Annotated in this window: 54 protein-coding genes (1 of these 54 running past the window's edge); 40 read left to right on the top strand and 14 right to left on the bottom strand. The window is 59.1% G+C overall.

Annotation, left to right across the window (positions count from 1 at the left end):
- Positions 1-420 carry the 3' end of a filamentous hemagglutinin N-terminal domain-containing protein gene (locus tag ABLU50_RS13655; protein ID WP_087832432.1) on the top strand. It extends 1,374 nt beyond the left edge of the window, so 420 of the gene's 1,794 nt are visible here — the last part of the coding sequence; its start codon lies beyond the left edge, outside the window; its stop codon occupies positions 418-420.
- A gap of 77 nt (positions 421-497) precedes the next feature.
- On the opposite strand, the gene ABLU50_RS13650 is transcribed toward ABLU50_RS13655, so the two are convergent.
- On the bottom strand, positions 498-980 hold the full coding sequence (locus ABLU50_RS13650; protein ID WP_004885892.1) for a zinc ribbon-containing protein: 483 nt from the start codon (positions 978-980) through the stop codon (positions 498-500).
- A gap of 226 nt (positions 981-1,206) precedes the next feature.
- Here ABLU50_RS13650 and leuS point away from each other — a divergent pair, with 226 nt between their 5' ends.
- The 15 genes from leuS (at position 1,207) to lipA (ending at position 16,677) form a co-directional block, all read left to right on the top strand.
- Positions 1,207-3,789, top strand: coding sequence for a leucine--tRNA ligase (leuS, locus tag ABLU50_RS13645; RefSeq protein WP_017899092.1), 2,583 nt, complete (start codon positions 1,207-1,209; stop codon positions 3,787-3,789).
- Positions 3,790-3,803: 14 nt separating this feature from the next.
- Entirely contained in the window at positions 3,804-4,394 is a 591-nt protein-coding gene (lptE, locus tag ABLU50_RS13640; protein WP_004885890.1) for an LPS assembly lipoprotein LptE, read from the top strand.
- Positions 4,394-5,425 (top strand): DNA polymerase III subunit delta, encoded by a 1,032-nt coding sequence (gene holA / locus ABLU50_RS13635; protein ID WP_004885888.1) that lies wholly within the window; start codon positions 4,394-4,396, stop codon positions 5,423-5,425. Before lptE ends, holA begins: the two co-directional genes overlap by 1 nt.
- Positions 5,418-6,068 (top strand): nicotinate-nucleotide adenylyltransferase, encoded by a 651-nt coding sequence (nadD, locus tag ABLU50_RS13630; protein ID WP_023319968.1) that lies wholly within the window; start codon positions 5,418-5,420, stop codon positions 6,066-6,068. The genes holA and nadD overlap by 8 nt, the downstream gene beginning before the upstream one ends.
- A 72-nt stretch (positions 6,069-6,140) precedes the next feature.
- Positions 6,141-6,770, top strand: a complete 630-nt coding sequence (locus ABLU50_RS13625) for an adenosylcobalamin/alpha-ribazole phosphatase (RefSeq protein ID WP_004885883.1) — start codon at positions 6,141-6,143, stop codon at positions 6,768-6,770.
- A gap of 223 nt (positions 6,771-6,993) precedes the next feature.
- Positions 6,994-7,311, top strand: a complete 318-nt coding sequence (rsfS, locus tag ABLU50_RS13620; protein ID WP_002894623.1) for a ribosome silencing factor — start codon at positions 6,994-6,996, stop codon at positions 7,309-7,311.
- Between the two features lie 3 nt (positions 7,312-7,314).
- Complete coding sequence (gene rlmH, locus ABLU50_RS13615) at positions 7,315-7,782, top strand: 23S rRNA (pseudouridine(1915)-N(3))-methyltransferase RlmH (protein ID WP_002894620.1); 468 nt, start codon at positions 7,315-7,317, stop codon at positions 7,780-7,782.
- 27 nt (positions 7,783-7,809) lie between these two features.
- The gene (gene mrdA / locus ABLU50_RS13610; protein ID WP_004885880.1) at positions 7,810-9,711 is read left to right on the top strand and encodes a peptidoglycan DD-transpeptidase MrdA; all 1,902 of its coding nucleotides are present in this window, start codon (positions 7,810-7,812) and stop codon (positions 9,709-9,711) included.
- On the top strand, positions 9,711-10,823 hold the full coding sequence (mrdB, locus tag ABLU50_RS13605) for a peptidoglycan glycosyltransferase MrdB (protein ID WP_004885876.1): 1,113 nt from the start codon (positions 9,711-9,713) through the stop codon (positions 10,821-10,823). Before mrdA ends, mrdB begins: the two co-directional genes overlap by 1 nt.
- A gap of 11 nt (positions 10,824-10,834) precedes the next feature.
- Positions 10,835-11,977, top strand: a complete 1,143-nt coding sequence (gene rlpA / locus ABLU50_RS13600) for an endolytic peptidoglycan transglycosylase RlpA (RefSeq protein WP_087832431.1) — start codon at positions 10,835-10,837, stop codon at positions 11,975-11,977.
- Positions 11,978-12,116: 139 nt separating this feature from the next.
- The gene (dacA, locus tag ABLU50_RS13595) at positions 12,117-13,316 is read left to right on the top strand and encodes a D-alanyl-D-alanine carboxypeptidase DacA (protein ID WP_002894539.1); all 1,200 of its coding nucleotides are present in this window, start codon (positions 12,117-12,119) and stop codon (positions 13,314-13,316) included.
- A gap of 112 nt (positions 13,317-13,428) precedes the next feature.
- Positions 13,429-13,692: a DUF493 family protein YbeD gene (ybeD, locus tag ABLU50_RS13590; RefSeq protein WP_002894474.1), complete on the top strand. Its 264-nt coding sequence runs from the start codon at positions 13,429-13,431 to the stop codon at positions 13,690-13,692.
- 104 nt (positions 13,693-13,796) lie between these two features.
- Positions 13,797-14,441, top strand: a complete 645-nt coding sequence (gene lipB / locus ABLU50_RS13585; RefSeq protein ID WP_004885871.1) for a lipoyl(octanoyl) transferase LipB — start codon at positions 13,797-13,799, stop codon at positions 14,439-14,441.
- Positions 14,442-14,571: 130 nt separating this feature from the next.
- On the top strand, positions 14,572-15,531 hold the full coding sequence (locus ABLU50_RS13580; protein WP_087832429.1) for a YbeF family transcriptional regulator: 960 nt from the start codon (positions 14,572-14,574) through the stop codon (positions 15,529-15,531).
- Positions 15,532-15,711: 180 nt separating this feature from the next.
- Entirely contained in the window at positions 15,712-16,677 is a 966-nt protein-coding gene (gene lipA / locus ABLU50_RS13575; RefSeq protein ID WP_004885864.1) for a lipoyl synthase, read from the top strand.
- 180 nt (positions 16,678-16,857) lie between these two features.
- Here the strand turns inward: lipA and tatE are convergent, their stop codons facing one another.
- Together tatE and ABLU50_RS13565 are read right to left on the bottom strand one after the other, a co-directional pair.
- Positions 16,858-17,064 (bottom strand): twin-arginine translocase subunit TatE, encoded by a 207-nt coding sequence (tatE, locus tag ABLU50_RS13570; RefSeq protein WP_004885862.1) that lies wholly within the window; start codon positions 17,062-17,064, stop codon positions 16,858-16,860.
- 242 nt (positions 17,065-17,306) lie between these two features.
- A complete protein-coding gene (locus ABLU50_RS13565) occupies positions 17,307-18,095 on the bottom strand; it encodes a deaminated glutathione amidase (protein WP_032455719.1) in 789 nt (262 codons plus the stop codon).
- An 89-nt stretch (positions 18,096-18,184) separates the two neighbouring features.
- On the opposite strand from ABLU50_RS13565, the gene crcB reads away from it, so the two are divergent.
- Positions 18,185-18,568, top strand: a complete 384-nt coding sequence (crcB, locus tag ABLU50_RS13560) for a fluoride efflux transporter CrcB (protein ID WP_002894459.1) — start codon at positions 18,185-18,187, stop codon at positions 18,566-18,568.
- A 67-nt stretch (positions 18,569-18,635) separates the two neighbouring features.
- Here the strand turns inward: crcB and cspE are convergent, their stop codons facing one another.
- Both cspE and pagP read right to left on the bottom strand, forming a co-directional pair.
- Entirely contained in the window at positions 18,636-18,845 is a 210-nt protein-coding gene (cspE, locus tag ABLU50_RS13555) for a transcription antiterminator/RNA stability regulator CspE (protein ID WP_002439184.1), read from the bottom strand.
- A 194-nt stretch (positions 18,846-19,039) separates the two neighbouring features.
- Entirely contained in the window at positions 19,040-19,558 is a 519-nt protein-coding gene (pagP, locus tag ABLU50_RS13550; RefSeq protein WP_004885852.1) for a lipid IV(A) palmitoyltransferase PagP, read from the bottom strand.
- 337 nt (positions 19,559-19,895) lie between these two features.
- Between pagP and dcuC the strand changes: the two genes are divergently transcribed.
- From dcuC to uspG, 4 genes are all read left to right on the top strand, one after another.
- Positions 19,896-21,269: an anaerobic C4-dicarboxylate transporter DcuC gene (gene dcuC / locus ABLU50_RS13545; RefSeq protein ID WP_043521644.1), complete on the top strand. Its 1,374-nt coding sequence runs from the start codon at positions 19,896-19,898 to the stop codon at positions 21,267-21,269.
- A gap of 92 nt (positions 21,270-21,361) precedes the next feature.
- A complete protein-coding gene (gene rna, locus ABLU50_RS13540) occupies positions 21,362-22,159 on the top strand; it encodes a ribonuclease I (protein WP_057213975.1) in 798 nt (265 codons plus the stop codon).
- A 178-nt stretch (positions 22,160-22,337) separates the two neighbouring features.
- A complete protein-coding gene (rnk, locus tag ABLU50_RS13535; protein ID WP_004885849.1) occupies positions 22,338-22,748 on the top strand; it encodes a nucleoside diphosphate kinase regulator in 411 nt (136 codons plus the stop codon).
- Positions 22,749-22,936: 188 nt separating this feature from the next.
- Positions 22,937-23,365 carry a universal stress protein UspG gene (uspG, locus tag ABLU50_RS13530; RefSeq protein ID WP_002894401.1) on the top strand — a complete coding sequence of 143 codons (429 nt, stop codon included), beginning with the start codon at positions 22,937-22,939 and terminating at the stop codon, positions 23,363-23,365.
- Positions 23,366-23,442: 77 nt separating this feature from the next.
- Here the strand turns inward: uspG and ahpF are convergent, their stop codons facing one another.
- Positions 23,443-25,008 (bottom strand): alkyl hydroperoxide reductase subunit F, encoded by a 1,566-nt coding sequence (ahpF, locus tag ABLU50_RS13525; protein ID WP_017899084.1) that lies wholly within the window; start codon positions 25,006-25,008, stop codon positions 23,443-23,445.
- A gap of 242 nt (positions 25,009-25,250) precedes the next feature.
- Positions 25,251-25,814, bottom strand: coding sequence for an alkyl hydroperoxide reductase subunit C (ahpC, locus tag ABLU50_RS13520; protein WP_002894394.1), 564 nt, complete (start codon positions 25,812-25,814; stop codon positions 25,251-25,253).
- Positions 25,815-26,224: 410 nt separating this feature from the next.
- Here ahpC and dsbG point away from each other — a divergent pair, with 410 nt between their 5' ends.
- From dsbG to ABLU50_RS13500, 4 genes are all read left to right on the top strand, one after another.
- Positions 26,225-26,974, top strand: coding sequence for a thiol:disulfide interchange protein DsbG (gene dsbG / locus ABLU50_RS13515; protein WP_004885845.1), 750 nt, complete (start codon positions 26,225-26,227; stop codon positions 26,972-26,974).
- 179 nt (positions 26,975-27,153) lie between these two features.
- A complete protein-coding gene (locus ABLU50_RS13510) occupies positions 27,154-28,086 on the top strand; it encodes a LysR family transcriptional regulator (RefSeq protein WP_053810647.1) in 933 nt (310 codons plus the stop codon).
- Between the two features lie 113 nt (positions 28,087-28,199).
- Complete coding sequence (locus ABLU50_RS13505; RefSeq protein ID WP_064150471.1) at positions 28,200-29,423, top strand: DUF3440 domain-containing protein; 1,224 nt, start codon at positions 28,200-28,202, stop codon at positions 29,421-29,423.
- A complete protein-coding gene (locus ABLU50_RS13500; RefSeq protein WP_004885834.1) occupies positions 29,408-30,034 on the top strand; it encodes a ParB/RepB/Spo0J family partition protein in 627 nt (208 codons plus the stop codon). The genes ABLU50_RS13505 and ABLU50_RS13500 overlap by 16 nt, the downstream gene beginning before the upstream one ends.
- On the opposite strand, the gene ABLU50_RS13495 is transcribed toward ABLU50_RS13500, so the two are convergent.
- A complete protein-coding gene (locus tag ABLU50_RS13495) occupies positions 30,035-31,180 on the bottom strand; it encodes a pyridoxal phosphate-dependent aminotransferase (protein WP_176391529.1) in 1,146 nt (381 codons plus the stop codon).
- Between the two features lie 141 nt (positions 31,181-31,321).
- On the opposite strand from ABLU50_RS13495, the gene mtnC reads away from it, so the two are divergent.
- A complete protein-coding gene (gene mtnC / locus ABLU50_RS13490; RefSeq protein WP_004885828.1) occupies positions 31,322-32,011 on the top strand; it encodes an acireductone synthase in 690 nt (229 codons plus the stop codon).
- Positions 32,008-32,550, top strand: coding sequence for a 1,2-dihydroxy-3-keto-5-methylthiopentene dioxygenase (locus ABLU50_RS13485; protein ID WP_004885825.1), 543 nt, complete (start codon positions 32,008-32,010; stop codon positions 32,548-32,550). The genes mtnC and ABLU50_RS13485 overlap by 4 nt, the downstream gene beginning before the upstream one ends.
- Before the next feature lie 126 nt (positions 32,551-32,676).
- On the opposite strand, the gene ABLU50_RS13480 is transcribed toward ABLU50_RS13485, so the two are convergent.
- Entirely contained in the window at positions 32,677-34,986 is a 2,310-nt protein-coding gene (locus ABLU50_RS13480) for a molybdopterin-dependent oxidoreductase (protein ID WP_348864788.1), read from the bottom strand.
- A gap of 408 nt (positions 34,987-35,394) precedes the next feature.
- On the opposite strand from ABLU50_RS13480, the gene ABLU50_RS13475 reads away from it, so the two are divergent.
- Genes ABLU50_RS13475 through ABLU50_RS13455 form a run of 5 tightly spaced genes read left to right on the top strand, consistent with a single transcriptional unit; the run spans position 35,395 to position 40,862 of the window.
- Entirely contained in the window at positions 35,395-36,375 is a 981-nt protein-coding gene (locus ABLU50_RS13475) for a sugar ABC transporter substrate-binding protein (RefSeq protein ID WP_008805613.1), read from the top strand.
- A 44-nt stretch (positions 36,376-36,419) separates the two neighbouring features.
- Positions 36,420-37,922: a sugar ABC transporter ATP-binding protein gene (locus tag ABLU50_RS13470; protein ID WP_176391528.1), complete on the top strand. Its 1,503-nt coding sequence runs from the start codon at positions 36,420-36,422 to the stop codon at positions 37,920-37,922.
- Positions 37,919-38,908 carry an ABC transporter permease gene (locus ABLU50_RS13465; RefSeq protein WP_087832425.1) on the top strand — a complete coding sequence of 330 codons (990 nt, stop codon included), beginning with the start codon at positions 37,919-37,921 and terminating at the stop codon, positions 38,906-38,908. The genes ABLU50_RS13470 and ABLU50_RS13465 overlap by 4 nt, the downstream gene beginning before the upstream one ends.
- Entirely contained in the window at positions 38,905-39,909 is a 1,005-nt protein-coding gene (locus ABLU50_RS13460; RefSeq protein ID WP_087832424.1) for an ABC transporter permease, read from the top strand. The genes ABLU50_RS13465 and ABLU50_RS13460 overlap by 4 nt, the downstream gene beginning before the upstream one ends.
- A gap of 11 nt (positions 39,910-39,920) precedes the next feature.
- On the top strand, positions 39,921-40,862 hold the full coding sequence (locus tag ABLU50_RS13455) for a sugar kinase (RefSeq protein WP_023288809.1): 942 nt from the start codon (positions 39,921-39,923) through the stop codon (positions 40,860-40,862).
- Positions 40,863-40,904: 42 nt separating this feature from the next.
- On the opposite strand, the gene ABLU50_RS13450 is transcribed toward ABLU50_RS13455, so the two are convergent.
- Genes ABLU50_RS13450 through ABLU50_RS13440 form a run of 3 tightly spaced genes read right to left on the bottom strand, consistent with a single transcriptional unit; the run spans position 40,905 to position 44,047 of the window.
- Positions 40,905-41,933 (bottom strand): 2-hydroxyacid dehydrogenase, encoded by a 1,029-nt coding sequence (locus ABLU50_RS13450; RefSeq protein ID WP_087832423.1) that lies wholly within the window; start codon positions 41,931-41,933, stop codon positions 40,905-40,907.
- On the bottom strand, positions 41,930-43,426 hold the full coding sequence (locus ABLU50_RS13445; RefSeq protein ID WP_323083833.1) for an FGGY-family carbohydrate kinase: 1,497 nt from the start codon (positions 43,424-43,426) through the stop codon (positions 41,930-41,932). Before ABLU50_RS13445 ends, ABLU50_RS13450 begins: the two co-directional genes overlap by 4 nt.
- A 12-nt stretch (positions 43,427-43,438) precedes the next feature.
- Complete coding sequence (locus ABLU50_RS13440) at positions 43,439-44,047, bottom strand: methylthioribulose 1-phosphate dehydratase (protein WP_008805607.1); 609 nt, start codon at positions 44,045-44,047, stop codon at positions 43,439-43,441.
- 451 nt (positions 44,048-44,498) lie between these two features.
- Here ABLU50_RS13440 and codB point away from each other — a divergent pair, with 451 nt between their 5' ends.
- The 7 genes from codB (at position 44,499) to ABLU50_RS13405 (ending at position 53,019) form a co-directional block, all read left to right on the top strand.
- Positions 44,499-45,761: a cytosine permease gene (codB, locus tag ABLU50_RS13435; RefSeq protein ID WP_017899073.1), complete on the top strand. Its 1,263-nt coding sequence runs from the start codon at positions 44,499-44,501 to the stop codon at positions 45,759-45,761.
- Positions 45,758-46,993: a PucR family transcriptional regulator ligand-binding domain-containing protein gene (locus tag ABLU50_RS13430; RefSeq protein ID WP_004885804.1), complete on the top strand. Its 1,236-nt coding sequence runs from the start codon at positions 45,758-45,760 to the stop codon at positions 46,991-46,993. The genes codB and ABLU50_RS13430 overlap by 4 nt, the downstream gene beginning before the upstream one ends.
- A complete protein-coding gene (gene codA, locus ABLU50_RS13425) occupies positions 46,990-48,228 on the top strand; it encodes a cytosine deaminase (RefSeq protein ID WP_049115729.1) in 1,239 nt (412 codons plus the stop codon). Before ABLU50_RS13430 ends, codA begins: the two co-directional genes overlap by 4 nt.
- A gap of 145 nt (positions 48,229-48,373) precedes the next feature.
- Positions 48,374-49,324, top strand: a complete 951-nt coding sequence (locus tag ABLU50_RS13420) for a LacI family DNA-binding transcriptional regulator (RefSeq protein WP_176391527.1) — start codon at positions 48,374-48,376, stop codon at positions 49,322-49,324.
- 121 nt (positions 49,325-49,445) lie between these two features.
- On the top strand, positions 49,446-50,255 hold the full coding sequence (locus ABLU50_RS13415; protein ID WP_043521680.1) for an inositol monophosphatase: 810 nt from the start codon (positions 49,446-49,448) through the stop codon (positions 50,253-50,255).
- Positions 50,256-50,365: 110 nt separating this feature from the next.
- Entirely contained in the window at positions 50,366-51,724 is a 1,359-nt protein-coding gene (locus ABLU50_RS13410; protein WP_087832422.1) for an MFS transporter, read from the top strand.
- Positions 51,725-51,750: 26 nt separating this feature from the next.
- Complete coding sequence (locus ABLU50_RS13405; RefSeq protein WP_004885793.1) at positions 51,751-53,019, top strand: histidine phosphatase family protein; 1,269 nt, start codon at positions 51,751-51,753, stop codon at positions 53,017-53,019.
- Positions 53,020-53,074: 55 nt separating this feature from the next.
- Here ABLU50_RS13405 and mtnA read toward each other — a convergent pair whose 3' ends face one another.
- Positions 53,075-54,103, bottom strand: coding sequence for an S-methyl-5-thioribose-1-phosphate isomerase (gene mtnA / locus ABLU50_RS13400; protein ID WP_087832421.1), 1,029 nt, complete (start codon positions 54,101-54,103; stop codon positions 53,075-53,077).
- A gap of 101 nt (positions 54,104-54,204) precedes the next feature.
- Here mtnA and mtnK point away from each other — a divergent pair, with 101 nt between their 5' ends.
- Positions 54,205-55,404: an S-methyl-5-thioribose kinase gene (mtnK, locus tag ABLU50_RS13395; protein WP_004151657.1), complete on the top strand. Its 1,200-nt coding sequence runs from the start codon at positions 54,205-54,207 to the stop codon at positions 55,402-55,404.
- Between the two features lie 606 nt (positions 55,405-56,010).
- Here the strand turns inward: mtnK and ABLU50_RS13390 are convergent.
- Complete coding sequence (locus ABLU50_RS13390) at positions 56,011-57,162, bottom strand: LVIVD repeat-containing protein (protein WP_348864794.1); 1,152 nt, start codon at positions 57,160-57,162, stop codon at positions 56,011-56,013.
- Positions 57,163-57,245: the final 83 nt, after the last annotated feature.

Genomic DNA, 57,245 nt, shown 5'->3' with positions numbered 1-57,245 from the left:
GCAGAGAGTAATAGTTTTAATAATAAAGGCGGTACGATTCGTGGCGATAAAGCAGTCATGAACTTTACTCATAGTGGAATGCAAAACAGCGGAGAAATCATTGGCGGAACTGTCAGTATCAATACTAAATCTGATTTCCTTAATGAATGGCTGATTCAATCTTTTGGTGACATGACCATTGATACCAACAAAAAAGGTAATATTATCAATCGCGAACTCATCCACGCTGACGGAACCATGACGTTAAATGCCAAACAGGTTGTTAATGGCGGATATAAGTGCGGATTCCTGGGTATGATGACCTGTGAAAAAGGAACGCTCAGCGGCAATAAATTGATCGTCAACGCTTCGCATAACTACGCGAGTGAAATAGGTGGAAATCAGTACTTCAAGTCAACTGAAATTAACACGCTCAAATAATTGATAAAACACTAAAATTACAGCTACTGCTGGTGTCAACAGCGCCAGCAGTAGATCCCGAGTTTAGCGTTTACTCTTTATGGCTCAAAGGGCCGCCTTTGGAACTGGTCGTGACCACATTTTGGGCAACGCGGCAGTACGTCAGGCGTATACACCGGAAGATGATAATGGCATTTTTCACACACCAGGTTACCCAACCCCACCACTTCGCCGCTGTGATAGACACCGTGATGGTTGAGATCCTGAAACACCTCGCGCCACTCAAGCTGGGTTTTATCGGTAATATCCGCCAGTTCCTGCCAGAGACTCTCTTTGATCACCCGCATAAAGACGCTATCAGTCAGCTCATCCTGACTCTCTTCATAACTGAGGGCGAACTCTTCCAGATCGCGTCGAACAGCGCGGATCACATTGTTGATTTCGCTCTGCGTTAACTCGCCGGACTGGCTAATCTTGACCCTGGCCTGCTCCACCAGCGCATCAATATCACGTTCTCCATTGCGTAACCGCTCGCTGAGCGTCGACACCAGCTCTCGGTAGAACTGAGCAACCTTGTTCATCTTTTCGCCTCCGGTGTGGTTAACTTCTTCTTATGATAGCCGTTATCTGCGGATAGCTCTGCCAGCCAAGCCACAGAGTCGCGAAATATTCTCCACCGCTTTCCTCTCTGTAAATGTGTGAAAGGCTGTTTTGACGTTGGCGTTTGGGCTATGCTATGCCGATCTGAAATAACACATCCATTGGCTACATTTTGTAGCTGTATTGAAAACAGGACCACTGGCTGCCATGCAAGAGCAATACCGCCCGGAAGAGATAGAATCGAAAGTCCAGCTTCACTGGGACGAAAATCGTACATTTGAAGTAACTGAAGACGAGAGCAAAGAGAAGTATTACTGCCTGTCGATGCTTCCTTATCCTTCTGGTCGACTACACATGGGTCACGTGCGTAACTACACCATCGGCGACGTGATTGCCCGCTATCAGCGCATGCTGGGTAAAAACGTCCTGCAGCCAATTGGCTGGGATGCGTTCGGTCTGCCGGCGGAAGGGGCGGCGGTAAAAAACAACACCGCGCCAGCGCCGTGGACCTACGACAACATCGCCTACATGAAAAACCAGCTCAAAATGCTGGGCTTCGGCTATGACTGGAGCCGCGAGCTGGCAACCTGCACCCCGGAATACTACCGCTGGGAGCAGAAGTTCTTCACTGAGCTGTATAAAAAAGGCCTGGTGTACAAAAAAACCTCCGCAGTGAACTGGTGCCCGAACGACCAGACCGTGCTGGCCAACGAGCAGGTTATCGACGGCTGCTGCTGGCGCTGCGACACCAAAGTCGAGCGTAAAGAGATCCCGCAGTGGTTTATTAAAATCACCGCCTACGCCGATGAGCTGCTGAACGATCTGGATAAGCTGGACCACTGGCCGGACACCGTGAAGACCATGCAGCGCAACTGGATCGGCCGTTCTGAAGGGGTGGAAATCTCCTTTGACGTCAACAACTACGCCGACAAGCTGACCGTCTATACCACCCGCCCGGACACCTTTATGGGCTGTACCTACCTGGCGGTCGCTGCGGGTCACCCGCTGGCGCAGCAGGCTGCGGCGAACAATCCGGCGCTGGCCACCTTCATCGACGAATGCCGCAACACCAAAGTGGCGGAAGCCGACATGGCGACGATGGAGAAAAAAGGCGTCGATACCGGCTTTAAAGCTATCCACCCGCTGACCGGTGAAGAAATTCCGGTATGGGCGGCTAACTTTGTGCTGATGGAGTACGGCACCGGCGCGGTGATGGCAGTTCCGGGCCACGACCAGCGCGACTACGAGTTCGCCAGCAAATATGGGCTGAACATCAAGCCGGTGATCCTCGCCGCCGACGGCTCCGAGCCGGATCTTTCCCAGCAGGCGCTGACCGAGAAAGGCGTCCTGTTTAACTCCGGCGAATTCAGCGGGCTCGATTATGAAGCGGGCTTCAACGCTATTGCCGACAAACTGGCTGCCATGGGCGTAGGTGAGCGTAAAATTAACTACCGCCTGCGTGACTGGGGCGTATCCCGTCAGCGCTACTGGGGCGCGCCGATCCCGATGGTTACCCTGGAAGACGGCACCGTGCTGCCGACCCCGGAAGATCAGCTGCCGGTGATCCTGCCGGAAGACGTAGTCATGGACGGTATCACCAGCCCGATCAAAGCCGATCCTGAATGGGCCAAAACCACGGTTAACGGCCAGCCGGCGCTGCGCGAAACCGACACCTTTGACACCTTTATGGAATCCTCCTGGTACTATGCGCGCTACACCTGCCCGCAGTATCAGGAAGGGATGCTGGATTCGCAAGCGGCCAACTACTGGCTGCCGGTCGATATCTACATCGGCGGCATCGAACACGCGATCATGCACCTGCTCTACTTCCGCTTCTTCCACAAGCTGATGCGCGACGCGGGGATGGTCAACTCCGATGAGCCGGCGAAACAGCTGCTGTGCCAGGGCATGGTGCTGGCTGACGCCTTCTACTACGTAGGCGAAAACGGCGAACGTAACTGGGTCTCCCCGGTTGACGCCATCGTCGAACGTGACGAAAAAGGCCGCATCGTGAAAGCGAAAGACGCGGCGGGTCACGAGCTGGTGTACACCGGCATGAGCAAGATGTCCAAGTCGAAAAACAACGGCATCGATCCGCAGGTCATGGTTGAGCGCTACGGCGCGGATACTGTCCGTCTGTTCATGATGTTCGCATCCCCGGCGGATATGACCCTCGAGTGGCAGGAATCTGGCGTCGAAGGGGCGAACCGCTTCCTGAAACGCGTCTGGAAGCTGGTCTACGAACACACCACCAAAGGGGACGTTGCGGCCCTGAACGTGGCGGCGCTGAGTGAAGATCAGAAAGCGCTGCGTCGCGATATCCACAAAACTATCGCCAAAGTGACCGATGACATCGGCCGTCGTCAGACCTTCAACACCGCCATCGCGGCGATCATGGAGCTGATGAACAAGCTGGCGAAAGCGCCGCAAGAAGATGAGCAGGATCGCGCCCTGATGCAGGAAGCCCTGCTGGCGGTAGTGCGTATGCTCAACCCGTTCACCCCGCACGTCAGCTTCACCCTGTGGCGTGAGCTGAACGGCGAAGGTGATATCGACAACGCGCCGTGGCCGGTGGCGGATGAAAGCGCGATGGTGGAAGACAGCACCCTCGTCGTCGTCCAGGTCAACGGCAAAGTTCGTGGTAAAATTACCGTTGCGGTAGACGCAACTGAAGAGCAGGTCCGCGAGCGCGCCGGCCAGGAGCATCTGGTGGCGAAGTATCTCGACGGCAAAACCGTGCGTAAAGTGATTTACGTCCCGGGTAAACTGCTCAATCTGGTCGTTGGCTAAGCGCGGGAGGAAGCGTGCGATATCTGGTAACAATGTTGTTATCTCTGGCGGTGCTTGCCACCGCCGGCTGTGGCTGGCATCTGCGTAGCACTACCAAGGTGCCCACCACCATGAAAACCATGATTTTCCAGTCGAGCGATCCGAATGGCCCATTAAGCCGCGCGGTGCGCAATCAGCTGCGTCTTAACGGCGTGGAACTGATCGACGCCAGCACGCTGCGTAAAGATGTCCCTTCTCTGCGCCTCGATGGTTCGTCGATTCAGAAAGATACGGCCTCGGTGTTCCAGGACGGTCGTACGGCGGAATATCAGATGGTCATGACCGTCCATGCCAGCGTTCTGATCCCGGGTCACGATATCTATCCGATAACCACTAAGGTCTATCGTTCGTTCTTTGATAACCCGCAGGCGGCGTTAGCCAAAGACGCCGAGCAGGATATGATTATCCAGGAAATGTACGATAAAGCGGCGGAACAGCTGATTCGTAAACTACCAAGCGTTCAGGTAGCGGATGTTGAAGCCACCCAGCAGGAAGAAAAACCGGTCGCGGGCAGCACCGCGCCGGCGTCCTCGGGTAACCGCGTCTCCACCACGCTGGGTCAATGATGATTCGGTTGTACCCGGAACAGCTCCGCGCGCAGCTCACTGAAGGGCTGCGCGCGGCCTATCTGCTGCTTGGCAACGATCCTTTGCTATTGCAGGAAAGCCAGGACGCTATTCGCGAAGCCGCTGCCGCACAAGGCTTTACCGAACACCATACCTTTTCTATCGACAACAGCACCGACTGGCAGGCGCTTTTCGCCTTAAGCCAGGCGATGAGCCTGTTTGCCAGCCGGCAAACCCTGTTGCTAATCCTGCCAGAGAATGGCCCCAACGCGGCGATCAACGAACAGCTGGCGACGCTGGTCGGTCTGCTGCACGACGACCTGCTGCTGATAGTTCGCGGTAGTAAGTTGACCAAAGCCCAGGAGAATGCCGCGTGGCTCACCGCGCTGGCGCAGCGCGCCGTCCAGGTCAGCTGCCAGACGCCGGAATACGCGCAGCTGCCGCGCTGGCTTGCCGCCCGGGCCAAACAGCATCAGCTGCAGCTCGACGACGCGGCCAGCCAGCTGCTGTGCTACTGTTACGAAGGCAATCTGCTGGCGCTGGCGCAGGCGCTGGAGCGTCTGGCGCTACTCTGGCCGGACGGTAAGCTGACGCTGCCCCGCGTTGAGCAGGCGGTGAACGATGCCGCGCACTTTACCCCTTACCATTGGGTCGATGCCCTACTGGCAGGCAAAAGTAAGCGCGTGCTGCACGTCCTGCAGCAGCTCCGTCTTGAAGGCTGCGAGCCGGCGATCCTGCTGCGTACGCTACAGCGGGAGCTGCTGCTGCTGGTGACCCTCAAGCGCCAGTCGGCACAGACGCCGCTGCGTTCGCTGTTTGATAAACATCGGGTCTGGCAAAACCGCCGTCAGCTGCTCAGCGACGCCCTCGCCCGACTGAGCGGCGAACAGCTTCGCCAGGCGGTGACTCTTCTGACCCGCGCGGAACTGACCTTTAAACAGGATTACGGGTACGACGTCTGGCCCGAACTGGAAAGTCTTTCGTTGTTGCTCTGCCACAAAGCCCTGGCGGACGTTTTTATTGATGGTTGATATGACTCACTTACAGGCAATCTATGGCGGCACCTTCGATCCGGTGCATTATGGTCACCTCAAGCCGGTCGAGATCCTGGCGAATCAGATTGGCCTGAGCAAGGTCATCATCATGCCTAATAACGTCCCGCCGCACCGTCCCCAGCCGGAAGCCACCAGCGCCCAGCGCGTGCACATGCTGAAGCTGGCGATTGCTGATAAGCCGCTGTTCACGCTCGATGAACGCGAACTGCAGCGCGATACCCCCTCCTGGACGGCGCAAACGCTGCAGGAGTGGCGCCAGGAGCAGGGGCCGCACAAGCCGCTGGCGTTTATCATTGGCCAGGATTCGCTGCTCACCTTTCCCACCTGGCACCGCTATGAAACCATCCTCGACAATGTCCACCTGATTGTCTGCCGCCGGCCGGGTTACCCACTGACCATGGCCCATGAGGCCGATCAGCGCTGGCTGGATCGCCATTTAACCCACGATGTGGAATCTCTGCATCGCCGCCCTTCCGGCGTGATCTACCTGGCTGAGACACCGTGGTTCGATATTTCGGCGACGATCATTCGCCAGCGCCTCGAGCGCGGCGAGTCCTGCGCCGAGATGCTGCCGGCCGCGGTGCTGGACTACATCCGCGAGCAGGGTCTCTATTGCTGACCCCGCGCTGGGCCTGGCGCGAAAAAAGCGCTATCGTAACGCCACCTCTCCATCGCCCGTCAGAGCCTGTTCATGAAATTATGGTTAGTTCGCCATGGCGAAACCGAAGCCAACGTTGCCGGATTATACAGCGGCCATGCCCCAACGCCCCTGACGCCGCGAGGCGTCGCTCAGGCGCGAGCGCTCGGCGAACGGCTGCGCGCGGTGCCTTTCGATAAAGTCTTCTGTAGCGAGCTGGCGCGGACCGGGACAACGGCCGATCTGCTGCTTGGCGATCGCGCTATCCCGCGCGAATGCCATGCCGCGCTCAATGAGATGTTTTTCGGCGACTGGGAGATGCGTCATCATCGCGACCTTCAACGAGAAGATGCGCAAAACTATGCCGCGTGGTGTGCTGACTGGCAGCACGCGGCCCCTACTAACGGCGAAAGCTTTCAGCGTTTTGCCCGCCGCGTCAGCGAGTTTATCCCCACGCTGACCGACTGCCGCCATCTTGACCATCTGCTGATCGTCGGCCATCAGGGCGTTCTGAGCCTGCTGACCGCCCTGCTGTTGCAGATGCCCGCCGCGGCGATGTGGCACTTTCCGATAGCCCATGGCGCCTGGAGCCTGCTCGAAATCCGCCACGATTTCACCACCCTGCGGGTATTAAATAGCCAGGCCGTCTGGCAGTCGGAAGAAGAATTCCCGCCGAACCATTGACAGGCCAGAGCAGGCTGCTATTCTCCGCTGCCAGGCAGCATCCGCCAAAGCCGCTTTGCAGAAAATTGTTTTACAAAAATGGCGATGCAATCCTCGGCGAGGGATGGGATGATACCCCGCCGCGAACGCCTGCCGACAGACATTTCACCCGACTTTTTCATCAGTTCAGGTATACTGTCAGGCTCTTTATGATTATCAATCTTCACGCACCCAGGGGGAACACTTGCAGGGTAAAGCACTCCAGGATTTTGTTATCGACAAAATTGATGACCTGAAAGGTCAGGACATCGTTGCCATTGATGTACATGGCAAATCCAGCATCACCGATTGCATGATTATCTGCACCGGCACCTCCACGCGTCATGTGATGTCCATCGCCGACCACGTGGTTCAGGAATCCCGCGCCGCCGGCATGCTGCCGCTGGGCGTTGAAGGGGAAGCCGCCGCCGACTGGATCGTCGTCGACCTCGGCGACGTGATGGTTCACGTCATGCAGGAAGAGAGCCGTCGTTTGTACGAGCTGGAAAAACTCTGGAGTTAATGCGTGAAGTTGCAGCTGGTGGCCGTTGGCACCAAAATGCCGGACTGGGTACAGACCGGCTTTAGCGAGTATCTGCGCCGTTTTCCCAAAGATATGCCGTTCGAACTGGTGGAGATCCCAGCCGGTAAGCGCGGCAAGAACGCTGATATCAAGCGCATCCTCGAAAAAGAGGGCGAGATGATGTTAGCCGCTGCCGGTAAAAACCGCATCGTGACCCTGGATATTCCGGGTAAACCATGGGATACGCCGCAGCTGGCGCGCGAACTGGAACGCTGGAAACAGGACGGGCGCGACGTCAGTTTGCTGGTCGGCGGCCCGGAAGGCCTCTCTCCAGCCTGTAAAGCAGCGGCGGAACAGAGTTGGTCGCTCTCCACCCTCACCTTACCTCACCCGCTGGTGCGCGTACTGGTGGCCGAGAGCCTGTATCGGGCGTGGAGCATTACCACCAACCATCCGTACCACCGTGAGTAATGATGATCAGGGTAGACTGAGCAGCGAATGAAATTACAGAATTCTTTCCGCGACTATACGGCTGAATCCTCGCTGTTCGTGCGCCGGGCGCTGGTCGCTTTTTTGGGGATTTTGCTGCTTACCGGCGTTCTGATCGCCAACCTGTACAATGTGCAAATCGTTCGCTTCGACGACTATCAGACGCGTTCGAACGAAAACCGCATCAAGCTGGTGCCGATCCCGCCGAGCCGCGGCATTATTTACGATCGTAACGGCACTCCGCTGGCGCTTAACCGCACCATTTATCAGCTGGAGATGATGCCGGAGAAAGTCGATAACGTGCAGCAAACGCTGGATGCGCTGCGCGACGTCGTCGATTTAACCGACGATGATATCGCCGGCTTCAAAAAGGAGCGCGCCCGCTCCCATCGCTTTACCTCGATTCCGGTAAAGGTCAACCTCAGCGAAGTGCAGGTGGCCCGCTTTGCCGTCAACCAGTACCGCTTTCCCGGCGTGGAAGTCAAAGGCTACAAGCGCCGTTACTATCCCTATAACTCGGCGCTGACGCACGTCATCGGCTACGTTTCGAAAATTAACGATAAAGACGTCGACCGCCTCGATAAAGAGGGCAAACTGGCCAACTACGCCTCGACCCACGACATCGGTAAGCTGGGTATTGAGCGTTATTACGAGGACGTCCTGCACGGTCAGACCGGCTACGAGGAGGTTGAAGTGAACAACCGCGGCCGCGTGATTCGTCAGCTCAAAGAGGTGCCGCCGCAGGCCGGACGCGACATCTACCTCACCCTCGACCTCAAGCTGCAGCAGTATATCGAAACGCTGCTGGCTGGTAGCCGCGCCGCAGTGGTGGTCACCGACCCGCGTACCGGCGCCATTCTGGCGCTGGTTTCGACGCCGAGCTACGACCCGAACCTGTTCGTCGACGGCATCTCCAGTAAAGATTACTCCGGCCTGCTCAACGATCCGAACACGCCGCTGGTCAACCGTGCGACGCAAGGGGTCTATCCGCCGGCATCGACGGTCAAACCGTACGTCGCCGTCTCGGCGCTGAGCGCCGGGGTGATCACCCGCAATACCAGCCTGTTTGACCCGGGCTGGTGGCAGTTGCCCGGCTCGGAAAAACGCTATCGTGACTGGAAAAAATGGGGCCACGGCCACCTGAACGTCACCAAAGCGCTGGAGGAGTCCGCGGATACCTATTTCTATCAGGTCGCCTATGACATGGGCATCGATCGCCTCGCGGAGTGGATGAGCAAGTTCGGCTACGGCCACTATACCGGTATCGACCTCGCCGAAGAGCGCTCGGGCAACATGCCGACCCGCGAATGGAAGCTCAAACGCTTTAAGAAACCCTGGTACCAGGGGGACACCATTCCGGTGGGCATCGGCCAGGGTTACTGGACTGCCACGCCGATCCAGATGAACAAAGCGCTGATGATCCTGATTAACGACGGGGTGGTGAAAGTGCCGCACCTGCTGCAAAGCACCGTGGAAGACGGCAAGCCCGTTCCGTGGGTCCAGCCTCATGAGCCGCCGGTAGGCGACATTCATTCCGGCTACTGGGAAATCGCCAAAGACGGCATGTTCGGCGTGGCCAACCGCGGCAACGGCACCGCGCACAAGTATTTCGCCAGCGCGCCGTATAAAATCGCGGCCAAGTCCGGTACCGCCCAGGTGTTTGGCCTGAAGGCCAACGAAACCTATAACGCGCACCGAATCTCTGAGCGTCTGCGTGACCATAAACTGATGACGGCGTTTGCGCCTTATAACAACCCGCAGGTTGCCGTGGCGATGATCCTGGAAAACGGCGGTGCCGGCCCGGCGGTCGGTACGATTATGCGCCAAATCCTCGATCACATCATGCTGGGCGATAACAACACCACGCTACCAAGCGAAAACCCGGCGGTGACCGCAGGGGAGGATCAATAATGACGGATAATCCGAACAAAAAATCGCTGTGGGATAAGATCCATCTTGACCCCACCATGGTGCTGATCCTGCTGGCGCTGCTGACCTACAGCGCACTGGTTATCTGGAGCGCCAGCGGTCAGGACGTCGGCATGATGGAGCGTAAAATCGGCCAGATCGCCATGGGCGTGGTGATCATGATCGTCATGGCGCAGATCCCGCCGCGGGTCTATGAAGGCTGGGCGCCCTATCTCTATATTTTCTGTATTATTCTGCTGGTGGCCGTCGACGCCTTCGGCGCCATCTCCAAAGGGGCGCAGCGCTGGCTGGATCTCGGTATCGTCCGCTTTCAGCCGTCGGAGATTGCAAAAATTGCCGTGCCGCTGATGGTGGCGCGCTTTATTAACCGCGACGTCTGCCCCCCTTCGCTGAAGAACACCGGTATTGCCCTGGTGCTGATCTTTCTGCCGACGCTGCTGGTAGCGGCGCAGCCTGACCTCGGGACCTCGATTCTGATCGCCCTCTCCGGTCTGTTTGTGCTGTTCCTCTCCGGCCTCAGCTGGCGACTGATCGGCATTGCGGTGGTGCTGGTCGCCGCCTTTATCCCGATTTTGTGGTTCTTCCTGATGCACGACTATCAGCGCCAGCGCGTGATGATGCTGCTCGATCCGGAAACCGACCCGCTGGGCGCGGGGTATCATATTATTCAGTCTAAAATTGCCATTGGCTCTGGCGGTCTGCGCGGCAAAGGCTGGCTGCACGGCACCCAGTCGCAGCTGGAGTTCCTGCCGGAACGCCATACCGACTTTATCTTCGCCGTTCTCGCCGAAGAGTTGGGCCTGATTGGCGTGCTGATCCTGCTGGCGCTCTATATTCTGCTGATCATGCGCGGACTGTGGATCGCCGCTCAGGCGCAGACCACCTTTGGCCGGGTCATGGCCGGTGGTTTAATGTTGATTTTATTCGTTTATGTCTTCGTAAATATTGGTATGGTGAGTGGTATTTTACCGGTGGTGGGCGTACCGTTGCCGCTGGTGAGCTACGGGGGCTCCGCCCTGATCGTATTGATGGCCGGGTTTGGTATCGTGATGTCGATCCATACCCACAGAAAAATGTTGTCGAAAAGCGTTTAAAGGGGTTCGCAATGCGTAAGCAATGGCTGGGGATCTGCATAGCAGCGGGGCTGCTGGCGGCATGTTCGAGTGATGACGTGCAACAAAAGACGGTCAGTACTCCACAGCCGGCCGTCTGTAATGGCCCGACGGTTGAGATCAGCGGCGCCGATCCGCAGTATGAAACGCCGAACGCGACGGCGAATCAGGATTATGAGCGCGACGGTAAGCGCTACAAAATCGTCCAGGATCCGGCAAACTTTACTCAGGCCGGTTTCGCGGCGATCTATGACGCGGAACCCAACAGCAACCTGACCGCCAGCGGTGAAACCTTCGACCCGACGCAGTTGACCGCGGCGCACCCGACGCTGCCGATCCCGAGCTATGCGCGGATCACCAACCTCGCCAACGGGCGCATGATCGTCGTGCGGATTAACGATCGCGGTCCCTACGGCAACGATCGGGTTATCTCGCTCTCTCGCGCGTCCGCCGACCGCCTGAACACCTCGAACAACACCAAAGTGCGTATCGACCCCATCATCGTCGCGCCTGACGGTTCGCTTTCCGGCCCGGGAATGGCTTGTACCACCGTCGCCAAACAGACTTACGCTCTGCCCGCCCGTCCGAATCTGGACGGCGGTGACGCTGCTGGCATGAACCAGCCTGCGCCCACTGACGTTCGCCCGATCAGCAACAGCACGCTGAAGCCGGAAGATAGCGTTGGCGCTCCGGTGAACAGCGGCGGTTTCCTCGGCGCCCCGACGCCGCTGAACAGCGGCGTGCTGGAGAGCAGCGAACCCGCGGCCGCCACCGTGACCGCACCTGCCGCCGGCGCCACGCCAGCAGCGCCGGTGACCGCCCCCGGCTCCATCCAGGGTAGCGTCGCGCCCGCAGCGGCCGCAGCCGCCGGCGCCGTTGCCGCTTCCTCTTCCGCCACCTCCAGCGCCAGCGGTAACGTTGTCGTCCAGGTGGGCGCAGTGAGCGACCAGGCGCGGGCGCAGCAGTATCAGCAGCGTCTGAGCCAGCAGTTCTCTGTGCCAGGCCGGGTCATGCAAAACGGCGCGGTGTGGCGTATTCAGCTGGGACCATTTGCCGACAAGGCGCAGGCCAGCGCCGTTCAGCAGCGCCTGCAAAGCGAAGCGCAGCTGCAGTCCTTTATTACTCGCGCCAACTAAAGGCCGCGGGCAGCCCGTTCACCTTGCGCATGTAAAAGTCATTAACAAACTCATGCGCAATGTCGGATGCTGGCCCGCAGAGCATTTGCTATAGTAAGGCACTTTTTTTAACTCCATCACGGATGCCGTTGTTCTGACCATGAAGACCTCTTTCACCGCTCGTTTACTCATCACGGCGCTCTCCGTTGCAGCGCTCTCCTCCGCTGCCCGCGCCGATGACCTGAATATCAAAACGATGATCCCAGGCGCCCCGCAGATTGACGCCGAATCCTGGATCCTTATCGATTACAATTCTGGCAAGGTGCTGGCTGAAAACAACGCCGACTCCCGCCGCGACCCGGCCAGTCTGACCAAAATGATGACCAGCTATGTTATTGGTCAGGCGATGAAAGCGGGCAAATTCAAAGAGTCCGATCTGGTCACCGTCGGCAACGACGCCTGGGCCACCGGCAACCCGGTATTCAAAGGCTCTTCCCTGATGTTCCTCAAACCGGGGATGCAGGTGCCGGTTTCCCAGCTGATCCGCGGTATCAACCTGCAGTCCGGTAACGATGCCTGCGTGGCGATGGCCGACTATGTCGCCGGCAGCCAGGATGCCTTCGTCAGCCTGATGAACAACTACGTCAACGCCCTCGGCCTGAAAAACACCCATTTCCAGACCGTTCACGGCCTCGACGCTGACGGCCAGTACAGCTCGGCGCGCGACATGGCGCTGATTGGCCAGGCGCTGATCCGCGATGTGCCGAACGAATACTCGATCTATCGTGAGAAAGAGTTCACTTTCAACGGCATCCGCCAGCTGAACCGTAATGGCCTGCTGTGGGATAACAGCCTGAACGTCGACGGCATCAAAACCGGCCACACCGACAAAGCAGGCTACAACCTCGTCGCTTCCGCCACCGAAGGCCAGATGCGTCTGATCTCGGCGGTAATGGGCGGCCGGACGTTCAAAGGGCGTGAGTCGGAAAGCAAAAAACTACTGACCTGGGGCTTCCGCTTCTTCGAAACCGTCAACCCGATTAAAGCCGGCAAAGAGTTTGCATCCGAACCAGCCTGGTTCGGCGACAGCGATCGCGCTTCGCTGGGGGTGGATAAAGACGTCTACCTGACCATCCCGCGCGGCCGGATGAAAGATCTGAAAGCCAGCTACGTGCTGAATAACACTGAGCTGCATGCCCCGCTGCAGAAAAACCAGGTCGTCGGCACCATTAACTTCCAGCTGGATGGTAAAACCATTGACCAGCGCCCGCTGGTGGTGCTGCAGGAAATTCCGGAAGGTAATTTCTTCGGTAAAATTATTGATTACATTAAATTAATGTTCCACCACTGGTTTGGTTAAAAATCGAACGCTTGAAAGTGTGATTTCCATCCCCATATACTATTCATCCAAGTAACCTGATAACTCCCGCCCTTGGTGGGAGTTATTATTTTGTCGTAACACCGGAGCTGACATGAAAACCAAACTTAACGAACTGCTTGAATTCCCTACGCCATTTACTTACAAAGTAATGGGGCAGGCGTTGCCTGAGCTGGTTGATCAGGTGGTGGAAGTGGTACAGCGCCATGCGCCTGGTGATTACTCGCCGTCAGTAAAACCGAGCAGCAAAGGTAACTACCACTCGGTCTCCATCACCATCAACGCCACCCACATTGAACAAGTGGAAACGCTGTACGAAGAGTTAGGCAATATCGATATCGTTCGGATGGTGCTGTAACCCTTTCCCTGACCCGGCCGCCGTGCCGGGTCTTCTCATTCCCTTTCACACGGCTGTGATATACTCCCCGACCTGAATTCTCTCTTCCCGGCGGAGATGTTGTTTTGCAGCACAATAAAATTCTAATCCGGCAGCTTGGCCTGCAACCTTACGAACCCGTCTCGCAGGCGATGCATGAATTTACCGACGCCCGTGATGAAGATACCCTCGATGAGATCTGGCTGGTAGAACATCACCCGGTCTTCACCCAGGGTCAGGCCGGCAAAGCGGAACACCTGCTGGTGCCCGGTGATATTCCGGTGATCCAAAGCGATCGCGGCGGCCAGGTAACCTATCACGGCCCGGGACAGCAGGTAATGTACGTCCTGTTGAACCTCAAGCGCCGCAAGCTGGGGGTGCGTGAACTGGTGACGCTGCTGGAGCAAACGGTCGTCAATACCCTTACCGAATATGGGATTGAGTCGCACCCCCGCGCCGATGCCCCTGGCGTCTACGTCGGCGATCGCAAAATCTGCTCTCTGGGATTGCGGATCCGTAAAGGCTGCTCTTTCCACGGCCTGGCGCTCAATATCGCGATGGATCTGACGCCGTTTCTGCGTATCAACCCCTGCGGCTATGCCGGTATGGAGATGACGCAAATGCGCCAGTGGCTACCGGAAGCCACCCCGGAGACTGTCGCTCCGCGGCTGGTCGCCAATCTGCTGGCGCTGTTGAACCATCCCCCGCACGAATACCTGCCTCAGGGTTAAGCGGCAGATCAGCGCCCCGCTGACGGCGGGGGGCTGAACAAGTAACACATTATTTTTGCAATCAATTGTCACGCACGGCAACGCCGCGGGCCGCTATACTTGGCCTATCATTCCCAACCGGACTCATCGCGTGCCAGAGAATACGCCGCCGTCAGAATCTCCTGACAGACAGGACGAACGTTACGACCGTCAGATGTTTCGCATCCTGCGTAATATTGACCTCAATCTGTTGACCATCTTCGAAGCCGTGTATGTACACAAAGGTATCGTCAATGCCGCGAAGATACTCAATATCACGCCGTCGGCCATTAGCCAGTCAATTAACAAACTGCGGGCGCTGTTCCCCGATCCGCTGTTTATCCGCAAAGGCCAGGGCGTGACGCCCACCGCCTATGCCACCCACCTTCACCAGTACATCAGCCGCGGTATGGAGGCTTTCCTTAGCGCGCTGGATATCACCGGCAGCCCGGACCAGCAGCGGGTGATCACTATCGCCACTACGCCAGCCATGGGGGCGCTGCTGATGCCTTACCTGGCCAGCGCGCTGAAGCCGGCCTTTCCGCAGATCCTGCTGCACAACATCGCCCTTACCGACGCCGCGCGGCAGCTCGACCAGCGCCAGGTGGATCTGTTAATCGACACCCATCTGCACAGCGGTCAGGCGCTAAACCATCACGTGCTGTATCAGGATCGGGTGCAGATGTACTGCCGCGCTGGGCATCCTGCGCTTGACGGTCCACAAGATGAATCCGCCCTCGCGCAATACGAGTTTGCGCTGCTGCTGCCTGAAGGCCAGCGCTACCCTACGCTGCATCGTCGACTGCAGGAGGAGATGGGCGAGCGCCGCTGCGGTTTCAGCACCTTCAACCTGCTGACCCAGGCGGCAATGATCGCCGAGAGCGATATGCTGGGGCTAACCACCGAGCGCCTGTTCGCCATGGTATCCCGTCTCTGGCCGCTGCAAACCCTGGATGTTCCCTCCCTGCGGGAAGAACAGATTGATGTTGCGCTGCACTTCAATAAGCAGAGCGGGAAAGAGCCATTGCTGAAAGAGATCATTGAGACCGTGATCCAGGCGTTTAAGGCGTAGCGCACGGAAGGGAAAAGGATAAAACAACAACTATTTTACAATTTGCCGGGCAGGCAGGCTGCTTTCTGCCCCTTTTCAATGGTATACTGCCTGCTCTTGATTCAAAAATAGTTGATAATTGCAACATTTCATTGAATTAATTCGCTTTCCTTCGTGACTCGCAACTGGAACACGCACGCTATGAGTAAACCCATTGTGATGGAACGCGGTGTTAAGTACCGCGACGCCGATAAAATGGCCCTTATCCCGGTGAAGAACGTGGCAACTGAGCGTGAAGCTCTGCTCAGAAAACCGGAATGGATGAAAATCAAACTTCCGGCAGACTCGTCCCGTATCCAGGGAATCAAAGCAGCGATGCGTAAGAACGGCCTGCACTCCGTATGCGAAGAGGCCTCCTGCCCGAACCTTGCAGAATGCTTCAACCACGGTACCGCGACCTTTATGATCCTCGGCGCGATCTGTACCCGCCGTTGCCCATTCTGCGACGTCGCGCATGGCCGCCCGGTCGCGCCAGATGCGAACGAGCCACAGAAGCTGGCGCAAACTATCGCCGATATGGGGCTGCGCTACGTGGTGGTCACCTCGGTGGACCGTGACGACCTGCGCGATGGCGGCGCACAGCATTTTGCCGACTGCATCAGCGCCATTCGCGAGAAAAACCCGACGATTAAAATCGAAACGCTGGTCCCGGATTTCCGCGGCCGCATGGATCGCGCCCTGGAGATTCTGACGGTAACCCCGCCGGACGTCTTCAACCACAACCTCGAAAACGTACCGCGCCTCTATCGTCAGGTGCGTCCGGGCGCGGATTATAACTGGTCGCTGAAGCTGCTGGAGCGTTTTAAAGAAGCGCACCCGGAGATCCCAACAAAATCCGGTCTGATGGTGGGTCTGGGCGAAACCAACGACGAGATCATCGAAGTTATGCGCGACCTGCGCCGTCATGGCGTCACCATGCTGACGTTAGGCCAGTATCTGCAGCCGAGCCGTCACCACCTGCCAGTGCAGCGTTACGTTAGCCCGGAAGAGTTTGAAGAGATGAAAGCAGAAGCCATGGCGATGGGCTTCACCCACGCCGCCTGCGGCCCCTTCGTTCGCTCTTCCTATCATGCCGACCTGCAGGCTAAAGGGATGGAAGTTAAATAACCTGCCGCTTCTCCCGCTGCGTCACTTCCCGGCGCAGCGGCGCTCTCCGCTTCGCCTTCCCGTAACAATTAGTTGCATCTTTCCTGCGCGGCGTCGATAAAAACGACAAAGGCCGCAACGTAAACGTCGCGGCCTCTTCGCCGAACCTTCCGCATCCCGCCAGGGGACGCAGCCGGAGAATTACTCTTTATGAGAGAGCTTCTGCGCCGGTACTTCGTCTTCAGCGGTGGTTTTCTTCGCGCTATCGTCATCTTCGTTCATGGCCTTTTTAAAGCCCTTGATAGCCGAACCCAGGTCGCCGCCCAGCGTACGTAATTTCTTGGTACCAAACACTAAGATAATCAGTGCTGCAACTACCAGCAGTTTGGTAATACTAATCTCACCCATAGCTAACCTTCTTCTCTATACAAGCTGCGAATACGCCATCATACACGTATTTATCCGTCATATTGTAATCCACCTGTGCGCGGGCCGCGTGATTCAGCCCGAGGCCTCCCCTCCGGGAGTGAGCGCTGGGGTGTCCGTCCTGACGTGCACAGCGAATTATTGGGATAAACAATACGGGTATTTGGCGCGCGGACACAATAGCAATCTGTAACAAGGTGAATCAAGCCTTGTTTAAAAAAACGTCACAATAATTGCGGTGGCGCAAACCGTCGGTTCTGCAGCACCGGCAAACGCTCGCGAACCCGCGCAAGGTAGTCTGCGGAAATATCGGCATAGATCAGCTGCGGCTCGCTCCCCGCGCCCGCCACGGTGGTCCCCAGCGGATCGATGATGCGGCTCTGCCCGATGTTACGCGTCCCGCATTCGCCTGCCGCCACGACGTAGCAGGTCGTGTCCAGTGCGCGCGCCGCCAGCAGCGTCGCCCAGTGATGCTCTTTTTGCGGCCCTTTCACCCATGCGGTGGGCAGCACCAGCAGCTGCGCACCGTTCAGCGCCAGCGACAACGCCAGTTCCGGAAAACGCAGATCGTAACAGGTCATCAGGCCAACGCGAAATCCCGCCACCTCAATCACCGGGGGAATTTGCCGGCCGGGATCCACCCGCCGGGACTCCTGCATTGCGAAGGCGTCGTATAAATGAAGTTTGTGATAATGGGCAATGATTTTCCCTTCACGCAATACCACCAGCGTGTTGGTTGCTCTTCCCTCCCCCGACGGCACATGCAGCGTCAGGATCGTCGTCAGGCCGTTACGCGCGCTCTCGGCCAGCAGCAGCTGCAAAAACGCCCCATCCAGCGTTTGGGCCGATTTCACCGACAGATCCGGGTCGTTGTCATCACGTGCCAGCAACGCCTCCGGCAGCACCAGCAGCGCCGCCCCTTCACGCGCCGCCTGCTGCATCATCGCCACACAAGTGTGCGCATTCGTCTGCCATACTGGCGTGACGATAAACTGCCCTGCCGCTACCCGCATGTTTTTCTCCCGTCAGGTTATGAATAGCCAATTGCGCCCGTTGCGCGCTACACTTGACACTCTCTTACATCAAATAGCAGGAAACGACCGTGTTTCAACTTCTTTGCGCCGTTTTTATTGGCGGCGGCACCGGCAGCGTTTTGCGCTGGTGGCTCGGCATGAAGCTCAATCCTGTGCACCATGCTATCCCTATTGGAACGCTGACTGCCAACCTGTTAGGCGCCTTTGTGATCGGCGCCGGGCTGGCGTGGTTTAATCGACTGACCGGCATTGACCCGATGTGGAAGCTACTGATCACCACGGGTTTCTGCGGCGGGTTGACCACCTTTTCCACCTTCTCTGCGGAAGTGGTGTTTCTTCTGCAGCAGGGGCGAGTGAGCTGGGCGCTCCTCAACGTTGCGGTGAACTTGCTGGGTTCGTTTGCCATGACGGCTGTCGCCTTCTGGCTCTTCTCGCAAGCAGCCAGCCGCTAAAGGCGTAATCAACAGGCAAAAAAAAACCCGCTGTTTAGCGGGTTTTTATATTCTACTGACGCGTTGCTTACAGAGCGATTACGTTTGCAGCAGAAGGGCCTTTGGCACCGTTAGTGATTTCGAACTCTACGCGCTGACCTTCAGCCAGAGTTTTGAAACCGTTGGACTGGATTGCAGAGAAGTGTACGAATACATCTTTGCTGCCATCTTCCGGAGTAATGAAACCGAATCCTTTGGACTCATTAAACCACTTAACGTTACCTTTAATCTTAGACATCAAAATTACCTTTATATGAAAAATCGACACTAATGCTGTGTCGGGTATCAGTACACCAATTGTGGTACCTTTTGTCCAGTGCAACTTTGCTAAAAAGTGATAAAAGTCGCTATCTTTTTTAGTGGGTAACGCTTTAGTCCTTGTTTTTCCACAAGACGCCTCGCTTATCTCATTTATTGCTAAGACTTAGCGAATTAAAACTGTATGCGAGCCCAGGCGAAGTAAACGTTACCGTTATTGTAGGTGCCGGGAATGTAGGTCATCTGGAACGTTGCCGGACCGTAACCTATTGAAGCTAATGGCAAGATCACCGGAATCGGAATGTAGTTCCAGTTATCGCGCGCCGTCACCCCAAGGGTATAGCCGAGACCGAGGCGGAAGTTCTGATCCGTCAGCGGGCGCCAGGTTTTCTCCCAGCCGTAGCCGCCAATGGGCTCCCACTTATTGAAAGAGTCTTTAAACGCCATCAGGTACAGACCGTGCCAGTTCCCTTTCTCATCCCAGCGGGAGACGCCGAAACCGGCCCCCCACGGACGTTCGTTATACTTATCCGTCTTTTCCTTATCGTAGGCAAAGCGCGCGTGCCAGGTGATGGCTGGAACGTACAGATCATAGTGCTCTGGCTCATTCCAGGTCTGCGCAACGTTATTACTTAAGGTATGGTAACCTTCGCTAAGGGTCGATGAAAACGACGCGCTGGCGTTTCCGGACACCAATAACCATCCTAAAAAACCAAGAGAAAACAATGAAAAACGACGTAACATCAACACTTTTCTATTACCACTTTCATTTAAAAGCCACCTAAAATAGCAAAGATAGTCTCAATACAGGTTGAACGAAATAAGGCAAACTCCTGATTTTCTCCCGCTGACCATCAGAACCACTTAACTATCCATCTGGTGATTATATCCAGGCGTAACGGGGACGCGTAGTTCTTGTCGCTTTATTGATTTGCATCAGCGAGTTTCGTCCGTTTTTTCGGCACATTCGCACATTAAAATTTGGTGTGACGCTTTTTCACTACATATTCTTTGGGCTTAGGGGTAATAAATGCTGACGTTTATTGAGATCCTGATCGGGATCGTGGTCATTGTGGGCGTCGCCCGCTATATCATCAAAGGCTACTCGGCCACCGGGGTGCTGTTCGTCGGGGGCTTAATCTTATTGATCGTCAGCGCCCTGCTGGGACATAAAGTCTTACCAGGCAATACCGCGGGCACCGGTTACTCCGCCACTGACATTATTGAATACATTAAGATTCTCCTCATGAGCCGTGGCGGCGATCTGGGTATGATGATCATGATGCTGTGCGGCTTTGCCACTTATATGACTCATATTGGCGCCAATGATATGGTGGTGAAATTAGCCTCAAAGCCATTGCGCTATATCAATTCGCCCTATCTGCTGATGATTGCCGCCTACTTTGTCGCCTGCCTGATGTCACTGGCCGTCTCCTCCGCGACCGGCCTCGGCGTGCTGCTGATGGCGACCCTGTTCCCGGTGATGGTAAACGTCGGTATCAGCCGCGGGGCGGCGGCGGCCATCTGCGCCTCGCCGGCGGCGATTATCCTTTCGCCCACCTCGGGCGACGTCGTGCTGGCGGCCAAAGCGGCCGAAATGCCGCTGATCGACTTTGCCTTTAAGACCACGCTGCCGATCTCCATCGCCGCTATCATCTGCATGGCGATCGCCCACTTCTTCTGGCAGCGCTACCTGGATAAAAAAGAGAACATTTCCCACGAAATGCTCGACGTCAACGAGATCACCACCAACGCTCCGGCGCTGTACTCCATCCTGCCGTTTACGCCGATTATTGGCGTGCTGATCTTCGATGGCAAATGGGGACCGGAACTGCACATTATTACCATCCTCGTCGGCTGCATGCTGCTGGCGGCGATCCTCGAATTCCTGCGCGGGTTCAACACCAAAAACGTCTTCAGCGGACTGGAAGTCGCCTACCGTGGGATGGCTGACGCCTTCGCCGGCGTGGTGATGCTGCTGGTCGCCGCCGGCGTTTTTGCTCAGGGATTAAGCACCATCGGCTTCATCAATGGTCTGATCTCCATCGCCACCTCCTTCGGCTCGGCCAGTATTATTCTGATGCTGGTGCTGGTGATCCTGACCATGCTGGCGGCGATGACCACCGGCTCCGGCAATGCCCCGTTCTACGCCTTTGTCGAGATGATCCCCAAGCTGGCGCACTCCTCCGGTATCAATCCGGCCTATCTGTCGATCCCGATGCTGCAGGCCTCAAACCTTGGCCGCACAATATCGCCAGTCTCTGGCGTGGTGGTGGCCGTCGCCGGGATGGCGAAGATTTCCCCGTTCGAAGTGGTCAAACGCACCTCGGTGCCGGTGATGGTTGGCCTGCTGGTGGTGATCGTCGCGACCGAGATCCTCGTCCCCGGCAGCGCGGTCCACTAATGGTCTAACCACGTGAAAAGGCGCCAGCAGGCGCCTTTTTTATGCTTTAATAACACCCCGTTATCTTTTGCCATCCACAATCAGGAATAAACATGTTCAGGAAGGAATTCGCCGCGCTTGCCCTTGTGCTTACCGCCACTCAGGCCGGCGCTGAACCGCTCACCGCGACGCGATACGCTGATTTTGACCGCTATGTCCTGGCCCTCTCCTGGCAAACCGGATTCTGTCAGAGCATGTATGACCGTAACCGCAACGAACCGGAAGAGTGTCGCCTGCAGCAGGAAACCGCGAATAAAGCCGATTTTCTGACCGTGCATGGCCTGTGGCCCGGGCTGCCAAAGTCCATTGCCGCGCGCGGAGTGGATGAACGACGCTGGATGCGCTACGGCTGCGCCACGCGCCCGGTGCCCGACATGCCGGAGGTGAAAGCGAACCGCAAATGTCAGGCGGCGGAGACCGGGTTGTCGCTGGAGATGGCCAACAAACTGAATAGCGTGATGCCGGGCGCGGGCGGCACCTCCTGCCTCGAACGTTACGAATACGCCAAACATGGCGTCTGCTTCGGCTTCGATCCCGACAGCTATTTTGGCGCCATGGTGCGCCTGAATGGAGAAATTAAGCGCAGCCCGGTAGGCGATTTCCTTGCCAAACACTATGGCCAAACCGTTAGCCGCTCCGACTTCGACGCCGCTGTGGCCCGCGCCTGGGGTCCGCAGAGCGTGAAGGCGTTTAAATTAACCTGTAACGGTAATCCGGCCTATTTGACCGAGATGCAAATCTCGCTCAACGCCGCGACCATCAATGCCCCGCTGGCCACTTCCGCCTTTTTGCCTCAGCCTCACCCAGGTAACTGCGGCGCGCAGTTTATCCTCGATAAGGTTGGCCACTAGCGCGACGAGGCGTGCTGACCAGAAAACGTCGTTCGCCGGGGGTCGTTGCGCGCTGATTGTGCGTTTCATCACTTCAAACTGCCGGCAACTCTCAGTATGATGGGAGAACCTTAACCCTTGCCTTTTTCGGCGAGGGTTTTCTTTTACGGACAGGTTCCTGGATAACATGGAGTATGCAATGACCAGACCCGCAATCATCATTAACGAACTGGATGCCGAACGTATCGACAGGCTGCTGGAGCAGCCAGCTTTCGCCAGCTCGCCGGTTGCCGATGCCCTGAACGACGAGCTCGACCGCGCGCAAATGCTGGCGCCGGAAGCGATGCCGCACGATGTCGTCACCATGAACAGTACGGTTAAATTTCGCGATTTAACCAGCGGCGAAGAGCGCGTGCGGACGCTGGTGTTTCCGTCGCAGGTGACCGACAGCGCCAGCCAGCTCTCGGTCCTCGCGCCGGTGGGCGCCGCTCTGCTCGGCCTCAAGGTCGGCAGCACCATTCACTGGGAGCTGCCGGGCGGGGCGTCGACGCACCTGGAAGTGCTGGCGCTGCTGTACCAGCCGGAAGCCGCTGGCGAATTCCACCGCTAATCTCCGCTGCCTGAGGCGTATCGCGCTTTATTCAGAGGATGTCCACACATCCTCTTTCTGCTGTCTTGCCCCCCGCTAACCTTTTTTTACGCTTTGCGCCTGCCTGACTGACAGTTTTGCGACCTGAATGACACAATATCCGCATATAATATGTTGATATAGACGCAAACGAACAAGGAGGATTGCATATGTATAAGACTATCATTATGCCGGTTGATGTCTTTGAGATGGCGCTGAGCGATAAAGCCGTCCGGCACGCGGAGTTTCTGGCCCAGCAGGACGGGGTGATCCATCTGCTCCACGTATTACCCGGTTCAGCGAGCTTCACCATGAGCCGGTTTACCGCCGACCTGCGGCGTTTTGAGGAGCATCTGCAGCATGAGGCGGAAACCCGCCTGCAGACCATGGTCAGCCATTTCAGCATTGACCCCTCACGTATCAAGCTGCATGTGCGTTTCGGCAGCGTGCGCGACATGGTCAACGAACTGGCCAGTGAAATAAACGCCGACGTGGTGGTGATTGGCTCACGCAATCCCTCCATCAGTACCCACCTGCTGGGATCCAACGCCTCGAGCGTCATCCGTCATGCCCATATCCCGGTGATGGTCGTCAGGTAAGGGTGAGGAAAAAGAGCATAAAAAAAGAGGCTACCCCAGGGTAGCCTCTTGGTTATGCAGGTCTATTGTCTGACTTGTTATGCGGTTTTCGTGCGGATCAGGTAGTCAAAGGCGCTCAGCGACGCTTTCGCCCCCTCCCCTGCCGCGATAATAATCTGCTTGTACGGCACAGTGGTGCAGTCACCGGCGGCGAATACGCCTTTGACGTTGGTTTCGCACTTCGCATCGATGATGATCTCACCCATACGGTTACGCTCAACCGCGCCTTCCAGCCAGGTGGTGTTAGGCAGCAGGCCGATCTGCACGAAAATCCCCGCCAGCGCGACATGATGCTCATCGCCGCTCACCCGGTCACGGTACTGCAGACCGGTGACCTTACTGCCGTCGCCTTTCACTTCCGTAGTCTGCGCATTGAGAATGATATCGACATTCTTCAGACTGCGGACTTTGTCCTGCAGCACCTGGTCGGCCTTCATCTCCGGTGCGAATTCCAGCAGGGTCACGTGCTCCACGACGCCCGCAAGGTCGATAGCCGCTTCCACGCCGGAGTTACCGCCGCCAATTACCGCCACGCGTTTGCCCTTAAACAGCGGACCGTCGCAGTGTGGGCAGTAGGTTACGCCCTTGGTGCGATACTGATCTTCGCCAGGTACGTTCATATTGCGCCATTTCGCCCCGGTGGCAATGATGACGCTGCGCGCCTTCAGCACCGCGCCGGAGGCGGTTTCGATCTGGTGCAGGCCGCCCTCTGTCGCCGCCGGCGTCAGTTTGGTCGCGCTCTGGGAGTCGATCACATCGACGTTATAGTCGCTAACGTGCGCTTTCAGGGCCCCGGCCAGCTTCTGGCCTTCGGTTTTCGGCACCGAAATGTAGTTTTCGATATCCACGGTATCCAGCACCTGGCCGCCGAAGCGTTCGCCCATCAGGCCGGTACGAATCCCTTTACGCGCAGAGTAAACCGCGGCCGCCGCGCCGGACGGGCCGGAACCGACGATCAGCACATCGTAAGCGTCACGCTGATTCAGCTCTTCCGCTGCGCGTTTTTCCGCACCGGTGTCCACTTTGGCGACGATTTCCGTCAGCGTCATCCGTCCCTGACCAAACTCCTGGCCGTTCATGAACACCGCCGGCACACCCATCACGTTGCGCTCGGTGATCTCATTCTGGAACGTCCCGCCGTCAATCGCCGTATGTTTGATACGCGGGTTGAGCACCGCCATCAGGTTCAGCGCCTGGACCACGTCCGGGCAGTTATGGCAGGAGAGCGAGTAGTAGGTTTCAAACTCAAAGTCGCCATCGATATCGCGGATCTGCTCCAGCAGAGACTGGGCCTCTTTCGACGGATGACCGCCGGTCCACAGCAGCGCCAGCACCAGCGAGGTAAACTCGTGGCCCAGCGGGGAGCCCGCAAAGCGTGGGCCCTGGTCGGAACCTGGGTTAGTAATCAGGAACGATGGCTTGCGTACCGCCAGCGTGTTGTCTTCTTTAAAGGTGACTTTGTCTGACAGTTCAGCAATTTCAGCCAGCAGTTCCCTGATTTCTGCCGATTTAGCGCTGTCATCCAGCGTGGCAATCAGCTCAACAGGCTTAGTCAGCTTCTCAAGATAGGCCTTGAGCTGGGTTTTCATGTTGGTGTCGAGCATTGTTATCTCCTGGGCTTAAAACATCATCATGCAAGCGGCCTTGTCAGGCTGCCTGAATGCGCTTGCATCATGGTGTTGGAATAAAATGGGCGCCAAAGCGCCCTGATAATCTACGCATTTTCCTGAGCATTTCGCGCCAGAGCAAGGCGGCTAGCCTGAGAATCCCCGGGAGCTTACACCTGTAAGTGACCGGGGTGAGCAGGCAACGCCAACGCCGCTATAGCGTGAAAGGCGACGGAAATTTAGATTTTACCGACCAGGTCCAGAGATGGAGCCAGCGTCGCTTCGCCTTCTTTCCATTTCGCCGGGCACACTTCGCCTGGGTGGGAAGCAACATACTGCGCCGCTTTGATTTTACGCAGCAGGTCAGACGCATCACGGCCGATACCTTCAGCGGTAACTTCGATTGCCTGGATGATACCCTGCGGGTCAACCACGAAGGTGGCGCGGTCAGCCAGACCTTCATCTTCACGCATGTTGTCGAAGTTACGGGTCAGGGCGCCAGTCGGGTCGCCAATCATCGCGTATTTGATTTTCGCGATGGTTTCAGAGCTGCTGTGCCACGCTTTGTGGGTGAAGTGGGTATCGGTAGAAACAGAGTAAACGTCTACGCCCAGCTTCTGCAGTTCTTCGTAATGGTCAGCCACGTCGCCCAGTTCGGTCGGGCAGACGAAGGTGAAGTCAGCCGGATAGAAGAAGAAGACGCTCCAGCGGCCTTCGGTGTCTTTCTCGGTGACTTCGATGAATTCACCATTTTTGAATGCCTGGTTTTTGAACGGTTTGATTTTGGTGTTAATTAAGGACATCTATACTTCCTCCGTGTTTTCGTTGAGGTCTAAGTTAACGAATTTTTCCTGACCCGACCAATGCGTTTACATTATCGAATCAATAAGCGTTATCTAACAACCGGAACAAGACAACTTTGTGAACCTGGCGACGCGTTCAGCGCTGTTCGCTGTTTTTCGCATCATTTGCCGCGACAAAAGTAAAAAGGCCACCTTTTCAGGCGGCCCCGTTACCTGAAATACCCGAAGGTAGGTTCAGCGCCAGTCAGACTGGCTATGTGTTGCGCTCTACATTACCTTAATGTAACAGCATCCAGGATTACATCACCCACGCCAGGAAAGGGCAATCCGTCGTTCTGCTGATCCTGCCTATAACTGTAATAGGTTTGGCAATCTTTCTTCCTTTCCTGCTGATTTTACAAGGAATACTCATGTTAAAACGTCTGCTGTTGCTCAGCCTTTTGCCTTTTTGCAGCTATGCGGAAGAACTACCCGCCCCGGTAAAAGCTATTGAAAAACAAGGCATTACCATCATCAAACCCTTTGACGCGCCGGGGGGAATGAAAGGCTGGCTGGGTAAATACCAGGATATGGGCGTCGCCATCTACCTCACGCCAGACGGCAAACATGCCATTTCCGGCTATATGTATGACGAGAACGGCAACAACCTCAGCGAGCAGTTGTTTCAAAAAGAGCTCTACACGCCGGCGGGACAAGAGATGTGGAAGAAGATGGCCAGCGCCCACTGGCTGCAGGATGGCAACAAAGACGCCCCCATCGTGCTGTATGTCTTTGCCGATCCCTTCTGCCCTTACTGCAAACAGTTCTGGCAGCAGTCCCGTCCCTGGGTAGACGCCGGTAAAGTGCAGATCCGCACCCTGCTGGTGGGCGTGATCAAGCCGGAGAGCCCGGTCACTGCCGCAGCGATTCTCGCCAGTAAAGATCCGGCGAAAACCTGGCATGATTACGAGCAATCGAACGGCAAAATGGCCCTGACGATCCCAAAGGCTATCCCGCCCGAGAAAATGAAAATGCTCAACGTCAATCAGCAGCTGATGGACGATCTGGGGGCCAACGTCACGCCAGCCATTTATTATATGAATAAGGACAATATGCTGCAGCAGGTGGTCGGCCTGCCGGATAAAGAGAAGCTACAAATTATGATGGGTGAAAAGAAATAATCTTATTGTGGAGTGGCGCCAGACAACAACCACCGCTGGCGCCGCTATCGACAATAAGATATATTAAGCAAAGCTTAATATTACTGGCCAAAAATAAATTCACACCACGCATATTAAGCCATTCAACATTCTTATTATGAATATTTCAATTCGCACTGATAATACACAGGACTTCATTAATGGCAAATCTTTACGACCTGAAAAAGTTCGATTTAAACCTATTGGTTATTTTTGAGTGTATATATCAACATTTAAGCATCAGCAAAGCGGCGGCGACGTTATTTATCACCCCGTCGGCGGTGAGTCAGTCATTGCAGCGTCTGCGCCAACAATTAAATGATCCGCTATTTGTTCGGGTCGGGAAAGGCATGACGCCCACCACCGCCTCCGTCAATCTTCATTATCATCTGCAACAAAACCTTGAACAACTGGAAAAAACAATCAATCTCAATAAACGCACCGAACTGCGAAAGCGTATTGTGATATATGGCCCGCCGCTCTTCTGTTCAGTAAACAGCCATTTTATGATTAACCAGCTCTGTCATCAGGCTAATTTACAGATTGAACACCATAACCTAACCACCACGGAATCGGCGGAGGAGTTGCTGGCGTATCGCCAGGCGGATCTGGTATTCACCCGAATGCCCATCAACAACCGCGCTACTATTTGTCAGCCCTATAAGACGGTGCAGACGCTGGCGTTGTGCCGGAGGGACCATCCGCGGCGTGAGGAACTCACATCCGTTGAAGCGCTGGCGCAGGAGTTTTTTACCCACTACATCACCAACGATCCCGTGATTCAGCGCGTTCAGCAGAGCAGCATGCCGTGGCTGAACCCGAACAATATCGCCTTTCGCAGTGACTCGTTTATGACCATCCTTAATATGATCAGTAAAACTGACTTAATTGGCTTCGTTCCTTCCTATTTATTTGATTTTATTTCACCCACTATGCAGCTTCACGTCATCAATATAGACAATCTCTTCCCGGACATCACAATATATATTAACCACCATCATTCATCTTCGCAGAATCATTTCTTATCTGAATTAATCAGCATTCTAATGAATGATAGAGTAGCATCACAACCACAAATTAATAACAATGGATAACATATCCACTATTTACCCCACATTGCCCGAATAAAAAAACGACCATTAAACTCCCGGCCCACATCGTTTATACTGACCAAATGGGAATATCTCGTATTAAAGGATTAATGGTCATGTCGTTTATCAAATATCCCTTACCGGAGTCGGTGCTGCAGGCGACGGAGCAGCGGATCCAATGGGTTCTGGATAATTTTTCACGCGTTTGCGTCTCTTTCTCTGGCGGAAAAGACTCCACCGTTATGCTGCATTTAACCGCGCAGGCAGCTCGGTTACAGGGCAAGAAAATCAGCGTACTGTTTATTGACTGGGAAGCACAGTTCTCTTGCACCATCGCCCACTGTGAAAAACTGCGCGCCCTGTATCAGGATGTCATCGACACCTTTTACTGGGTCGCCCTGCCGCTCACAACCCAAAATGCCCTGACGCAGTATAAGCCGCAATGGCAATGCTGGGAGCCCGGAACCCGCTGGGTCCGCCAGCCGCCGCCAGGGGCGATCGCCCACCCGGATTATTTCCCCTTCTACCAACCCGGAATGAGCTTTGAGGCCTTCGTCAGCCATTTTGCCGAGTGGTTTTCCCAGCGGCGGCCCGCCGCCGTGCTGGTGGGCATTCGGGCTGATGAGTCGCTGAATCGCTTTATGACCATCTCTTCCCAGCGCAAACAGCGCTTCGCCGACGATAAACCGTGGACCACCTCGGCGCCGGGAGGGCACGCCTGGTACATCTATCCGCTCTATGACTGGAAAACCGCCGATATCTGGACCTGGTTTGCCAAAAGCGGCCAGCCCTATAATCCGCTGTACGATCTGATGTATCAGGCCGGAGTGCCGCTGCGCTACATGCGCATCTGCGAACCCTTCGGTCCGGAGCAGCGCCAGGGGCTGTGGCTGTACCATGTGCTGGAGCCGGAACGCTGGGCCGCGATGTGTCAGCGGGTCAGCGGCGCGCACAGCGGCGGCGTCTATGCCGGGCATGACAATCAGTTCTACGGTCACCGAAAAATCGACAAACCCGACCATTTGACATGGAAAAGCTATGCTCTTTTCCTGCTCGACAGCATGCCGGAAACCACCGCCGAGCACTATCGCAATAAAATCGCCGTCTACCTGCGCTGGTATCAGAAAAAAGGGATGGAAGATATTCCCGACACCCAGCCCGGGGACATTGGCACAAAGGATATCCCCTCCTGGCGACGAGTCTGCAAAGTGTTGCTCAATAACGACTACTGGTGCCGTCAGCTCTCGTTCAGTCCGACCAAAAGCAGCCACTATCAGCGCTACCGAAAACGTATGGAAAAACATCGTCAACAATGGGGGATATTATGCAACAACAACTAACGCAGGCGCTGGACGCTTTCCTGCAAACGCTGGATGATGAAGCGCGCATCGAGGCTATCAACGCGTTTCGCCATGTGCTCCACCAGCGCAGCCCCTTCCGCTCCCAGCCGGTTGACTGCGTGCTGTGGGTCAAACAGGAGCAGGTCGCCCCCAATGACTACAATCCGAACAACGTGGCGCCGCCGGAAAAACGTCTGCTGCAGACCTCGCTGGAAGCCGATGGCTTTACCCAGCCGGTGGTGGTCATCCGCCAGGGTCCGCAGGCGTATACCATTGTCGATGGTTTTCACCGTCATGAACTGGCCTGCAGCAAAGCGTCATTGAAAAATGCCCTGCATGGCTATCTGCCGGTGACCTGTCTGCCGAATGAAACCGCCTCCCGCGATGGGCTGATGGCGGCAACCATACGCCACAACCGGGCGCGGGGACGTCACCAAATCCACGCCATGTCGGAGATTGTGCGCGAGCTGACCCGGCTCGGCTGGACACCGCAAAAGATCGGCAAAGAGTTGGGGATGGATGCCGATGAGGTACTGCGTCTGAAGCAAATCAGCGGCCTGACGGAAATGTTCGCCGGCCGCCAGTTCTCTCAGGCATGGACCATTAAATAACTATAGCTGGCACAAACGCGCCGCCGCGGCCAGCAGGGTCTCCGGTTGTTTAGCGAAGCACAAGCGGATCAGCTTGTGCGGGAACGGGCCGGCGCAGAAGACGGAGAGCGGGATCGCCGCCACCCCAACCTCTGTCGTCAGCCAGCGGCAGAAGCTCACGTCGTCAAGATCGGAGAGGGCGCTGTAGTCCGCCAGCAGGAAGTAGGTGCCCTCACAGGGCAGGAGTTCCAGTCGGCTGGGGCGCAGCGCCTCAATAAACAGATCGCGGCGTTCACGATAAAACGCCGGCAGCTCGAGATAGTGCTCTGGCGCCTCGCGCAGCATATCGGCGATCGCCAGCTGCGCCGGGGTATTCACCGAGAAGGTCAGATACTGATGAACCTTACGCAACTCCGCGCTGATGGCCGCCGGGGCCACGCAGTAGCCAACCTTCCAGCCGGTCATATGAAAGGTTTTGCCAAACGAAGAGACTGCTACCGCCCGCTCGCGCAACTGCGGATGCGCCAGCACGCTGGCGTGGCCGTCTTCGGCAAAGTTGATATGCTCATAGACCTCGTCGCTGAGAACATAGATTTCGCGTTCGGCTATCGCCTGCCACAGGGCGGCAAAATCCTCGCGTTGCCAGACCGTGGCCGAGGGGTTGTGCGGGGTATTGAGGATCACCAGCCGGGTTTTGTCGCTCAGCGTCGCGGCAAACTGCTGCCAGTCGACGCGAAAATGCGGCGGCTGGAGCGCAATACGGCGTAATTCGCCGCCGGCCAGCGCCACCGCGGGGGCATAGCTGTCGTAGCTGGGATCGAAACAGACCACCTCATCCCCACGGCGCACCAGGGCGGTGATCGCCGCGTACAGGGCCTCCGTCGCCCCGGCGGTGACCGTGATATCGCTGTTGACGTCGGGTCGATATCCATACAGCTCCGCCGTCTTGTCAGCGATCGCCTCGCGCAGCGCCGGCACGCCGGTCATCGGGGCATACTGGTTCGCCCCCTGCGCCACGTGGTACGCCAGACGCTCCTGAAGATAGCGCGGGCCGTCAAAATCGGGAAAGCCCTGAGACAGGTTGATGGCCTGATGCTGCTGGGCCAGGGCGCTCATCTGGGTAAAAATGGTGGTACCGAGCGCCGGGAGTTTACTCTCTGGAATCAACGGGTTATTGCTCATTCTTGTTTTACCGATTGTAATGCTGTTGTTGAAGCCACTATAACACGATGTTAATATTTGGCAATCAAGACGCTTAGACGTCTAAATGCTAATGTTATTCCACGCTACGCCCACTCTGGAGAAACCATGATCCGCGCCATCGTGACCGACATCGAAGGCACTACCAGCGATATCCGCTTCGTGCATAACGTGCTGTTCCCCTACGCCCGCGAACGACTGGCCGGCTTTGTGACCGCTCAACAGCACGCTGAGCCGGTGAGAACGATTCTCGACAACTTGCGCCGAGAGACAGACTCCCCCGCCGCCAGCACCGCCGACCTGATTGCTACCCTCTTCGCCTTTATGGACGAAGACCGTAAATCCACTGCGCTGAAGGCACTCCAGGGGATCATCTGGCGCGATGGCTACCTCAACGGCGACTTTACCGGCCATCTCTACCCGGACGTGCTGCCGGCGCTGGAGAAGTGGAAAGCACAGGGCATTGATTTGTATGTATATTCTTCTGGCTCCGTGGCAGCGCAGAAATTGTTATTTGGCTACAGCGATGAAGGTGATATTACTCATCTGTTTACGGGCTATTTCGATACCCTGGTAGGCGCTAAACGCGAAGCGCAGTCCTACCGCAACATTGCTGAACACCTGGGCCACGCCCCCGGGGCCATCCTGTTCCTGTCGGATATCCATCAGGAACTCGACGCCGCCGAAGCCGCGGGGTTGCGCACTGTCCAGTTGGTACGCGGCGATCGCGACCCGGCAAGCCACCACCCTCAGGTTCAGCGTTTTGACGACATTCATCCGGAGCAGATCCCAGCATGAGCGCATTAACCCTATTTTCTGTGACCGATCCGCAAACGCCGGTCTGGCACAGCACCGACGCCAAAGCGATTCAGGAGCAGCTTAACGCCAAAGGCGTCCGTTTCGAACGCTGGCAGGCCGACCGCGACCTCGGCGCAGACCCCAGTGCAGAAACGGTGATTGCCGCCTATCAGCATGCGATTGACAAACTGGTCGCCGAAAAGGGCTATCAGAGCTGGGACGTCATCAGCCTGCGCGCCGATAACCCGCAGAAAGAGGCGCTGCGGGAAAAATTCCTGAATGAGCACACCCATGGCGAAGACGAGGTTAGGTTTTTTGTCGAGGGCGCCGGTCTGTTCTGCCTGCACATTGGTGACGAGGTGTTCCAGGTGCTGTGCGAAAAGAACGATCTGATTTCGGTTCCTGCCCACACTCCGCACTGGTTTGATATGGGATCAGAACCGAACTTCACCGCCATTCGCATTTTTGATAACCCGGAAGGCTGGATCGCCCAGTTTACCGGCGACGATATCGCCAGCGCCTACCCACGGCTGGCGTAACGTCGTCCTGTCATCCATTACCGCCTGGTCAGGAGCCTTAAACTGCCTGGCCCGCGCTTTCCCGGAGGCGGCGCATACTGCGCCTTCTCCGGGCTACCCGCCCCGCCGCCGGCGATCCTCCCACGCTTAAACCGCAATAAACTTCGGCGGGTCAAAGGCGGTGATCGGCGGCAATTCCTCTCGCCACGGGGCGATTTCCACCCAACAGCTCTGGGCGCTACAGCCCTGCCCCAGGCGCGAACTGCCGCGATCCTCGGTTAACACGTTGGGATTACCGTGCTTATCGAGGGTTCCTTTTTCATTCGGATCCAGAGGGTCATACCAGGCGCCGGTGGACATCTGTACCACCCCCGGCAAAATCTGTTCACTCAAATGCACGCCCGCCAGAATCGCCCCGCGGTCGTTATACACCTTCACCACGCTGCCTTCGCGGATGTCTCTTGCCTGCGCGTCCCGCGGATGCATCCACAGCGGCTCGCGTCCCTGAATTTTCGTCGCCAGACTGACGCTGCCGTGATCATACTGGCTGTGCAGGCGGGCGCGTGGCTGACTGGAGAGCAGATGAAGCGGCCAGCGCGCCGCCTCCAGTCGTTGCCGGGCAGCCTCTTCCTCATCCCACCAGGGATGGCCAGGGCATTCGCGATAGCCAAACCCGGCGCCGGTAGAGGAAAAGAGTTCAATCTTGCCAGAGGGCGTGGAAAGCGGATAGCGCTGCGGATCGGCGCGAAAATCGGCGAGAAAGACCTGCGGCCGCTCCGGCGCAGTGTACTCCAGCACCCCTTGCTGCCAGAAATCCTCGAACGAGGGCAGCGCAATGCCCTCCTCCTGCGCCCGCGGCCTTGACTCCTCATAGAGATGGCGCAGCCACTGCCCGGCGTCCCGCCCCTCGCTGAACAGTTCTCCGAAGCCCAGCCGCCCGGCAAGATCGAGGAAAATAGCGTAATCATCACGCGCCTCGCCCACCGGCGGGATCTGCGCGCTCATGGCAATCATAAATCCGTCATGACCGCCGCTGCCGATATCCTCTCGCTCCAGCGAGGTGGTAGCCGGCAGAACGATGTCAGAGAATTTGGCCTGCGCGGTCCAGTACTGCTCATGCACCACCACCGTCTCCGGACGGCGCCAGGCCTCGCACAGTCGGTTAATATCCTGGTGATGGTGAAACGCATTGCCTCCGGCCCAGTAGACCAGACGGATGTCGGGATAATGCAGCAGCTGACCGTCGAACTCATAGGCTTCTCCCGGGTGCAGCAGCATATCGGACAGCCGCGCCACCGGGATAACGCTGTCCACCGCATTTTCGCCGGCGGGCAAGCGCGGGCCGGAAAACGCTTTTCGCACCGCCCCCGCCAGGTTGGTACAGGCATAGCCAAACCCGAGGCCGCCGCCCGGCGTGCCGATCTGTCCCAGCAGCGCGGTCAGGGCCACCGTCGCCCAGTAGGCCTGCTCCCCCTGACGGGCGCGCTGGATGGACCAGGAGATATTCACCATCGTCCGGTGGCGGGCCATCTCCCGCGCCAGCTCGGCGATGCGCTGGGCGTCAAGGCCGGTAATTGCCGCCGCCCACGCCGGTGTTTTCGCTATGCCGTCATGCTCGCCCAACAGATAAGCGCGGTAAGGGGCAAACCCGACGGTATGGCTGGCGATAAACGCCTGGTCGTAGAGGGACTCAGCGATCAGCACATAGCTCAGCGCCAGCAGCAGTGCGGTATCGGTGCCCGGCCGAATGGCCAGCCACTCGGCGTCGGGCACCGCGCTGAGGTCATTGCGCACCGGACTGATATTAATAAACCGCGTGCCGTTGGCCTGCATCTTATCCAGCCAGTACGGCAACATATGGTCATTGGCGCCGCCGCCGTTGACCTGGGCATTGCGCAGCGGCAGGCCGCCAATCGCGACAAACAGCTGACACTCCCGCGCCAGCTCGGAAAAATGGGTATGCTGACGATGCAGCGGGCTCAGCGGCCCAAGGATATGCGGCAGAATACGCTCGCCCGCGGCGCTGCTATAGGTATTGGTGCTGGCGGTATACCCGCCAAAGCCCTTAAGAAAACGGTGCAGCTGGCTCTGCGCATGGTGAAAGCGCCCGGCGCTGGCCCAGCCGTAGGAGCCGCCGTAAATCGCCTCATTGCCGCAGCGCGCCTTGACCGAGCGCAGCTCGCGAGCCACCAGGTCCAGGGCCACCTCCCAGCTGACTTCGACAAAGGGCTCCTTGCCTCGCCCTTCTCGTGACGCCGGCCCGTGCTGCAGATAGCCGGCGCGTACCGCCGGGCGACGAATGCGCGTTTGGCTGGTCACCGCGTCGGGGAGCGACTGACCGATGCGTGAAGGGCTTTTATCCCAGGGCACCGGCTTAACCGCCACGATCTCGCCCTCGCGGCTCTCCACCTGCCAGGTTCCCCAATGCATCACCGTATAATTATGCTGTTTCTTCATAGCGCCCGCGTTCTTCTCAGCCTCAGGTTCGTTAAAATAAAGCGGGGAAATGCGGTAATATTGCTTACCCGGCCAGACATTGCGCTGCTAAAAAAAGCTTTAGCCCGCGCAATCTTCTCTTTTTCACTGTAGATGCCGTATTTCCCATACACTCATAATAAACAGAAAATTGTCTTTATCTGCTAAATAAACACGGAACAAGCCAAAAATAAAACCACAAAATAAAAAGGCCTATCCGCCATCATGAAATATTTTCAGGTTCTTCATGACAAAATAAACTTTTTCTCTGGCGTTTCCGCGATATAACATTGCCGGCATAACTTAGACTTATTTTGTATTTGAGGTGGCGAGGTGCTTCTTGTCATGCTACCGGTCCGCAACCACCTTCATCACAGGATCATAATAACAATGTCGCAGAAGAGAAAATTATTGCCTGCCGCGCTGGGACTGCTTTCCCTTGCCTCGCTGAGCGTCACTGCCGCGGACGCCCTCTCCTTACAGGGAAAAACCATTGGCGTTGCTGTAGTAGGCACCCAGCATTTCTGGGATCGCGAAGCTTTTAAAGGCGCGACAGAGGAAGTGGAGAAACTGGGGGGCAAAGTCATTGGCGTCGATGGCGGCCGCGATAATCAGGTGCATGCCAATAATCACGATATTTTACTGTCACGCAAGGTGGACGCGGTAATTAGTATTCTCGGCGACAGCGCCGTCGAACCCAAATTTAAAGCATTGCGTGATGCCGGTATCCCGGTATTTACCGTAGATCATGTTTCACAATATTCGGTCAATAATACCACCTCCGATAACTACACTCTGGGCTCCACCATCGGTCGCTACATGGCAGACGAATTAGGCGGTAAAGGTAATGTGGCCGTATTTAACGCGTTCTCCAGCGCGCTGCGTATTTGCGGAATTCGTTACGATCAGTGGAAATATGTCCTTAAGGATTACCCGGATATTCATATTATCCAGCCCGAGCTCGCGGAACAGTTCGCCAACTCGCCGGAAGACGCGCGGAAGAAAACCCTCGAATTACTCAGCCAGTATCCGAAAGGCAAACTGGACGCCATCCATGTCGCCTGCTGGGATCAACCGGCCATCGGTATCGTCCAGGCGCTGGAAGAGACCGGCCGTGATAAGGACGTGAAAGTGACGGCCATCGACGCCGGTCCGGAAACGCTGGAGATCATGGCGGAGCCCGGCAGTCCCTTCGTGGCTAACGTCGCGCAGCAGCCGCATCTGATCGGCCAGACCTCCGCCGACAACGTGGCCCGCTACTTTGCCGGTCAGAAACTGCCGGTGCAAACCTTTATCCCGGTGATACCGGTGAAAGGTCCGCAGGAAGCGAAAGCGGTGTATAAACAGTTGGGATACGGCGAACTGCAGTGATAAATCAACACCCTGGCGGGGAGCGCCCCGCCGCGGGTCTGGTCATGGACCAGATCGGCAAACGTTTTGCCAGCGTAATGGCGCTTAATGCGGTTACCCTGCGCCTCAATCCGGGGGAGATTCATGGCCTGATTGGCGAGAACGGCGCCGGTAAATCGACGCTGATCAAGATCCTCGCCGGCGTTTATCAGGCCGACAGCGGCAGCGCGACCCTCGACGGTCGCCCGCTGCCCCTCGGCAACCCGGCAGCCATCGAAGCCGCCGGCATCCGCGTTATCCACCAGGAGCTCAATCTGATCCCGCACTTTACCGTCGCGGAATCGGTGTTTCTGGGCCAGGAGTATCGCACCCGCTGGGGGGCGCTGGATCGCCGACGGATGAAGGCCGCCACGGCGCAATTTTTCCAGCAAAACTGGCAGTTGGCGATCGACCCCGAACGCCTGGTGCGAGACCTGAGCCTGGCCGAGCGCAAGCTGGTGCAGATTGCCCGCGCGCTAATCGACGGCGCGGCGCGGCTGGTGGTGTTCGACGAGCCCACCGCCCCCCTCGAGGCCCAGGAGGCCAGTCTGGTCACCTCCGCCATCCTGCGTCTGCGCGACCAGGGGATTGCCATTCTGTATATTTCCCACTACCTCAATGAGATAGCCAGCTTCTGCGACCGCGGCACTGTGCTGCGCAACGGGGAAGTGGTCGGTTACCCCGACCGCGACCTGCTGCAGAATACCGAGGCGCTGATCGCCATGATGGTCGGCCGGGAAATCGACCAGCTGTATACTCCGCGCCAGCGCCCGGCGGCAGACAACGGGGAGACTCCGCTGCTCTCGGTGCGCCAGCTGAGCGACGGACGGCAGCTGCAGGATCTCTCTTTTGATATTCACCCGGGGGAGATCGTCGGCGTCGCCGGCCTGCTCGGCGCCGGGCGCGATGTGCTGGTGGACTTACTCTACGGCTTGCGTCCGGCGGAGCGCGGCACTATCCATCTCGACGGCCTGCCGCGACGAATCCGTACGCCAAAGCAGGCGATCCGCGCCGGAATGGCGCTGGTCCCGCGCGACCGCCGCCATCAGGGGCTGATCCTGTCCTTCACCACCGCCGACAATATTAATCTCGCCTCGCTGCCGGAGACCGCCACCTTTGGCTGGGAGCGGCGGGGGATCGCCGAGAGGAAAGCGCGCGACTGGATAGAACAGCTGGCGATCCGCCCGGGTCGCCCGGCGCTGCCGGTACGCTACATGAGCGGCGGTAACCAGCAAAAAGCGATCCTCGCCCGCTGGCTCGGCACCGATGCCCGGCTGTTTATTCTCGATGAACCCACCCTCGGGGTTGATATCGGCGCCCGCCGCGATATTTATCAACGTACGCGCCAGCTGGCCGATAAAGGACGGGCGGTGCTGGTCTCCTCCAGCGACGCCACCGAACTGCTCGGACTATGCGACCGGATCCTCGTCCTCTGGCGCGGTGCGCTGGCGGCCAATCTGCCCACCCGCGGGCTGACCCTCGACGCCCTGCTGGTGGCGATCAACGGCGGACAGGAGCCTTCACCATGAGTACCGCTATCCAGCGTCGCGGCCGTCCGGGCCTGGCGACGCTTGTTGAAAAATTCCCCCTGATCCTGTTTCTGGCGCTGCTGGTGTGGCTGAGCGTGCAGTCGCCCTACTTCCTCAGCTGGCAAAATATCAGCCTGATGCTGGTCCAGAGCGTTCCGCTGGCGATCCTCTGTTTCGGCCTGGTCTGCGTCATCGCCGTTGGCGGAGATGACGTGGTCTCCGGCGGCATCGACCTCTCCCTGCCGGCGACGGCGGTGCTCGGCGTCGCGCTGCTGAGCCTCGGGCTGGCCGAATGGCACACACCGTATCTCCTGCTGCTGGCGCTGCTGGCGGCGGTTTGCCTGCTCTGCGGGGCGATCAACGGCTTCCTGGTGCTGGCGGCCGGCCTGCCGCCGCTGCTGGCTACCCTCTCGACCTCCGTGGCGTTTACCGGCCTGACGGACCTGCTGACCGGCCAGCGGCGCATCGCGGTCAGCGATCCGCTGATGGTCGCCTTTCGCGATAACAACCTCCTCGGCCTGCCCTGGCCGCTGGTCTATCTGCTGGGGGTATTTATCCTGTTCCAGTTCCTGCTCCATCACTCCCGCTTCGGTCAGCATGTGCAGGCGGTGGGCGGCAATCGCGATATGGCGCAGATGAGCGGCCTGAACGTGCGCCGCTTAACCCTGCAGGTCTGGCTGTTAGCCGGCATCGCCGCCGGGTTGGCTATTCTGCCGCTGCTCAGCCAGGGCTCCGGCAGCTCCAGCGGAACGGCCACGCCGCTGCTGCTGGAAACCGTGCTCGCGACCTTTATCGGCGCCGCCTTCTCCCGCCGTCGGGTGGTCACCATCTGGGGCGCGCTGCTGGGGGCGATTCTGGTTAACGCCCTCTCTAACGGGCTCGGCCTGCTGGGGGTCAATATCTTCTGGATGGGCGCCATTAAAGGCGGCCTGATCCTGGTGGTACTGGCGGCCTCGGCGGTCAGACACAAAGGAGGCGAGGCATGAGCCAAATCACCCTGAAAACTCCAGCTCCTGCAGAACAGACGGCCAGCAGCCCGCTGGCCTGGCTGTCGCGGGCCGGATTCGGCATCATCACCCTGCTGGCCATCGCCCTGTTCGGCTGGGCGAATCCAGTATTTTTAACCGTGGATAACTGGGCCAACCTGCTGCAGGGCAGCGCGATCCTGCTGATTGTGGCGATGGCGATGACCCTGATTGTCAGCGCCGGGGCGATTGACCTGTCGGTGGGCGTCGCGCTCGATTTCGGCGCCGCCTTCGCCCTCGTCGCCCTGAAAACCTGGCATCTGCCGTGGCAGGCGGCGGTGGGCTGCGCCCTGCTCGGCGGGGTGCTGATTGGCCTGCTCAATGCCTTTCTGATCCTCATCTGCCGGATCCGCCCCTTCCTCGCCACCCTCGGCACCTGGTTTATCGCCAGCAGCGCCGAACGTATCTATACCGATGGCGGCGGCGCGATAGCCTATCGGCGGATGGCTACTGAGTATCACGACCTGGCGGTGGGTAACCTTGGCGGGATCCCCACGCCGGTAGCGATCGTGCTGGCGCTGTGGCTGGCGGCCTGGCTGGTGACCGAGCGCACCCTGTGGGGCAAATATATCCGCGCCATCGGTCAGAACAGCGAGGCGGCGCGCATCGCCGGGATCCGCGATCGCCTGACCATGCTCGGCGTGCTGGTGGCCGCCTCAGCCCTCTGCGCCGTCGGCGGGGTGATCCTCTCCGCCAACCTGCGGCAATTTACCCCGCTGGCCGGGCAGTCTTACCTGATGGACGCCATTGCGGCGGTGTTTATCGGCACCGCCTTTAACCGTCTGGGCCGGGTCAGCATCGCCGGCACCCTCGGCGGCGTGCTGTTCCTCGCCATTATTGATAATGGTCTGAACCTGATGGGCCTCAATTATCTGGTGAAGGACGCGCTGGTCGGCGTGATTCTGGTGGTGGCCCTCGCCCTATCCTTCTGGCAGGCGCGTCTGCGCCAAACGCATCGCTAAACGGGAGAACGATGGCAACCTTTGACGCCGTATTTGTCGGCCTGACTATTCTGGATATCGCCGGGCGCCCGGTGGTGGCGATCCCGCCGCGCGGTGGCGTCGCTTTTATTGAGCAAATTCGCCTCAACCCCGCCGGCACCGCCGCGGGGGCTAATATTAACGCCGCGAAGCTCGGGATCCGCACCGCGGCGGTGGCCTGCCTGGGCGAAGATGAAAAGGCCGACTTTATCCTCGCCAGCTATGCCCGGCTGGGCATTGACTGCTCGCTTATCCAGCGCACCGCGCTGAAGGAGACCTCGGCGACGATCCTGCCGATTCGCCCCAACGGCGAACGTCCGGCCCTGCACTGTCGGGGCGCGTCTGACGCCCTGTTCGTCAGTGAAGCGGAATTTGACGCCGTCCTTGACTGTCGCTTCCTGCATCACGGCGGGACCGGACTGCTGGCGGCAATGGACCAGGGACAGAGCGCACGGCTGCTGCAGGCGGCCAAAGCGCGTGGAGTCACCACCAGCTTTGACCTTATCGCGCCGAATGAACACACCCTGGAACTGCTGCGGCCCCTGCTGCCGTCGGTAGATTATTTTATGCCTTCGCTGGAGGAAGCCGCCTTTCTCTCCGGGGAGACGCAGCCGGAGGCCATCGCCCGCTTCTTCTTTGCGCTGGGCGTGGGCACCTGCATTCTGAAAGACGGCGAGAACGGCTCCTGGCTTATCGGCCGCGATGGCGCGCTGGAGCATATTGCGCCGTGGCCCGTCGAGGCGGTGGATACCACCGGCTGCGGCGACAGCTACTGCGGCGGGTTTATTGCCGCGCTGGCGCGCGGGCTCAGCGTGAAAGCGGCGTGCGACGTCGCCTCGGCGGTGGCCGCGCTGGTGGCGACCGGGATGGGCTCGGATGCCGGAGTGGTAGACTGGGAACAGACCCAGGCTTTTATGGCGGCCCATCGCCCCTGACGTTGGACCCACGCCGCTGCAGGACGCGGCGGCGCAAGCGGCTTAACGCCACTGGTACAGCAGCGGCTCCCCGGCGACATAGCGCTGAAGATCGGCGGCAATCATCGCCGTGTGTTTGGCGATACTCTCCCGGGTGGCCCCGGCGATATGCGGCGTGATAATCACGTTATCGAACTCGGTGACAAAAGGGTGATCGCGCCACAGCGGTTCGCGATGATACACGTCCAGCGCCGCGCCGCCCAACGGGCCGTGACGCAGAGCCTCAATCAGCGCCGCTTCGTCGACCACCGCCGCGCGGGAGGTATTGATCAGCAGCGCGCCGGGCTTCATGCTGTTTAACAGCGCCGCATTCACCAGCCCGTCGCTGTGCGGCCCGCTGCTCAGATGCAGGCTGACGATATCCGCCTCACGGAACAGCGCCTCCAGGGTCGTTTTCTGTAACCCTGGCTCATTGATATCCTCTGCGGCGACGAACGGATCCACCACCCGCACCGCCATGCCGAACGCCCGGGCGATACGCGCCACCCGGCGGCCAATGTTGCCATACCCCACCAGGCCCAGCGTTTTATTGCGCAGTTCACCGCCCTTAAACACCTCATAGGGGCTTTCCGGACTCACGTCCCAGACCACATCCCGGCGCAGCCCCTGCTGGGTGGCGGCGGCGGCATTGTCAGCCTGCGTGAATTCCCCCCGCTTCAGCGCCGCATGGGATTGCGGAATATGGCGCGCCAGGCTGAGCATCAGGCCAAGCGTCAGCTCCGCGGCGGCATCGGCATTGCGCCCCGGGGTGTAGAGTACCCGGATGCCGCGCGCCTGCGCGGCCTGGGTATCGATATTCACCGGATTCGCGCGGGTACAGGCGATCACCTGCAGGCGCGGACAGGCGGCCATCACCGCATCCGTCACCTCATCATAGCTGGTCACCAGCACCTCAGCGTCGTGGGCCAGCTCAATCAGCTGACCGGCGCTGAGTTTCGGTTTGCCCAGCGCCCACCCTTCCACCAGCAGCTCACCCAGCTGGTGGAAGGCGCTAAGGTCGCCAGCATGCTCGGCGGTAAAAACGATTTTCATGGTTGTACTTCCTGAGAAAGACGTTGAAGAGCGGCCTGCCTGGCCTGCCATACCGGCAGCATCTGCTCACGCAGCAGGCGATAAACGGGATACAGCGCCGCGTAGCGGGCATGCGCCTGAGGGCGCGGCTGATAGCGGGTCTGCGCCAGCGGAGGCGTCTCGGCCAGCGCCGCGACGCTGCGGGCCGCCAGAATCGCCGCACCGCGCGCGCTTAGTTCATTAAAGGCGCTGGAGACCACCGTGCGCCCGGTACAGTCGGCGATAATCTGCAGCCAGGTGGCCGAGGCTGCGCCGCCGCCGGTCAGATACAGCTCGCCGCCCTGGGGATAACCCTGCAGCGCATCGACAATGGCGAAGGCCAGGCCTTCATACACCGCGCGCTGTAGTTCGGCGCGGGTGGTGTGCGGGCTAATGCCGATAAAGCCGGCCCGCGCGTCAGGGCTGTAAAACGGCGCGCGTTCGCCATTAAGATACGGCTGCCAGAAGACGCCGCCGCTGCCTGGCTCCACCTCCGCGATCGCCTGCTCCAGCCGACCCAGATCGGCGTCCAGCGAAATATGCTGCTGCAGCCAGTCAATGTTTGGCGTACCGGCCTGCATCGGAAACAGCGAGATCACCTGCCCGGCTTCGGTGTGAGTGACGAAGCGCGTCGCCTCGTTCACCGTCTGCGGACCGCGGCAAACGATTCCGGTACAGCAGGTGGTGCCGAGGATCGTGTAGATATCCCCTTCGTTGACCGCGCCGCAGCCCAGCGCGGCGCTACAGACATCCAGCGCCCCGGCGGCCACTGGCGTCGCGGCGGGCAGTCCGGTCAGCGCCGCCACCGCGTCGCTCAGCGTACCGGCCGGAGCGTCCGGGGCCAGCAGAGGGGGAAACAGCGGCAGCAGTTCGTCCAGCCCCATCTCGTTCATCACCACCGAGGACCAGCTGCCGCTCTGCTGATTGAGTAATGAGCTGCTGGCGTCCGTCAGTTCCAGCGCCGCCACGCCGGTCAGGCGAAAGCGGATCCAGTCCTTGGCGAAAAACAGATAGCGCGCGGCCGCCAGCCGCTCCGGCTGATACTGTTTCAGCCAGTACAGTTGCAGGCTGGTATTGCAGGGCTGCAGGTGGGTGCCGGTATCGGCGAAATAGCGGCGGTCAAAACCGGGCCGGCGCAGCAGGTCGCTCATCAGCTCGTGGCTGCGGGTATCGCTCCACAGGATCCCCGGCCCCACCGGTTCGCCCTGCGCATCGCTGAGCCAGACCCCCTCCCCTTGCCCGGCGAGGCCGATGGCCCGCAGCCGCCCCTCCTGCAGCGCCGGGTGGCGGGCAATCTGGCGCAGAATAGCCAGCACCGAATGCCACAGCTGGGTCATATCCTGTTCCGCGTAGCCATTGGCCGACAGGCGTGGGGAGGTGTTTTCCGCAGCGCTGGCGCGCGCGGTGAAATGCTGATCAAACAGCACCGCTTTCACCCGGGAGGTGCCGATATCGATACCAAGATAAAAATCCATACCTGCTCCGGCTCAGGGCTCGTAGCGGCGGCGCATCAGCTCGCACTCGAACAGGAACTCCAGCCCCTCCAGTTGCCGGCGGGCCTCCTGAATATCTTTCCCCCAGCAGGTCAGGCCATGTCCGCGCAGCAGAAAGCCGTAACGCAGCGGACGGGTTTGCGCATAATCGGCAATCCGCGCCGCCAGGGCGTCAATATCCTGATCGTTATCGAAGATGGCGACCGGAACGGTATCGAGATGGCTGTGCTGCCCGCTGAGGGTTTTCTGCATTTCATACCCCTGCAGCGCCAGCGTGTCGCTTTTTTCGATGCGCGACAGCACGGTGGCATTGACGGTATGCACATGCAGCACCACGTTGGCCTCCGGGAACAGGCGGTAGACCAGGGTGTGCAGGCCGGTCTCCGCCGACGGTTTCCGTCCGGAAGGGGCCTGGTTGGTGGCGATCTCCACCTGCAGAAAATCCTCGGTCGTCAGGCTGCCTTTATCGCGGCCCGACTCGCTTAGCCAGCACCAGGTATCATCCTGACGCACCGACATATTGCCGCCGGTCGCCGGCGCCCAGCCTTTCGCGCCGATCCAATGACAGGTGGTGACCAGTTGCGCGAGTCTTTCTTGCCACATAGCAGTTCCTTAGGTTAGCGATGATTTGTTTAGCCGTCTAAATGGCTATTTATCCGATACTAACACCGCTAACCGGAGGGAACAATATTTCAGGAAACACACATAAGACAAATGGTTATATCATAAATGCATATTAAATAACCTTTATTCACAGCAATTTAACCAACCGCAGTGAATCCGCTACGATCCCCTGCTGCCTGGCGCCACAACGCTGGCGGATTGTGCTGGCTGAAATTCTCCTTCTGCGCCAGGCATGCCGTCGCCGCCCTCCTCTGCCCCGGACTGGTGCAAAACCTGGCAGGATGCACACTAAAATGGCATTACTCCTCCTGAATCCCTCAATAACCGTGCACATTGCACACTATGCGCTATTCCTCATGCCCGGTTTTTCCTGGCACATCTCTTGCTACTTCCGGCAATCACCGCTCATCTACCAGCCAGAGGTTCCAGGATGTCAAACAGCAATGATTTTCCCCTCGTCGAAGCGCCCACCGCCGGACGCAAAGGCGTATTTTCCATCGCCATGGTGTTATTCAGCTTTACCTTTTTCACCGGCACGATGTTTGCCGGCGGCAAACTCGGCGTCTCCTTTTCCATCGTTAATCTGCTGTGGATAGCCGTCATCGGCAACGCCTTGCTGGCTCTCTATGCCGCGTCGCTGGGCTGGATCGCCGCGCGCAGCGGCCTGAATACGGTGCTGATGGGCCGGTTCTGCTTCGGGGAGATCGGCAGCAAGCTGGCCGATTTTATCCTTGGCTTTGCCGAGCTGGGCTGGTACGCCTGGGGGACCGCCACGGTCGCTATCTCGCTGGTGAAGATCCTCGCCCTGCCCGAGGCGCTGACCCAGCCGCTGATGGTGCTGTTTGGCATTCTGTTCTGCGTCACCGCGCTGGTGGGCTACAAGGGGCTGGACGCGCTGTCGCGCCTGTCGGTGCCGCTGATGTTCGTGCTGCTGGTGGTCTCCATGTATCTGGCGCTGCACCACGCCGGCGGCTGGCAGGCGATGACCCGCATTGCGCCGAGCGACACCATGACCTGGTCGGCGGCCATCACCATGGTCTTTGGCACTTTCGCCAGCGGCGCCACCCAGGCGACAAACTGGACCCGGCTGGCCAACTCCAGCCGGACCGCCATTCTCGCCAGCATGGGCAGCTTCCTCATCGGCAACGGGCTGATGATCGTCGCCGGCGCCTGGTGCGCCATCGTTTATCAACAGGCCGATATCGTCGAAGTTCTGATCCTGCAGGGGCTGTCAGTCGCCGCGGTGATCATGCTGTGTCTCAACCTGCTGACCATCCAGGGCCCCACCATCTATAACGTCTCCGCCGCCGCCTGCCATCTGCTGCGCAGCGAACGCCGCCGCACGCTGACCCTCGCCGCCGCCGGGGTGGGCATTGTGCTGGCCATTGGCGGGATGTACGAAATGCTGATCCCGTTCCTTGTGCTGCTGGGCAGCATTATCCCGCCCATTGGCGGGGTGATTCTCGCCGACTACTGGTTCGCCCGCGGCGGGCGCTATCCCTTGCTGCAGAACGCCCGCCTGCCGCGTTTTAACTGGCTGGGACTCGGCGCCTACGCCGCCGGCGCGGTGGTGGCTTATCTGTCACCGTGGATCGCGCCGCTGGTGGGGATCACCGTTTCCGCGCTGGTCTATATCGCCCTGACCATGGTCAGCAAACGTCAGCCTGCCGCCGTCGCGGAGCAAGAGCCATGAGCCTGACGGTCAGCGAACTTCTGGCCCTTGAGGGACTCTCCGCCCTGCGTTTGCGGGCGGGAAAGCAAGGGCTGCAGCGGGCGGTACGCTGGTACTACGTGGCGGAAAATGAGCATATCGCCGAGTGGATCATGGGCGGCGAGCTGGTCTTTATCACCGGCATCAACCATCCCCGGGATGAAGCCAACCTGATCCAGCTGCTGATGGAGGGCAAACAGCGCGGCATCGCCGGGATGGTGATCCTCACCGGCGAGGCCTATATCCACGCCATTCCCGCCACGCTGATCGCCCTCGCCGACGAGCTGGGCATTCCGCTGATCGAGCAGCCCTACCTGCTGAAGATGGTGATTGTCACCGAGCGGGTCGGCACCGCGCTGGTCCGCAGCGAAAACGCCCTGCAGTCGCAGCGCGACATCCTGATGCAGCTGGTCACCGGCGACTATCCGGACCTGCAGATGCTTCACCAGCGCGCCCTCCACCAGCAGCTCGATTTTACCCGCCCACTGCGGCTGGCGGCGCTGCGCCTGGAGGGGCTGTCCCGCCTGTTTCGCCAGTTCCCGCCCGAACAGGCCGAAGCCTGGCTGCAGCAGGCCCACCGCAGCGTGCGCCAGCAGCTGCAGCAGCAGCTCAACCAGCAGGGCAACCCCTTCCCGCTTCTGGAACGCAGCAACATGTTCCTTTTCCTGCTGCCGGATGAGGAGGGGGAAGACTTTCAGCAGAAAAAGTGGCTGCAGCAGTGGCTGCAGACGCTGGCGGAGGGGGAAGAGCGTTTGTCGCTGCTCTGCGGCCTCTCGGCGCCGGTCAGGCAGCTGCAGGGCTACCCGCGGGCGTTGTCGCAGGCGCGCCAGGCGCTGGATCTGTGCGATACCCTGCGGCCGACCCAGCGCATCAGCGACTATCAGCAGCTGGGGTTTATCAAACTGCTGTCCGCGGTCAGCGACCCGGCGCTGCTCAACGATTTTATGCACGACACCCTCGGCTGCCTGATCGAGCCGGGCCGTAAAGCGCCGTGGCTGCTGCTGGAGACCCTCGAGACGCTGCTGCAGGAGAACGGCAACGTGGTACGAGCCGCCGACCGGCTGGGTCTCCATCGCAACACCCTGCATCAGCGCATCCAGCGTATTGAAAAACTGACCGGCTACCCGGTCAGCCACCCTCAGTTTCATCTCAACGCCTCGGTCGCGCTGGTGATCTGGCGTTTATCGCAAAACCATTTACAGGACCAACCATGAAAATTGTTAACGCCCGCCTGCGCCGCCAGGAGGCGCTGTTTACCCTTGAGCTGCAGGACGGCATCATTCGCCGCATGACCGCTCAAACCGCGATGCAGACCGCCGACACCGGGGATATCGACGCCCAGGGTCGGCTGGCGATCCCGCCCTTCGTCGAGCCGCATATCCATCTTGACGCCACCCTTACCGCAGGCGAGCCGGAGTGGAACCGCAGCGGCACCCTGTTTGAAGGCATCACCCGCTGGAGCCAGCGCAAAGCGAGCATTACCCCGGAGGACACCCGCCAGCGGGCGCTGAAAACCATCGGCATGCTGCGCGATTTCGGCGTTCAGCACGTCCGGACCCATGTGGATGTCACCGACCCGTCGCTGGCGGCCCTGCAGGCGCTGCTGGCGGTGAAACAAGAGGCCGCCGATCTCATCGATCTGCAGATTGTCGCCTTTCCGCAGGAGGGGATCGAATCGTATCCCAACGGCAGGGAGCTGATGACGCGCGCCATCGAGATGGGCGCCGACGTGGTGGGCGGCATTCCGCACTATGAGAATACCCGCGACAAAGGGGTCAGCTCGGTGATGTTTTTGATGGACCTCGCCCAGCGCTATGGCCGCCTGGTGGATGTCCACTGCGATGAAATCGACGATCCGCAGTCGCGTTTCCTCGAAGTGCTGGCGGAAGAGGCCCGGGTGCGCGGTATGGGGGCGCAGGTTACCGCCAGCCACACCTGCGCGATGGGCTCTTATGACAACGCCTACTGTTCGAAGCTGTTTCGCCTGCTGAAAGCCTCGGGGATCAACTTTATCTCCTGCCCGACCGAAAGCATTCATCTGCAGGGCCGGTTTGACAGCTGGCCGAAACGGCGCGGCGTCACCCGGGTGGCGGAGCTGGATCGCGCCGGCATCAACGTCTGCTTTGCTCAGGACTCGATTCAGGATCCGTGGTATCCGCTGGGGAATGGCAATATCCTGCGCATTCTGGATGCCGGACTGCACATCTGCCATATGCTCGGCTATGACGATCTGCAGCGCTGTCTCGACTTCGTCACCGACAACAGCGCCCGGGCGCTTTGTCTGGGCGATAACTACGGCCTCGCCGAAGGCCGCCCGGCTAACCTGTTGATCCTCGATGCGGAAAACGACTATGAGGCCGTCCGCCGCCAGGCGCGAGTGCTGACCTCCATTCGCCACGGCAAGGTGATTTTGCAGCGTGAGGTGGAGCACATCCGCTACCCGGCATAAGGCGCAAGGCGCTGCGCGTCGGCGCCTTTCTGTGATACCTTTTCAGGCAGTGTGCGTGACCGACGCCCGTCCGGGCGTCGGCTTCCTGGAAAACAGACGGCGCGAAACGACGATGAGCGATAAAAAATGGATTAAGGCCGAGGACGTGGCCAGACTGGCCGGGGTCTCGCGCTCGGCGGTCTCCCGCACCTTCACCCCCGGCGCCTCGGTGTCGGAGAAGACCCGGCAGAAGGTGCTAAACGCCGCGGAAGCTCTGGGCTATCAGGTGAATATCATCGCCCGGACGATGATCACCGGCAGCAGTAATTTTATCGGCATCGTCACCGCCGGTTTCGACAACCCGTTTCGCAGCAAACTGCTGGCGCCGCTGGTCCATCAGCTGGCGCTCAACGGCTTTATGCCACTGCTGATGAACGCTGACGATCCGCAGCAGCTCGCCCCTTCGCTTAAGCAACTGCTGAGCTACCACGTCGCCGGGGTGATCATCACTTCCGGCGCGCCGCCGCTGTCGCTGGCGGAAGAGTATCTGGCGCGCAAGATCCCCGTCACCCTGATCAACCGTCATGCGGATCTCGCCGGCTGCGACCGGGTGTGCAGCGATAACGCCCAGGGGGCGAAGCTGGTGGCGGGCTTGTTCAGTCGTCGAGGCTGGCGGCAGGTTGGCTTTATAGGCGAAAATCGCGAGAACTTCAGCACCCGCCAGCGTTATGACGCTTTCATCGCGCAGACGTCGGGCATGACGGTGACCAGCCGCTTCTGCGACGGCGGCGGCTATCAGGCTGGCTACAAGGCTGCCAGAGAATTAGTTGCTGAAAACCCCGGGGTGCAAGCGCTGTTTTGCGCTACCGATATGCTGGCGCTGGGCGCCCAGGACGGCCTGCGGGACGCCGCTGCCCCACTGCCGGCCATCGTCGGCTTTGACGATATCCCGCAGGCGGACTGGCAACCCTACCAGCTTACCACCGTTCAGCAGAATACCGCCCTGCTGGCCCACCACGCGGTGGATCTGTTAATGACGCGGATCGCCCGCTTCAGCCTGCCCTCGCGCCATCGAGAAGTGCCGGTGAAATTAATTATTCGTCAAAGTGCGAAATGAAAAAATCATTTTATGCTGGAGCGATCACAGAATCTTCTGCGAAACCCGGCCACACTCATTCGGCCCTTCGGGGCTGTTTTTTTCACGCAAAATGCACACGTGTGCAAAATAGGGAGTCAATATGCAATCTCAGGAATCAGAAGCGCTACAGGCCCGCTACCGCCTGGCCTGCGAGCTGGCGAAAGCAGGGGCTGAGCTGGCGTTTGAATACTATCAGCAACGCGAAGCGCTGACCGTCGACCATAAAGGCGACGACCTGCAGGACGTGGTCAGCGTGGCCGATAAGCGGGTGGAGGCCTTTGTGAAACAGCGTATTCAGAGCGCGTTTCCGGAGGATGGCTTTCTCGGCGAAGAGAGCGGCGCCCGCCTGCCCGACGCGCGAGTGCTGTGGGTAGTCGACCCCATTGATGGCACCAGCTGTTTCCTCAACGGCCTGCACACCTGGTGCCTGTCGCTGGCGATCGTCGCCGACGGCGAACCGGTCATCGGCGTGGTCTACGACCCCAACCATCGCGAGCTGTTTCACGCCCTGCGGGGTCATGGCGCCTGGCTCAATGACGCCCCGATCCGTCCGCACCCCGCGGCGACGGTCAGGGAGGGAGTGATGGGCGTCGGCACCTCGCATCGCGTCACCCCGGCGGACTTTCTGCCGTTTCTGCAGGCGCTGCTCAGCGACGGCGGCATGTTTATCCGCAACGGCTCCGGCGCGCTGATGAGCGCCTGGGCGGCGGCAGGCCGGTTGATTGGCTACTACGAGCCGCACATGAACCCGTGGGACGCCCTGCCGGGGCTGGTGCTGATGCGCGAAGCGGGCGGCGCCAGCAACGATTTTCTGGCGCAGGAGGGGATCCAGCGCGGCAACCCGCTGCTGCTGGCCAGCTCAACGCTCTACCCGCAGCTGAAAAAGATGATCCCACAACCATTACATTAACCCTTACGGGTCAGGCTATTTCTGATTATGTACTCTACACAGTAACGATAACTTCCTTCACGGACGAACCACATCAATCAGTCAGGCCTCCGACCTGCGGAGAACCACCTATGTCTGGAATTATCGCTTTTTTCCGGGCGTCGCCGCCGAAAGCGGGCGCCGCGTTTGATGAACAGCGTTTTCGCCGGGTGCGCTGGCAAACTTTTATCGCCATGACCCTGGCCTACGTCACCTTTTACGTCTGCCGGTTATCCTTCACCGTCGCCAAAAGCGCGCTGGTGGAGTTGGGGATCACCCCGACGGAGCTCGGCATGATCGGCTCCACTCTGTTCTTCAGCTACGCCATCGGCAAGCTGGTCAATGGCTTTATCGCCGATCACGCCAACGTGGTGCGCTATATGAGCCTCGGTTTATTGCTCAGCGCCGGGATGAACCTGATGATGGGGATGACCACCAACGCCCTGCTGCTGGCCATCTTCTGGGGGATCAACGGCTGGGCGCAGTCGATGGGCGTCGGCCCCTGCGCGGTCTCGCTGGCGCGCTGGTACGGCGTTAAAGAGCGCGGCACCTTCTATGGCATCTGGTCGACGGCGCATAATATCGGCGAGGCCGTCACCTATATGGTGATCGCCGCGGTGATCGCCGGGTTTGGCTGGCAGATGGGCTACCTGTCCACCGCCGCGCTCGGCGCCGCCGGCGTGGTGCTGTTGGTGCTGTTCATGCACGATTCGCCGCAGAGCAGCGGCTTCCCGTCCATCAACGTCATCCGCGATGAACCGCAGGAGGAGGTCGAAGCCCGCGGCTCGGTGTTTAAAAACCAGCTGCTGGCGCTGCGCAACCCGGCGCTGTGGACCCTCGCCCTCGCCTCCGCCTTTATGTACATCGACCGCTACGCCGTCAACTCCTGGGGGATCTTCTTCCTCGAGCAGGATAAAGCCTATTCCACACTGGAGGCATCCGGGATTATCGGCGTCAACGCCATCGCCGGCATCGCCGGGACCATCATTGCCGGCATGCTCTCCGACCGCTTTTTCCCGCGCAACCGCAGCGTGATGGCCGGGTTTATCAGCCTGCTGAACACCGCCGGCTTCGCCCTGATGCTCTGGTCGCCGCACAATTATTACACTGATATTCTGGCGATGATTATCTTCGGGGCCACCATTGGCGCTCTGACCTGCTTCCTCGGCGGGTTGATCGCCGTCGATATCTCCTCGCGCAAAGCGGCGGGGGCCGCGCTCGGCACCATCGGCATCGCCAGCTACGCCGGCGCCGGCCTGGGCGAGTTTCTCACCGGGATCATTATTGATAAAACAGCTATCCTTGAGAACGGCAAAACGCTGTATGATTTCAGCACGTTGGCGCTGTTCTGGGTGGGTACCGGTCTGGGTTCCGCGCTACTCTGTTTTACCACTGCCGCCATCGTCGCCTGGCGCCATGCCGTCGAACGGCAGACCTCGTTCTCCTCATAACCGATTAACGAATTAAGGAAGAAGATATGATGCCTGCAAGACATCAGGGGCTGTTACGCCTGTTTATCGCCTGCGCGCTGCCGCTGCTGGCGCTGCAATCAGCCGCCGCCGCAGACTGGCAGCTGGAGAAAGTGGTGGAGCTTAGCCGCCACGGCATTCGTCCGCCGACGGCCGGCAACCGGGAAGCCATCGAGGCCGCCACCGGACGCCCATGGACCGAGTGGACCACCCATGACGGCGAGCTCACCGGTCATGGCTATGCCGCCGTGGTCAACAAAGGGCGTGAGGAAGGCCAGCACTATCGCCAGCTCGGCCTGCTGCAGGCGGGATGCCCGACGGCGGAGTCGATTTACGTGCGCGCCAGTCCGCTGCAGCGGACGCGGGCGACCGCCCAGGCGCTGGTGGATGGCGCCTTCCCCGGCTGTGGCGTCGCTATCCATTACGTCAGCGGGGATGCCGATCCGCTGTTTCAGACCGACAAGTTCGCCGCCACGCAAACCGACCCCGCCCGCCAGCTGGCGGCGGTGAAAGAGAAGGCCGGGGATCTGGCGCAGCGTCGGCAGGCGCTGGCGCCGACTATCCAGCTATTGAAACAGGCGGTTTGCCAGGCCGATAAGCCCTGCCCGATCTTCGATACACCATGGCAGGTCGAGCAGAGCAAAAGCGGGAAGACCACCATTAGCGGACTTAGCGTGATGGCCAATATGGTGGAAACGCTGCGTCTCGGCTGGAGTGAAAACCTGCCTCTCAGCCAGCTGGCGTGGGGCAAGATCGCCCAGGCCAGTCAGATCACAGCCCTGCTGCCGCTGTTAACGGAAAACTACGATCTGAGTAACGACGTGCTGTATACCGCGCAAAAACGCGGGTCGGTGCTGCTCAACGCCATGCTCGACGGCGTCAAACCAGAGGCGAGTCCGAACGTACGCTGGCTGCTGCTGGTGGCACATGACACCAACATCGCCATGGTGCGCACGCTGATGAACTTTAGCTGGCAGCTGCCGGGCTACAGCCGGGGGAATATCCCGCCGGGCAGTAGCCTGGTGCTGGAGCGCTGGCGCGACGCGAAGAGCGGGGAACGCTATCTGCGGGTCTATTTCCAGGCGCAAGGCCTCGACGACCTGCGTCGTCTGCAGACCCCGGACGCGCAGCACCCGATGCTGCGTCAGGAGTGGCGTCAGCCGGGCTGCCGTCAGACCGACGTCGGTACGCTGTGCCCCTTCCAGGCGGCCATCACCGCGCTGGGTCAGCGTATCGATCGGCCCTCCGCCCCGACGGTAGCGATGGTCCTGCCGTAGCGGCGTTTGCCCGGGCCCGGGAAAACCGTTTTTTCCAGGCCCGGCACGGTGTCCGTTATCCGTTATCCGGCGCAAACGCCCCGGCGGAGACCTGCGCCGGGGTGACCACCCCGCTGTCCAGCACCCAGCCGCTTATCAGCCCAGCAGGCGTGACATCGAACGCCGGATTGTACACGGCGGCCCCGGTCGGCGCCCACTGTACCGCGCCAAAGCTGCCCGCCACTCCGGTCACTTCGGCCGCGGCGCGCTGCTCAATGGGAATGGCCGCCCCGTTCGGGCAATGGCGGTCGAGGGTCGTCTGCGGCGCAGCGACGTAAAACGGGATCTGGTGGTAATGGGCCAATACCGCCAGGGAATAGGTGCCGATTTTATTCGCCACGTCGCCGTTGGCGGCGATGCGGTCGGCGCCGACCCACACCGCATCCACCTTCCCTTTCGCCATCAGGCTGGCGGCCATTGAATCGGCGATCAGCTGATAGGGCACGCCCAGCTCGCCCAGCTCCCAGGCGGTTAAACGACCGCCCTGCAGCAGCGGCCGGGTTTCATCGACCCACACGCTGGCCACTTTTCCCTGCTGATGCGCCAGCGCAATGACCCCCAGGGCGGTACCTACCCCGGCGGTCGCCAGGCCACCGGTGTTGCAGTGGGTCAGCAGTCGACTGTCGGGCTTCACCAGCGCACTACCCGCCTCAGCGATGCGGTCGCACAGCTGTTTATCTTCTTCGACCAGACGCAAGGCTTCCGCTTCCAGCGCCTGCGGGTAATCCTCCCGGGCCAGCGCCTGCTTCATGCGATCCAGATTATTCATCAGGTTGACCGCCGTCGGCCGCGCAGCGCGCAGCGTCTCCAGCGCCTGCTGGAGTTCATCCCGGCTCAGGCCGCGCTGGGCCAGCAGGGCCAGCAGCAGGCTGGCGGACAGGCCAATCAACGGCGCGCCGCGCACCCGCAGGGCGTGAATATGGTCCACCAGCAGCGCAACGTTATCCGCCGCCAGCCAGCGTTTTTCCTGCGGCAAGGCCTGCTGGTCGAGAATAAAAAGCTGATTTTCACTCACCCGCAGGCTGGTGGTCTGTAATGTCTGCATGTCGTTAAATCCCTGTTGCGTTGTTGTATCACATTGTGTCAGGATGGAATCCAGAAGTATAGACGTCTGAACGGCTTAATCAGAAATCGAGGATCGAGGCAATGTCGCAATACCATACCTTCACCGCCCATGACGCCGTGGCTTACGCGCAGCAGTTCGCTGGCATCGACAACCCATCTGAGCTGGTCAGCGCGCAGGAAGTGGGCGATGGCAACCTCAATCTGGTGTTTAAAGTGTTCGATCGCCAGGGCGTCAGCCGGGCGATCGTCAAACAGGCCCTGCCCTACGTGCGCTGCGTCGGCGAATCCTGGCCGCTGACCCTCGACCGCGCCCGTCTCGAAGCGCAGACCCTGGTCGCCCACTATCAGCACAGCCCGCAGCACACGGTAAAAATCCATCACTTTGATCCCGAGCTGGCGGTGATGGTGATGGAAGATCTTTCCGACCACCGCATCTGGCGCGGGGAGCTTATCGCTAACGTCTACTACCCTCAGGCGGCCCGTCAGCTTGGCGACTATCTGGCGCAGGTGCTGTTTCACACCAGCGATTTCTATCTTCATCCCCACGAGAAAAAAGCGCAGGTAGCGCAGTTTATTAACCCGGCGATGTGCGAGATCACCGAGGATCTGTTCTTTAACGACCCGTATCAGATCCACGAGCGCAATAACTACCCGGCGGAGCTGGAGGCCGATGTCGCCGCCCTGCGCGACGACGCTCAGCTTAAGCTGGCGGTGGCGGCGCTGAAGCACCGTTTCTTTGCCCATGCGGAAGCGCTGCTGCACGGCGATATTCACAGCGGGTCGATCTTCGTTGCCGAAGGCAGCCTGAAGGCCATCGACGCTGAGTTCGGCTACTTCGGCCCCATCGGCTTCGATATCGGCACTGCCATCGGCAACCTGCTGCTGAACTACTGCGGCCTGCCGGGCCAGCTCGGCATTCGCGATGCCGCCGCCGCGCGCGAGCAGCGGCTGAACGACATCCACCAACTGTGGACCACCTTTGCCGAGCGCTTCCAGGCGCTGGCGGCGGAGAAAACCCGCGACGCGGCGCTGGCTTACCCCGGCTATGCCTCCGCCTTTCTGAAAAAGGTGTGGGCGGACGCGGTCGGCTTCTGCGGCAGCGAACTGATCCGCCGCAGCGTCGGACTGTCGCACGTCGCGGATATCGACACTATCCAGGACGACGCCATGCGTCATGAGTGCCTGCGCCACGCCATTACCCTGGGCAGAGCGCTGATCGTGCTGGCCGAGCGTATCGACAGCGTCGACGAGCTGCTGGCGCGAGTGCGCCAGTACAGCTGAGTGCGGCCTGTTTTCCCTCACCCCAACCCTCTCCCACAGGGAGAGGGAGCAAGCCCTAAAAAGTGCAATCTTCAGGGATTGCCCGGCGGCGCTACGCTTGCGCGGGCCTACAGATAACCGCATAACGGTTTGATGTTGCAGTCTTTCGTAGGCCGGGTAAGGCGAAAGCCGCCACCCGGCAGAAATGCGGGCACAATTTTGCTTTTACCCTGCCCTCACCCCGGCCCTCTCCCACAGGGAGAGGGAGCAAAGCCTAAAAAAGTGCAATTTTCTGGGATTGCCTGGCGGCGCTGCGCTTGCGCGGGCTTACAGATAACCGCATAACGATTTGATCTTGCAGTCTTTCGTAGGCCGGGTAAGCCGCCACCCGGCAGAAATGCGGGCACAATTTTGCGTTGACCTTGCCCTCACCCCGGCCCTATCCCACAGGGAGAGGGGGCAAAACCTAAAAAAGTGCAATTTTCTGGGATTGCCCGGCGGCGCTGCGCTTGCGCGGGCCTACAGATAACCGCATAACGGTTTGATGTTGCAGTCTTTCGTAGGCCGGGTAAGGCGAAAGCCGCCACCCGGCAGAAATGCGGGCACAATTTTGCTTTTACCTTGCCCTTACCCCAGATACTCAATCACCGACAGCCCGCCGTTGTAATCGGTGCTGTAGATAATTCCCTGGGCATCGACAAACACATCGCAGGACTGAATTACCCGCGGGCGGGCGGGACGGGTATCCATCATTTTCTCAGGAGCAGCCGGCACCAGCGCCCCGGTCTCCACCGGGCGATAAGGATTAGAAATGTCGTACGCCCGCACGCCGGCATTCTGATACGTGGCGAAGATAAGCGTTGAGCTGACAAAGCTCCCCGGCCGGTTCTCATGCAGATTGTGCGGGCCAAAATGCGCCCCTTTCGCCACATAGTCGATTTCATCCGGCTGTGGGAAAGTCGAGATACTCACCGGGTTCGCCGGCTCGCGGATATCAAACAGCCAGATCAGCTTCTCGCCGTCCTCCTGGTTGTCGAGCACCGCTTCATCCAGCACCACCAGCAGATCGCGATCCGGCAGCGGCAGCGCGGTATGCGTTCCGCCGCCGAACGGCGGGCTCCAGTTGCGATGGCTAATTAGCGTCGGCTGGGTTCGGTCTTTGACGTCCAGCAGCGTCAGGCCGCCGTCGCGCCAGCTGCCGTAGGCGGTATCCCCGGCAATAATGGCGTGGTGCAGCGCATAGCGTTTGCCCTGCGGCCAGTCCGGTGTTTCGCCGCCTGCCTGGTGCATCCCCGGCAGCCACCAGCGCCCGGCAACCTGCGGTTTACGCGGATCGGCCAGATCGATGGTCAGGAAGATGTAGTCGGTAAAACCGTCGATCAGCGCGGACACATACGCCCAGCGGCCGCCGACGTACCAGATGCGGTGAATACCGATGCCGTTAAGCGACAGAAAGCCAATTTCACGCGGCTTATCCGGCGTGGAGATATCAAACACGCGCAGCCCGGCGCTCCAGCCTTTGTCCTGCACATCGCTGACTGTGTCACCCACCGATCGGGTGTAGTACACCTTCTCATCGGCAAAACGGGCGTCGGCAAACAGGTCCCGGGCGTTGATCACCAGCAGCAGATCGTCATGCGCCTGGAGGTGCACGTTCCAGGTGCCCGACGGCGCGGCAATATAGTTGACCGTAGTGGGCCGGGTCGGATCGCGAACATCGACCACGGAAAAACCCTGCGACACCATATGGCCGATATAGGCGAATCCGCGGTGCACCATCAGTTGCACGCCGTCCGGACGACCGCCCTGGACGCCCTTCTAAGAGTCAAGCTGTTATCGGGATACTGTTGATCCGCCTGTTT

Origin of the sequence: Klebsiella sp. GG_Kp173 (genome assembly GCF_040062415.1) — a bacterium.
GTDB lineage: Bacteria > Pseudomonadota > Gammaproteobacteria > Enterobacterales > Enterobacteriaceae > Klebsiella > Klebsiella quasipneumoniae.
The sequence above is the reverse complement of the archived record's forward strand: the minus strand, read 5'-3'. Positions and strand labels throughout refer to the sequence as shown.

What these genes read in the sequence shown, in the direction of transcription:
- ABLU50_RS13650 (WP_004885892.1), bottom strand. Translation starts at nt 980, where the DNA reads ATGAACAAGGTTGCTCAGTTCTACCGAGAGCTGGTGTCGACGCTCAGC.
- leuS (WP_017899092.1), top strand. Translation starts at nt 1,207, where the DNA reads ATGCAAGAGCAATACCGCCCGGAAGAGATAGAATCGAAAGTCCAGCTT.
- holA (WP_004885888.1), top strand. Translation starts at nt 4,394, where the DNA reads ATGATTCGGTTGTACCCGGAACAGCTCCGCGCGCAGCTCACTGAAGGG.
- nadD (WP_023319968.1), top strand. Translation starts at nt 5,418, where the DNA reads ATGGTTGATATGACTCACTTACAGGCAATCTATGGCGGCACCTTCGAT.
- ABLU50_RS13625 (WP_004885883.1), top strand. Translation starts at nt 6,141, where the DNA reads ATGAAATTATGGTTAGTTCGCCATGGCGAAACCGAAGCCAACGTTGCC.
- mrdA (WP_004885880.1), top strand. Translation starts at nt 7,810, where the DNA reads ATGAAATTACAGAATTCTTTCCGCGACTATACGGCTGAATCCTCGCTG.
- mrdB (WP_004885876.1), top strand. Translation starts at nt 9,711, where the DNA reads ATGACGGATAATCCGAACAAAAAATCGCTGTGGGATAAGATCCATCTT.
- rlpA (WP_087832431.1), top strand. Translation starts at nt 10,835, where the DNA reads ATGCGTAAGCAATGGCTGGGGATCTGCATAGCAGCGGGGCTGCTGGCG.
- dacA (WP_002894539.1), top strand. Translation starts at nt 12,117, where the DNA reads ATGAAGACCTCTTTCACCGCTCGTTTACTCATCACGGCGCTCTCCGTT.
- ybeD (WP_002894474.1), top strand. Translation starts at nt 13,429, where the DNA reads ATGAAAACCAAACTTAACGAACTGCTTGAATTCCCTACGCCATTTACT.
- lipA (WP_004885864.1), top strand. Translation starts at nt 15,712, where the DNA reads ATGAGTAAACCCATTGTGATGGAACGCGGTGTTAAGTACCGCGACGCC.
- tatE (WP_004885862.1), bottom strand. Translation starts at nt 17,064, where the DNA reads ATGGGTGAGATTAGTATTACCAAACTGCTGGTAGTTGCAGCACTGATT.
- ABLU50_RS13565 (WP_032455719.1), bottom strand. Translation starts at nt 18,095, where the DNA reads ATGCGGGTAGCGGCAGGGCAGTTTATCGTCACGCCAGTATGGCAGACG.
- cspE (WP_002439184.1), bottom strand. Translation starts at nt 18,845, where the DNA reads ATGTCTAAGATTAAAGGTAACGTTAAGTGGTTTAATGAGTCCAAAGGA.
- dcuC (WP_043521644.1), top strand. Translation starts at nt 19,896, where the DNA reads ATGCTGACGTTTATTGAGATCCTGATCGGGATCGTGGTCATTGTGGGC.
- rna (WP_057213975.1), top strand. Translation starts at nt 21,362, where the DNA reads ATGTTCAGGAAGGAATTCGCCGCGCTTGCCCTTGTGCTTACCGCCACT.
- rnk (WP_004885849.1), top strand. Translation starts at nt 22,338, where the DNA reads ATGACCAGACCCGCAATCATCATTAACGAACTGGATGCCGAACGTATC.
- uspG (WP_002894401.1), top strand. Translation starts at nt 22,937, where the DNA reads ATGTATAAGACTATCATTATGCCGGTTGATGTCTTTGAGATGGCGCTG.
- ahpF (WP_017899084.1), bottom strand. Translation starts at nt 25,008, where the DNA reads ATGCTCGACACCAACATGAAAACCCAGCTCAAGGCCTATCTTGAGAAG.
- ahpC (WP_002894394.1), bottom strand. Translation starts at nt 25,814, where the DNA reads ATGTCCTTAATTAACACCAAAATCAAACCGTTCAAAAACCAGGCATTC.
- dsbG (WP_004885845.1), top strand. Translation starts at nt 26,225, where the DNA reads ATGTTAAAACGTCTGCTGTTGCTCAGCCTTTTGCCTTTTTGCAGCTAT.
- ABLU50_RS13510 (WP_053810647.1), top strand. Translation starts at nt 27,154, where the DNA reads ATGGCAAATCTTTACGACCTGAAAAAGTTCGATTTAAACCTATTGGTT.
- ABLU50_RS13505 (WP_064150471.1), top strand. Translation starts at nt 28,200, where the DNA reads ATGTCGTTTATCAAATATCCCTTACCGGAGTCGGTGCTGCAGGCGACG.
- ABLU50_RS13500 (WP_004885834.1), top strand. Translation starts at nt 29,408, where the DNA reads ATGCAACAACAACTAACGCAGGCGCTGGACGCTTTCCTGCAAACGCTG.
- mtnC (WP_004885828.1), top strand. Translation starts at nt 31,322, where the DNA reads ATGATCCGCGCCATCGTGACCGACATCGAAGGCACTACCAGCGATATC.
- ABLU50_RS13485 (WP_004885825.1), top strand. Translation starts at nt 32,008, where the DNA reads ATGAGCGCATTAACCCTATTTTCTGTGACCGATCCGCAAACGCCGGTC.
- ABLU50_RS13480 (WP_348864788.1), bottom strand. Translation starts at nt 34,986, where the DNA reads ATGAAGAAACAGCATAATTATACGGTGATGCATTGGGGAACCTGGCAG.
- ABLU50_RS13475 (WP_008805613.1), top strand. Translation starts at nt 35,395, where the DNA reads ATGTCGCAGAAGAGAAAATTATTGCCTGCCGCGCTGGGACTGCTTTCC.
- ABLU50_RS13470 (WP_176391528.1), top strand. Translation starts at nt 36,420, where the DNA reads ATGGACCAGATCGGCAAACGTTTTGCCAGCGTAATGGCGCTTAATGCG.
- ABLU50_RS13465 (WP_087832425.1), top strand. Translation starts at nt 37,919, where the DNA reads ATGAGTACCGCTATCCAGCGTCGCGGCCGTCCGGGCCTGGCGACGCTT.
- ABLU50_RS13460 (WP_087832424.1), top strand. Translation starts at nt 38,905, where the DNA reads ATGAGCCAAATCACCCTGAAAACTCCAGCTCCTGCAGAACAGACGGCC.
- ABLU50_RS13455 (WP_023288809.1), top strand. Translation starts at nt 39,921, where the DNA reads ATGGCAACCTTTGACGCCGTATTTGTCGGCCTGACTATTCTGGATATC.
- ABLU50_RS13450 (WP_087832423.1), bottom strand. Translation starts at nt 41,933, where the DNA reads ATGAAAATCGTTTTTACCGCCGAGCATGCTGGCGACCTTAGCGCCTTC.
- ABLU50_RS13445 (WP_323083833.1), bottom strand. Translation starts at nt 43,426, where the DNA reads ATGGATTTTTATCTTGGTATCGATATCGGCACCTCCCGGGTGAAAGCG.
- ABLU50_RS13440 (WP_008805607.1), bottom strand. Translation starts at nt 44,047, where the DNA reads ATGTGGCAAGAAAGACTCGCGCAACTGGTCACCACCTGTCATTGGATC.
- codB (WP_017899073.1), top strand. Translation starts at nt 44,499, where the DNA reads ATGTCAAACAGCAATGATTTTCCCCTCGTCGAAGCGCCCACCGCCGGA.
- ABLU50_RS13430 (WP_004885804.1), top strand. Translation starts at nt 45,758, where the DNA reads ATGAGCCTGACGGTCAGCGAACTTCTGGCCCTTGAGGGACTCTCCGCC.
- codA (WP_049115729.1), top strand. Translation starts at nt 46,990, where the DNA reads ATGAAAATTGTTAACGCCCGCCTGCGCCGCCAGGAGGCGCTGTTTACC.
- ABLU50_RS13415 (WP_043521680.1), top strand. Translation starts at nt 49,446, where the DNA reads ATGCAATCTCAGGAATCAGAAGCGCTACAGGCCCGCTACCGCCTGGCC.
- ABLU50_RS13410 (WP_087832422.1), top strand. Translation starts at nt 50,366, where the DNA reads ATGTCTGGAATTATCGCTTTTTTCCGGGCGTCGCCGCCGAAAGCGGGC.
- ABLU50_RS13405 (WP_004885793.1), top strand. Translation starts at nt 51,751, where the DNA reads ATGATGCCTGCAAGACATCAGGGGCTGTTACGCCTGTTTATCGCCTGC.
- mtnA (WP_087832421.1), bottom strand. Translation starts at nt 54,103, where the DNA reads ATGCAGACATTACAGACCACCAGCCTGCGGGTGAGTGAAAATCAGCTT.
- mtnK (WP_004151657.1), top strand. Translation starts at nt 54,205, where the DNA reads ATGTCGCAATACCATACCTTCACCGCCCATGACGCCGTGGCTTACGCG.
- ABLU50_RS13390 (WP_348864794.1), bottom strand. Translation starts at nt 57,162, where the DNA reads ATGGTGCACCGCGGATTCGCCTATATCGGCCATATGGTGTCGCAGGGT.